This window comes from Azoarcus sp. PA01 (genome assembly GCA_001274695.2).
In the GTDB taxonomy this organism is placed as follows: domain Bacteria; phylum Pseudomonadota; class Gammaproteobacteria; order Burkholderiales; family Rhodocyclaceae; genus Aromatoleum.
The window spans coordinates 965572-1022435 of sequence record LARU01000004.1 but is presented as its reverse complement, the minus strand read 5'-3'; the positions used below and the strand labels follow the sequence as shown (position 1 = coordinate 1022435).

Here is a 56864-nt window from a genome sequence, read left to right as displayed (position 1 = left end):
GACAAACGTCGGCAGGCAATCCGGGAAGACGAACACGAAATGCTGAGTCAGGAATCGCTCCAACAGATCGATCGCGAGATCGCGAAATATCCGCCCGATCAGAAACAGTCGGCGGTAATGTCGGCGTTGCGCATCGCCCAGGTTGAAACGGGCTGGCTGGCGAAAGAGACGATCGAATTCGTCGCCGGCTATCTCGACATGCCGGCAATCGCCGCTTACGAGGTGGCGAGCTTCTACAACATGTACGATCTTCAGCCGGTGGGACGCCACAAGATCACGGTGTGCACGAACCTCCCGTGCGCGCTGTCGGGGGGCGTGCATGCAGCCGATTATGTGAAGCAGAAGCTCGGGATCGATTTCAACGAGACCACGCCGGACGGCAAATTCACGCTCAAGGAGGGTGAATGCATGGGCGCCTGTGGCGACGCTCCGGTGCTGCTGGTGAATAATCACCACATGTGCAGCTGGATGACGACGGAAAAGATCGATCAACTCCTGGCCGATCTGGAAAACAAATGAGCGCACGCGGACTTATTCTCGCCGGCGTCGACGGCGACCGTACCTGGCGGTTACAGGACTATATCGGACGCGGCGGTTATTCCGCGCTGAAAAAGATCATTGCGGAAAAGATTCCGGCCGAAACGATCATCGCCGAATTGAAGGCTTCCTCGCTGCGCGGACGCGGCGGTGCCGGTTTTCCCACCGGGCTCAAATGGAGCTTTATGCCGCGGTCATTCCCGGGAGCGAAATATCTCGCCTGCAATTCGGACGAGGGCGAGCCGGGCACTTTCAAGGATCGCGACATTCTTCGCTACAACCCGCACAGCGTCATCGAGGGCATGACGATCGCGGCGTATGCGATGGGATGCGAGCGCGGCTACAATTACATCCACGGCGAGATTTTCGAGATCTACGAACGCTTCGAGGAGGCGCTCGCCGAAGCGCGTGAAGCGGGACTGCTCGGGCAGAAAATCCTGGGTTCGGATTTTTCGTTCGAACTGTTCGCCCACCACGGCTACGGTGCGTACATCTGCGGTGAAGAGACCGCGCTGCTCGAGTCGATCGAAGGCAAGAAAGGCCAGCCGCGCTTCAAGCCGCCCTTTCCGGCGAGCTATGGCCTTTACGGCAAGCCCACGACGATCAACAACACCGAAACATTCGCGTCGGTGCCGTTCATCGTCAATATGGGCGGCGAGAATTTTCTCAACCTCGGGAAGCCGAACAACGGCGGCACGAAGCTGTTCTCGATCTCCGGGCACGTCAATCGTCCGGGGAACTACGAGATCGGGATGGGCACTCCCTTTGCGGAGCTGCTCGAAATGGCGGGCGGAATGCGCGGCGGGCGCAAGCTCAAAGCCGTCATTCCCGGCGGGTCGTCGTCCCCGGTGCTGCCGGCAGCCGTGATGATGGACTGCACGATGGACTACGACTCCATCGCCAAGGCCGGCTCGATGCTCGGTTCGGGCGCGGTGATCGTCATGGACGAGACCACCTGCATGGTGAAGGCGCTGGAGCGCCTGTCGTATTTCTACTTCGAGGAATCCTGCGGGCAGTGCACGCCGTGCCGCGAAGGAACCGGTTGGCTTTATCGGGTGGTTCATCGGATCGAGAACGGACTGGGACGTCGCGACGATCTCGATCTGCTCAACTCGGTGACCGGCAATATCATGGGACGCACCATTTGCGCCCTCGGTGATGCCGCGTCGATGCCGGTGCAGAGTTTCATCAAGCACTTCGGCTCGGAGTTCGAGTACCACATCGAAAACAAGAAATGTCTAGTGCCGCCCGAGGTCCAGCACCAGGGCAGCCAAATTTACGTGAGTCCGTGATGCTAGAGATCGAAATCGACGGCAAGCAGGTATCGGTCGAGGATGGCAGCACCGTGATGGATGCCGCGACCAAGATCGGTGCATACATTCCGCACTTCTGTTATCACAAGAAACTGTCCATCGCGGCCAATTGCCGCATGTGCCTCGTTCAGGTCGAAAAGGCGCCGAAGCCGCTGCCCGCGTGCGCGACTCCGGTCACCAACGGCATGAAGGTGTGGACGCGGTCGGATCAGGCGATCAAGGCGCAAAAGGGGGTGATGGAGTTTCTGCTCATCAACCACCCGCTCGATTGCCCGATCTGCGATCAGGGCGGCGAGTGCCAGCTGCAGGATCTGGCAGTGGGTTACGGCGGCAGCCAGTCGCGCTACGAGGAAGAAAAGCGCGTCGTGTTCAACAAGAACCTCGGACCGCTCGTCGCGACCGACATGACGCGTTGCATCAACTGCACGCGCTGCGTGCGATTCACGACCGAAATTGCAGGCATGATGGAACTCGGCCAGGCATTTCGTGGCGAGCATGCCGAAATCATGCCGTTCATCGAAAAGACGCTGGACTCCGAGTTGTCGGGCAACATCATCGACCTTTGCCCCGTCGGTGCGCTGACGTCGAAGCCTTTCCGTTTCGCTGCGCGGACGTGGGAGCTTTCCCGGCGCAAATCGATCAGCCCGCACGATTCGCTCGGCTCGAACCTCGTCGTTCAGGTCAAGCACGACATCGTCAAACGCGTGCTGCCGCTCGAGAACGAGGCGATCAACGAGTGCTGGCTGTCTGACAAGGACCGTTTTTCGTACGAAGGCCTGAACAGCGAGGATCGGCTGACGGTCCCGATGATCAAGCGGGATGGCGAATGGAAGGAAGTCGACTGGCAGACGGCGCTCGAATTCGTCGCGAACGGCCTGCTCGCGACAGCAAAGGAGAATGGGCCGGCGACGATCGGCGCCCTGGCGTCGCCTCATTCGACGCTCGAAGAATTGCACCTCTTGCAGAAGCTCGCCCGCACGCTCGGTACCGACAACATCGACTTCCGGCTGCGCCAGTGGGATTTCCGCGCGGACGGTCACCGCAGCGGCGCTCCGTGGCTCGGGATGGCGATCTCCGAGGTCGCGGAGCTGAATCGGCTGCTCATCATCGGCAGCTCGTTCCGTAAGGATGCGCCGCTGCTGGCGCAGCGTGTGCGCCAGGCCGCCAAGCGTGGGCTGCACGTGAATGCGATTCATGCCGCGAGCGACGACTGGTTGTTGCCGGTCAGGAACCGGGCGTTGGTTGCTCCGTCGGCAATGGTCGGCATGCTGCTGCAGGTCGCCGGAGCGCTGGCGGCCGAAAAAGGCGCGACGGTCGCGGACGAGATCGCTCCCCTCGTGCCCGCCGAGATCTCGGATGAAGCGCGCGCGATCGCGCAGAGCCTCTCCTCGGGCGCTCGCGTCGCGGTGTGGCTGGGCAATTTTGCGGAACAGTCCGAATTCGCCGCCGAACTGCAGACCGTCGCGCAGGAGATCGCCCGGTTGAGCGGCGGATCGCTGGGTTTCATCGGCGAAGCGGCGAACAGCGTCGGCGGGTATCTCGCGAAGGCGGCGCCGATCGTCGGCGGCTTCAATGTGCGGCAGATGGTCGAGCAGCCGCTGAAGTCCTATGTGCTGCTCAACGCCGAGCCGGATCTCGATTTTGCGAATCCTGTCGCGACGATGGCGGCGCTGCGCGGCGCGCGACTCGTCGTGGCGCTGTCGGCATTTACGTCGCCTGCGCTGCGCTCCTGTGCCACCGTGCTGCTACCGATTGCTCCTTTCAGCGAAACGTCCGGCACGTTCGTCAATTGCGAAGGCAGGGCGCAGAGCTTCAATGCCGTTGCGCGTCCGCGTGGTGAGGCCCGCCCCGGCTGGAAAGTCCTTCGCGTTCTCGGCAACCTGCTCGAACTGGAAGGGTTCGACCAGAACGATTCCGAGGCGGTCGCCGCGGAAGTGCTGTCGACCGACGTTGCCGAGCGCCTCGGGAACGGTGTGTCGGACATCGAGCTTTCGGCGCGTTCTGCTGTTCCAGGCGCGCTGGAGCGGGTGAGCGACGTGCCGATCTATTTCGCCGATCCGCTGGTGCGTCGGTCGCCGCCGCTGCAGAAGACGCGCGATGCCGCCGCCCCGTCCGTTCGGGCGAGCGCGGCGACCCTGGCGCGCCTGGGGTTCGAAGCGGGTGCGCGGGTTCGCGTGAAGCAGGGCGGGGCCGCCGCTGAACTGACCGTCGTCGTCGACGAAAACGTCGCCGACCAGTGCGTTCGCATTGCTGCCGCTCATCCTGTAACCGCAGCCCTCGGCCCGATGTGCGGCGAAATCAGCCTGGAGCGTGTCTGATGGAAGCGTTGCTCGACCCCGTCGTGCAGTTGTTCGGGCCTGCGTGGCCCGCAGTGTGGACCCTCACGAAGATCGTCGCGATCATCGCGCCGCTGATGCTTTGCGTAGCGTATCTGACGCTGGCGGAGCGCAAGGTCATCGGCTACATGCAGGTGCGGATCGGGCCGAACCGGGTCGGCCCGAAAGGACTGCTGCAGCCGATCGCGGACGGCATGAAGCTCCTGTTCAAGGAAATCATCGTCCCGTCCGGCGCCAGCAAGGGGCTGTTCATCCTCGGCCCGATCCTGGCGATCGCGCCGTCGCTGGCAGCCTGGGCGGTGGTGCCGTTCGGCGACGGAATGGTGCTCGCCGATGTCAACGCCGGGCTGCTGTTCCTGCTGGCCATCACGTCGGTCGAAGTGTATGGCGTGATCATCGCGGGGTGGGCATCGAACTCGAAATACCCGTTCCTCGGTTCCATGCGTGCCGCGGCACAGATGGTGTCGTACGAAGTGGCGATGGGCTTCGCGCTGATTTGCGTGCTGCTGATATCCGCGAGCCTCAACCTCACCGACATCGTCCGCTCGCAGGGACAGGGTCAATTCCACGACATGGGGCTGTCCTTCCTGTCTTGGAACTGGCTCCCGCTGTTTCCGATGTTCATCGTGTTCCTGATTTCGGGCATTGCGGAGACCAACCGCGCGCCGTTCGACGTCGTCGAAGGCGAATCCGAAGTCGTCGCCGGCCACATGGTCGAGTATTCGGGCATGGCATTCGCGCTGTTCTTCCTCGCCGAATACGCGAACATGATCCTGGTTTCGATCCTGACGTCGGTGCTGTTTGTCGGCGGCTGGCTGTCCCCGGTGAGCTTCCTGCCTGACGGGTTCTTCTGGCTGGCGTTGAAAACGGCATTTTTCCTGTTCGTGTTCCTGTGGGCGCGAGCAACGTTCCCGCGCTTCCGCTACGACCACATCATGCGGCTGGGCTGGAAGGTATTTATTCCCATCACCCTGGTGTGGGTGATCGTGGTGGCAGTGTGGATGATGTCCCCGCTGTCGATCTGGAGATGAGAGGCTGAAGATGGGTGCGAAGGATTACATCGGTAGCCTGTTCCTCACGGAACTGATCAAGGGCATGGCGCTGACCGGGCGTCACCTGTTTGCACGCAAGATCACCGTGCAGTTCCCGGAGGAGAAGACGCCGGCGAGCCCGCGATTTCGCGGACTGCACGCGCTGCGTCGCTATCCGAACGGAGAGGAGCGGTGCATCGCCTGCAAGCTTTGTGAAGCGATCTGCCCGGCGCTGGCGATCACGATCGAATCCGAGCAGCGGGACGACGGGTCGCGGCGCACCAGTCGCTATGACATCGACCTCACCAAGTGCATCTTTTGCGGCTTCTGCGAGGAAGCGTGCCCAGTCGATGCGGTGGTTGAAACCCGGGTGTTCGAGTATCACGGTGAAAAACGCGGCGATCTCTACTACACGAAGCAGATGCTGCTTGCCGTGGGCGATCGTTATGAAGCGCAGATCGCAGCCGATCGCGAAGCCGACGCCAAGTATCGCTAAGGGAGGGCGCTGACGGGCGCCACGAAAAGAAAATGGATTTCAAGACTTTCGTCTTCTACGTTCTCGCCGCGATCATGGTTTTCGCGGCGTTGAGGGTGATCACTGCGCGAAACCCGGTCCACGCGGCCTTGTTCCTGGTGCTGTCGTTCTTTTCGGCGGGCGGGATCTGGCTGTTGCTGACGGCCGAGTTTCTCGCGATCGTCCTCGTCATGGTGTACGTCGGCGCAGTCATGGTGCTGTTCCTGTTCGTCGTCATGATGCTGGACATCAACCTCGACCGCCTGCGACAGGGATTCTGGAGCTACCTGCCGGTGGGCGCGCTGATCGGCGTGCTGCTGGTGGTCGAAATGGCGCTGGTGCTCGGCGGACGGTACTTCGGACTGGAAGCGATGCCCGAGCCGCCGGTCGCGCAGGCGGGGTACAGCAACACGCGCGAGCTGGGGCGGTTGCTGTATACCGATTACGTGTATCCGTTCGAACTCGCTTCGCTGTTGCTGCTCGTGGCGATGATCGTCGCGGTGACCCTGACGCTGCGCAAGCGCAAGGGCGTGCGCTATCTCAATCCGTCCGAGCAGATCTCGATCAAGCGTGGCGACCGCGTCGAACTGGTTTCGATGTCCGCCGAGAAAGAATAAGAACTGCTGCCGCTGTTAGGCCGATGCAATCAGGGAGTCATTGATGCTTTCGCTTTCCCACTATCTCGTTCTGGGCGCGATCCTGTTCGCGATCAGCGTGGTCGGGATTTTCCTCAACCGGAAGAACCTGATCGTCCTGCTGATGGCTATCGAGTTGATGCTGCTCGCGGTCAATCTGAACTTCATTGCCTTTTCGCATTATCTCGGCGATCTGGCAGGGCAGATCTTTGTTTTCTTCATTCTCACCGTGGCAGCAGCAGAATCGGCAATCGGTCTTGCGATTCTGGTGGTGTTGTTCCGCAATCTGCGGACGATCCATGTGGATGATCTCGACAGCCTCAAGGGTTAAGGAAGCGGCTCGATGACGGACATGCAAAAGCTTTATCTCCTGGTACCGCTGGCACCGCTGGCCGGCGCACTTCTCGCCGGACTGTTCGGCAAGCTGATCGGACGCGCGGGCGCGCACATCGTCACGATCCTCGGGGTCGCCGTGGCGCTCGCGGCATCGGTGGTGATCTATCAGGACGTGCAGGCCGGGAACACGTTCAACGGAACCGTGTATACGTGGATGACGACCGGAAATCTGACCCTCGAGGTCGGTTTTCTGATCGACTCGCTGACCGTGATGATGATGCTCGTCGTGAGCTTCGTGTCGCTGATGGTGCATATCTACACGATTGGCTACATGCACGACGACCCGGGCTACCAGCGCTTCTTCAGCTATATCTCGCTGTTCACCTTTTCGATGCTGATGCTGGTCATGTCGAACAACTTCCTCCAGTTGTTCTTCGGCTGGGAGGCAGTGGGCCTGGTCTCGTATCTGCTCATCGGCTTCTGGTACGAGCGCCCGACGGCGATCTATGCGAACCTCAAGGCGTTCCTGGTCAACCGCGTCGGCGACTTCGGCTTTCTGCTCGGCATCGGCCTGATCGCCGCCTACGCCGGAAGCCTCGATTACGCCGAAGTGTTCGCCAAGGCGGGCGAGCTCGCCGCGCAGGACATGGCGGTCACCGGCTGGCCGCTGATCACCGCGATCTGCATCTGCCTGTTCATCGGCGCGATGGGCAAGTCCGCGCAGGTCCCGCTGCATGTCTGGCTTCCCGATTCGATGGAAGGTCCGACTCCGATTTCCGCGCTGATTCACGCGGCGACGATGGTGACGGCCGGCATTTTCATGGTCGCGCGCATGTCGCCGCTGTTCGAGCTGTCGGATGTCGCGCTGTCGTTCGTGCTCGTGATCGGCGCGACCACCGCGCTCTTCATGGGTTTCCTCGGCATCGTCCAGAACGACATCAAGCGCGTCGTCGCGTACTCGACCCTCTCGCAGCTCGGCTACATGACCGTCGCGCTGGGTGTGTCGGCGTATTCGGCGGCGGTGTTCCACCTGATGACGCACGCGTTCTTCAAGGCGCTGCTGTTCCTCGGCGCCGGTTCGGTCATCATCGGCATGCATCACGACCAGGACATGCGCAACATGGGTGGCCTGTGGAAATACATGCCGGTGACCTGGTTCACGTCGCTGCTCGGGTCGCTCGCGCTGATCGGTTTCCCGTTCTTCTCGGGTTTCTATTCGAAGGACTCGATCATCGAGGCCGTGCATGCTTCGACGATTCCGGGTGCCGGCTACGCGCTGTTCTGCGTGCTGTTCGGTGTCTTCATCACCGCGTTTTATTCGTTCCGCATGTATTTCCTCGTTTTCCACGGCAAGGAGCGCTTCGGCGCGAACCACGGCCATCACGATCACCACGGCGACCACGAGGACGAGGAACCGAGCGCGGATCACCACCACGGTCTCGCCCCTGGCCAGAAGCCGCACGAGTCCCCGTGGGTCGTCACGCTGCCGCTGGTGCTGCTCGCGATTCCGTCAGTCGTGATCGGGTTCTTCACGATCGAGCCGATGCTGTTCGGAGAATGGTTCAAGGGCGTGATTCACGTCGGCGCGAACCATGTCGGTCTGTCCGAACTGGCCGAAAACTTCCACGGGCCGGTGGCCATGGCGATCCACGGGCTGCAGACCGCGCCGTTCTGGCTCGCGATGGGCGGTGTCGGACTTGCGTGGTTCTTCTATATGGTGCGGCCGGACATTCCGGCAGCGATACAGCGCACCTTCCGGCCGCTGCATGCACTGCTCGAGAACAAGTACTTCTTCGATCGTTTCAACGAGATCATTTTTGCCGGCGGCTCACGTCAACTCGGCAAGGGACTGTGGAAGGGCGGCGACCAGGGGTTGATCGACGGAATTGCGGTGAACGGGACCGCCAGGCTGGTCGGCTGGGTCGCACAGATCAGCCGGCTGTTCCAGACCGGTCACCTTTACCAGTACGCGTTCGCAATGATCATCGGGGTCTTCATCCTGCTCACCTTCTGGTTCAACCTCGGTTGAACGGGCCGGAACAGTGAATAACGATAAACGCGCGTCGGTCGTCGACGCACTTGACGGAAAGTAACGATGACGAGTTTGCCATTCCTGAGCCTTGCGATCTGGGTACCGATCCTGGGGGGGTTGCTCGTGCTAGCGACCGGGTCGGATCGTAATGCGCCGCTGGCGCGATTCCTGGCCATGCTGGTCGCCATTGCCGGTTTCCTCGTGACGCTGCCGCTGTACTCGCAGTTCGACGCGAGTACCAGCGCGATGCAGTTCGTCGAGGTCCTGCCGTGGATCCCGCGCTTCAACATCAACTACCACCTCGGGGTCGACGGGATTTCGGTCCTGTTCATCCTGTTGAACGCGTTCATCACGATCATCGTCGTGATCGCCGGATGGCAGGTGATCCGAGAGAAGGTGGCGCAGTACATGGCTGCGTTCCTGATCATGTCGGGCCTGATGAACGGCATCTTCTCGGCACTGGATGCCGTGCTGTTCTACACGTTCTTCGAGGCGTCGCTGATTCCGCTCTATCTCGTCATCGGCATCTGGGGCGGCGCGAACCGCGTCTACGCGGCGATCAAGTTCTTCCTCTATACGCTGCTCGGCTCGCTGCTGATGCTGATTGCGCTGCTGTATCTGTTCATGGAAGCGGGCGGCAGTTTCAACATCCTCGACTGGCACCAGCTGCCGCTCGGGATGGGGCCGCAGACGCTGATTTTCTGGGCTTTCCTCATCGCGTTCGCGGTGAAAGTGCCGATGTGGCCGGTCCATACCTGGCTGCCCGATGCGCACGTCGAGGCGCCGACCGGGGGGTCGGTGGTGCTGGCGGCAATCGCGCTGAAGCTCGGTGCCTACGGTTTCCTGCGTTTCTCGCTGCCGATCGTCCCGGACGCGGCGCAGGCGATGGCGCCCGTGATGATTGCGCTGTCCCTGATCGCGGTGATCTATATCGGCTTCGTCGCCCTCGTGCAGACGGACATGAAGAAGCTGGTCGCGTATTCGTCGATCTCGCACATGGGCTTCGTCACGCTCGGGTTCTTCATGTTCAACACCATCGGCCTCGAGGGCGCGCTGGTGCAGATGATTTCGCACGGCTTCGTCTCGGGCGCGATGTTCCTTTGCATCGGGGTGCTGTATGACCGCATGCACTCGCGCAACATCGCCGACTACGGCGGCGTGGTGAAGGTGATGCCTAAGTTCGCCGCGTTCTTCATGCTGTTTGCGATGGCCAACGCCGGGCTGCCCGGCACCAGCGGCTTCGTCGGCGAATTCATGGTCGTTCTCGGTGCGGTCCAGTTCAATTTCTGGGTCGCGTTCGGCGCGGCGATCACGCTGATTCTCGGCGCTGCCTACACCCTGTGGATGTACAAGCGCGTGGTCTTCGGCGTGATCGGCAACAGCCACGTGGCCCAGCTGAACGACATCAACGGGCGAGAGTTCGCGTTCCTCGGGGTTCTGGCCCTGTGCGTGCTGGCAATGGGCTTGTACCCATACCCCTTCACCGAAGTCATGCATGCTTCGGTCAATGAACTCCTGCGGCACGTTGCCGTAAGCAAGCTCTAATCGAGCGGGCGAGACTTTTTTCGGACTGGTCAGAAGATGAATTTTGTTATTCCCGACTTCTACCCCGCGGCGGCCGAGATTTTTGTTGCCGTGATGGCGCTCATCGTCATGATGGCGACGACCTTTGCGCGGCGGATTGCGCGCGGTCTGGCCTATTATCTGACCCAGGCAACCCTGGTCGCGGCCGCGTTCATCACGATTGGAACGATGGACGGTGAGGTCACGTTGACGTTCAGCAACATGTTCATTTCGGACCTGATGGGCGATTTCCTCAAGGTGATGATCTACTTCACCGTCGCGATCGCCCTGCTGTATGGACGCGGCTATCTCGCCGACCGCAACATCGATCGCCCCGAGTACTATCTGCTCACGCTGCTGATGACGCTCGGCATGATGGTGATGGTCACGTCGAACCACATGTTGTCGCTGTACATCGGACTGGAGATGATGTCGCTGTCGCTGTACGGGATGGTGGCGTTCGACCGCGAGTCGGCTCGTTCGACCGAAGCGGCGATGAAGTATTTCGTGCTCGGCGCGCTCGCGTCCGGCCTGCTGCTGTACGGCATGTCGATGGTTTATGGCGCGACCGGCAGTCTCGAGTTCTCGGGAATCGCGCAGTCGATCTATCACCAGGCCGCCAACAGGACCGTGCTGCTGTTCGGCGTGGTGTTCCTGGTCGCGGGCATCGCGTTCAAGCTGGGGGTGGTGCCTTTCCACATGTGGGTGCCTGACGTCTATCAGGGCGCGCCGACGGCCGTGACGCTGATGATCTCGTCGGCACCGAAGCTTGCCGCGTTTGCGATGACGATGCGCTTGCTCGTGTATGGCCTGTTCGAACTGGCGGAACAGTGGCAGTCGATGCTGATGTTCCTCGCCGTGCTGTCGATCATTCTCGGCAACTTTGCGGCGATCGCCCAGTCGAGCATCAAGCGGATGCTCGCGTATTCGGGCATTTCGCACATGGGCTTCGTGTTGCTGGGCCTGCTTTCCGGCGTCGTCGAGGGCGACCGCCATTTCGCGCTCAACGCCTACAGTTCGGCGATGTTCTACGCCGTGTCGTACGTGATCATGAGCCTCGCGTCGTTCGGCATGGTGATCCTGCTGTCGCGGGCGGGGTTCGAAGCCGAGAATATCGACGACTTCAAGGGGCTGAACAAGCGCAGTTCGTGGTTCGCGGCGATGATGATGGTCGTCATGTTCTCGATGGCGGGCATCCCGTTCTTCATCGGGTTCTTCGCGAAACTCGCGGTGCTCCAGGCGGTCGTCGCAGCGGGCTATGTGTGGCTCGCCGTGCTGGCGGTGGTGATGTCGGTGATCGGGGCGTATTACTACCTGCGCGTCGTGAAGGTCATGTATTTCGATGAGCCGGCCGACTCCGCGCCGATCCGTGCTCCGGCCGAAGTCCGCGTGATGCTTTCGGCCAATGGTCTGGCGATCGCGGTACTCGGCCTGCTGCCCCAGGGGCTGATGTCGGTCTGCGCGTATGCCTTGCTCGCCTCCCTCTGAGCGGGACCCCCTGGAAGAACTCGAACTCGAATCCGAGGCGGTTTTCGACGGGGCATTGCTGGAAGTCAGACGCGACCGCGTCAGGCTCCCCGATGGGGCGGAATCGCTGCGCGAATATGTGCGCCATCCAGGCGCGGTGGTGGTGCTTGCAGTGCTTCCGGACGGCAGGCTGCTGTTCGAGCGCCAGTATCGCTACCCGCTTCGGCAGGCCTTTCTCGAGCTGCCGGCCGGAAAGATCGATGCCGGCGAAGACCTCCTCGGTTGTGCACGCCGGGAACTGCGCGAAGAGACCGGCTACGAGGCGGACGAATGGCAGTATCTGGGTGTGATGCACCCGTGCATCGGCTATTCGGACGAACGCATCGAGATTTTTCTCGCACGCGGTCTCACCCACGTCGGTAACGCGCTCGACGACGGGGAGTTTCTCGAGGTCCTGACCCTTTCCGTCGAGGAGGCGCTGGAAGCGTCCCAGGACGGACGCATCACGGACGCCAAGAGCATTGTCGCGCTGTTCCGGGGCTTTCGTGCGCTGGGCCTGGCGGTGGGACCGGCGGGCGGCAGCTGAAAGCTCTCTGGCGGCGATCCTGCCTCGCTGTGCCGCTTGTCGCTTCTGTGGCGCCTGTTCCTTTGCGATGACCAAAACCCCGCGAGTTTCCGCTCGCGGGCTTTTGTTTTGCTCTTCAGCCGCAGGTTCCGACGGCGCCGCAGGCAGTGCAGAAATCGCAGCCGTCCTTGCGGATCACCGAATAATTCCCGCATTCGGCGCACAGCGCACCCTGCATGACTTTCGGGTCGCTGTTCTCGCGCGGCGCCTCGAGAATCCCCATCTCGCGGACCGGATAACCCTTTTCATCGAGAACGCCGAGCATCGCATAGCGATGGATGATCAAGCGCGCCATGTACGCGACCGTGCTCGGGTAGTTCTGCTGGCGCTTTGTCCCGGGAACGAACGCCATGAAGTCGCCGAGAGGTTCCGGGTAGTTCAGCAGCTTGCGCAGTTTCATGCCGATCCACGCCGGGTCCATGACCCGCATGTCGAGCGACAGGATGCGGGTCAGCCCGTCCAGTGCGCGGGGGTAATTGCCCGAGAGCCACAGTGAATACGGCCGGGTGACGCCCACCGAGAAGTCGTCCTGGGCCGGAAGCGTGATCTCCTTCATCCCGAGGACGAAGTCTTCACCGGTAGCGGGGTTCTGGATGTCAACAGTCCAGGACAGCGTGCCGTCGGTGCCGGTCTTCGGCTCCTGCAGGCTGAACAGCGTGTCGAGCACCGGCGTCGGGCCCTCGACAGCGAGTGCGCCGAGCCGTTCGCAACGATAGCGCACGACCTGAGCGAACGCGGAAACAACCCCCGGGAAGAGTTTTTTCTCCCCGTGAGGCGGGAACGGCATCTCGAACGACTTTTCGCCGATCGTCATCGCCAGCGTCTCGAGCTTGAGCTTGAGCCAGCCGTGGTCGTTGGCGCGCATGTCCATCGACAGCGTCTTGGCGACCGCGCCGAGTCCGCGCGGCTGGTCGGCGCCGTTGACCCAGACTTCGAACGGGAAACCGCCGATGCCCAGGGTTTCGGTTTCGATGTGGCCGACGAACAGCGCGAACTCACCTTGCGGCGTGCCGAGCATGTAGGTCCACGCGAGATTGCCGTCAGGCAGCTCGGGGCGGCCGGGCCAGCGCAGGCTCGACAGTACCGGCGCAGGCAGGCTCTTGATCGCCAGGCGCTTGTTCGGACCGGAGAACTCGATGTCCTGCGGTTGCTTCGGTCCGGCGGATGGCGTCACCGACAGCACCGAGCCGAGCACCGAGTTCGGGCGATAGGTCGCCAGGCCCTTGAGGCCGGCTTTCCACGCGGACAGGTAGAGATCCTCGAACTCGGCATACGGGTAGTCTTCCGGCACGTTCACGGTCTTCGAGATCGACGTGTCGACGTACGGCGCGACCGCTGCGACCATGTCCTTGTGCGCCTGGGCGGAAATCTCGAGAGCGGTGACGAAATAGGGCGGAAGCTCGTCGATATTGCCGCCGAGGTGCCTGAAAAGCCGCCACGCGTAGTCCTCGACCGCGTATTCCTTGTAAGTCCCGTCGGCCATACGCTTGCGCCGCGTGTAGGTGTAGGAGAAGGGCGGCTCGATGCCGTTCGATGCGTTGTCGGCAAAGGCGAGCGAGATCGTGCCGGTCGGGGCGATCGAGAGGAGGTGGGAGTTGCGCAGCCCGTGCTTGCGGATCTTGTCCTTGAGGTCCGCGGGCAGGCGCGATGCGAAGTTGCCGCCCGACAGGTAAAGATCGGCGTTGAACAGCGGAAAAGCGCCGCGTTCCTTCGCGAGCTCGACCGACGCCAGATAGGCCCGGTCTCGCATGTACTCCGAGATCTTGGTCGCCACGGCGCGCGCTTCGGGCGAATCGTAGCGCTTGCACAGCATGATCAGCGCGTCACCGAGTCCGGTGAAGCCGAGGCCGACGCGCCGTTTCGACTGCGCTTCGTTCTCCTGTTGCGCCAACGGCCAGTGGGTCACGTCGAGCACGTTGTCGAGCATGCGGATCGCGACGTCGACGACCTTGCCGAACGCCGGGTAATCGAATTCCGCCTTGTCGGTGAACGGATGCTTGACGAATGGGGTGAGGTTGATCGAACCGAGGTCGCAGCAGCCGTAGGGCGGCAGCGGCTGCTCGGCGCAGGGGTTGGTCGCTTCGATCGTTTCGCAGTAGTGAAGGTTGTTGTCCTGGTTCATCCGGTCGAGGAACAGGATCCCCGGCTCGGCGTGGTCGTACGTCGAACGCATGATCTGGTCCCACAGCTCGCGCGCGGGGAGCTTGCGGTAGACCCACAGGCCGTCGTCACGCTGATACGCGCCGGCCGCCTTCAGCTCCTCGATCGGCTCGGCCTTGTGCGCGAGTTCGACGTCGGCATCACTGTCGACCGCCTTCATGAACGCGTCCGTCACGCCCACCGAGATGTTGAAGTTGGTCAGGTCGCCATGATCCTTGGCGTGGATGAATTCCTCGATGTCCGGATGGTCGCAGCGCAGCACCCCCATCTGGGCACCGCGACGGGCGCCTGCCGATTCGACGGTTTCGCAGGACCGATCGAACACGCGCATGTAGGACACCGGGCCCGACGCATTCGACAGCGTGCCGCGGACAAGTGCGCCCTTCGGCCGGATGCTGGAAAAGTCGTAGCCGACGCCGCCGCCGCGGCGCATCGTTTCTGCTGCCTGGGCGAGGGCGGTATAGATGCCGGGGCGTCCATCGACCGCTTCGGTCACCGAATCGCCGACCGGCTGGACGAAGCAGTTGATCAGCGTCGCCTGAAGATTCGTTCCGGCAGCGCTGTTGATGCGGCCCGCGGGCACGAAGCCTTTTTCCTGGGCTTCGAGAAATTTCGCTTCCCAGTGCGGGCGCTTGTCTTCGGCTTCGACAGTCGCCAGCGCCCGTGCCACCCGGGCGCGCACTTCGCCCACGCTCCGCTCGTCACCCTTGGCGTATTTTTCGACCAGAACTTCGCCAGAAATCTCCTGCGGCGCCAGCGTGGATGCGTCGGTCTTGCCCTTGGCCTGATGATGGATAGCGATGCTCATGGTCTTTTTTGGAGTTGTCTGAAGGTGACCGAAGAATAGCGTGTAAAAGGCGATAAGGCAAAAAAATAAAACGGTTAAAAAACAAGATATTGATGTTTATTTCGGTATGTCAACCGCTAGATTCGCACTATATGTAGTAGGTCCGGGGACGGCATTTTTCCCCGAATCCCGCTTCCCGCAAGGCTCTTGCGGGGTTCGGCCGGAAGTGACGGCGCAGGTCCGGTGAAAAGAATTCCTGCCGCGTCGGGGGCCGGCTGAAAGCGAAAAGACGGCATCCGTCTTGCACGCCGGGAAGGACGGGGTGATCGCGCCCGCACTGTGATTCGGGCAACCGGGTGGTCCGGAGACTCGTCGCGAGGCGGGGTTCCTCCGCCGCGAGCCCCGTCTCCGTCGTGCTCAGTGCGGTCCGCGGGGCGTGTTCGAGTTTGGGGCGGGGGGGCGCGACGAAAAGGTGACGATCCGGCCCGGCAAGGGTTCAGGTTGGAGCGTTGCATGGTCGATGCCGAACTGGTCGGCGAGGAGCCGTTGCAGCGCAACGAGGGTTGTCGGCCAGGCATGCGATGAGTGCAGGACGACATGCGCCGAAAGTGCGACATGGTTCGAGTCGAGGCTCCACACATGCAGGTCGTGAATCGAATGCACGCCTTCGACTTCCGCCATCGCCTGGCCGATCGCCGCCAGAGAGAGATTGTCCGGCACACCTTCGAGCAGCGTGTGGGTGGCGACGCGAAGCAGTTTCAGCGTCGAGGCGAGGATCAGCCCGCAGATCAGCATCGACAGCAGGGGGTCGGCCGGGTACCAGCCGGTGTAATGGATCACGATCCCGGACGTGAGTGCGGCGACAGACCCGAGCAGGTCCCCGAACACGTGAAGCAGCGCGGCGCGCGTGTTCAGATCGGCGTCGCCGTGCGACAACATCCACGCGACGATCACGTTGATCGCCAGCCCGAGCGTGGCGACGCCGATCACCGTGCCGGCCTCGACCGGTTGCGGCGTGATCAGGCGCTCGATCGCGTGCCATGCGATCAGCGCCACGACGAACAGCATGAACAGTCCGTTGAGCATCCCTGCGAGCGTCTCGACGCGGCGCAGTCCATAGGTGTGGCGGGGGCTGGAGGGACGGCGGGCCAATATGCTCGCTGCAGTCGCCAGGGCCAGCGCGAGGCTGTCGGTGAGCATGTGTCCGGCATCGCCGAGCAGCGCTAGCGAACCTGACCACCAGCCTGCGATGGCTTCGACTGCGGCGAAACCCAGGGTCATCGCGAGCGCCCAGGGCAAGGCGCGGTTGGGGCGCCCGTCGGGATGGAGGGTGTCGCCGTGCCGGTGGTGCGCGTGATCGTGGATCGCCGTCATCCTGTTCGTCGTTGTCGGAACGTGTTCCCGCGCTGCGCTGCAGGGATGCCTAGAATGAGTGTGTTTCGTGTCCGATCCTCGCCGCGGGCCGCGCGGCGAGCCTGCATGATCGTCCGGACGCCGGAGTCCGGGCGGGTCAACCGGAGTCCAAGTATGCGCATTGTTTCGTGGAACATTCAATGGGGCCGCGGCGCGGACGGGCGCGTCGATCTGGCGCGGACCGTCGCCGCGATCCATGACATCGGCGACGCGGAAGTGATCTGCCTGCAGGAAGTGGCGCAGAATTTCCCCGGTCTCGAAGGCGGCAACCGCGAAGACGAAGTGGCGCTCCTGGCTGCCGCGTTCCCCGGCCATGAAGCGATCTATGGGGCGGGCATCGATGTGCCCGATGGGGCCGGCGGACGGGCGCGTTTCGGCAACCTGATGCTGTCGCGCCTGGAGATCGGCCCCGTGTTCCGGCATCTGCTTCCGTGCCCTGCCGACCCTGGGCAGCCCGCGATGCAGCGCTGCTGCGTCGAGGCCGTCCTGCAGGCGCCGTGGGGCCCCGTCCGCGTCCTGACGACGCATCTCGAATACTATTCCGCGCGACAGCGCGCGGCGCAGGTGGCGATGGTGCGCGCGCTGCAGAAGGAGGTTGCCGGACATGTCGACGCCGGCCCAGCCGGGCGGGAGGCCAGCCCGGCTTTTGCCGCGGGGCGCGGGCCCTTGGCTGCGGTCGTCTGCGGGGACTTCAACTGCGAGCCGGGATCCGGCGCCTACACGTTGATGGCGGCCGAGATCGCGTTACACGTCCCGCCGTGGCGGGACGCTTGGCGCGTCAAGCATGGCAGCCGTGCACATGACCCGACGGTCGGCCTTCACGGGGCCGAATGGCCGGGGCGAACCTATTGCTGCGATTACGCCTGGGTGTCGGAGGATCTCGCCGCCCGTGTCGCGCAGGTCGAAGTGTACGCCGCGACTGCGGCGTCCGACCACCAGCCGCTGGTGCTCGAGCTGAACGATTGACGACGTTCTTCAGCCGGCCGGAGCGGTCGGTAGCACGAGGTCGCGATACGCGTGCCAGCTTGCGTGGCCGACGATCGGCATCAGCACCACCAGTCCGAGATGGAAGGTCATGAATCCGATCACCGTCAGGCCGGCGATCATGAACGCCCAGAGAATCATCGCGCCCGGGTTGCGCATCAAGGCCGCGACGCTCGTCAACATCGCCGAGATCGCGTCCTGGTTGCGGTCGAGCATCAACGGCACGGAAATCACGCTGACGGCGAACACGATCGTCGCAAAGATCAGGCCGACGCCGAAATACACGAGCAGGAACTCAAGGTTGTCGAGGGCCAGCAACTGCGTCAGGAAACCGGACAGGTTCGGCATCTCGTTGGTGTAGAACAGCGCGAATACGACCATCGACGCGCGCGCCCAGACGAGGAACACGATGCCCAGCACGACCGCGAAAATGCCGATGTTGCCGGCGTTGCGCTTCCACACCGTCAGGGTCGGGAGGAGCGCGCAGGGCGCGCCTTGCTCGCGTCGCCGGCTGATCTCGTACAGACCCATCGCGAGAAACGGTCCTAGGAGGAGAAAGCCCGACGTGAGCGCGACCGTGTACGCGTAGGCGTGCTCGAAAACCATCGTGACGAGCAATCCCATGGCGGCAAAGCAGAATCCGTAGAACAGGCTCGGTATCGGGCAGGCATGGAAATCCGCCCAGCCGCTCCTGAGCCAGTGCAGCGGTGCCCCCGCTCCGACGTCCCGGACAACGGGAAACGCCCACTCCTCGGTCCCCAGCTTGACATCCTCCGGCTGCGACATCTCTCTCTCCTGTTGTGGACTTTGTTGTCGATGCAGCGCACGGATTGCCTCTTTGTCTTGTCAGCGGCCGGTGAGGAAGCTCCGTATCGCATTGCTCACGGCATCGGGGGCCTCGGCCAGCATCGCGTGGCCGGCGCGAGGAATGGCTATCATACGTGCGCTTTCCGCTCCCCGGCAAGCGCTTCGTGCAAAGGTTTGACTGCGCGCCGCGGCGTCATCTGGTCGCGCTCGGCGCAGAGCAGCAGCGTCGGGCAGCGGACCGCCGCCGCGGCTGCGAGACCGTTTTCGTAGGCGTTGCAGGCACCGAGGTCGGTGGCCAGCACGCTGTCGCCCTGTCGTTCCATGAGGCGGCGATTCAGCCCCGTGAGCGAGAGTCCCGGCACGGCGCTCGCGCCGAGCTGCGACGCGAAAGTGTAGGACCACTGGTTGATCATCGCATGGGCCGTGGCCCGGTCGTCGTGGGCCGCGGACAGCAGCGGTGCGGCCACCGGCATCGGTGCGACGCTTCCGAGCAGAATCAGCTGCGTGATGCGGTCGGGGAACTGTGCCGCCGCCTGCAGCGCGACGAGCGATCCCATGCTGTGTCCGGCGATCGCGGCACGCCGGACGCCGGCCGCTTCGAGCAGCGCCGCGACCCAGCCTGCGAGCGCTTCGATCGATGCGAGCGGGGCGCCACCGGAGCGGCCATGTCCGGGGAGATCCGGGGCGAGCACCGAAAAGCCGTGGCGCGCGAAGTGGCGCGCCTGGAAGGTCCACACACTGTGATCGTGAGCGGCGCCATGCAGCAGCACGACGACCGGCTGGGCGGGCGCGAAACTCCGCCCGCCGGTGTAGATGAAGACCGGGAGCCCGGACACTGTGAGCTGCACGGTTTCTATCCTCCGACGACCCGGCCCGCCGCATACAGTCCGCGGTCCAGGTCTTCGATCAGATCGTCGACATGCTCGAGTCCCACCGACAGTCGCAGCGTGCCTTCGCCGATCCCGGTGGCAGCGAGCGCAGCGGCGGACAGGCGGCAATGCGTTGTGCTCGACGGATCGCTCACGAGCGATTTGGCATCGCCGACGTTCGCCAGATGCGAGAACACTTTCAGGCTGTCGATGAAGGCGCGAGCCGCGTCGCGTCCGCCGGTCAGCTCGAACGACAGGACCGCTCCCGAGCCATCCGGTAGCAGTCGGCTCGCCAGTTCGTGATCGGGATGGGTCGCGAGTCCGGGATACGCGACTCGTGCGACGCTCGCTCGATCGGCAAGGTGGGCGGCCACCGCGCGCGCGTTCGCGACGTGCGCCTGAATCCGCAACGGCAGCGTCTCGATGCCCTGGAGGATCTGGAACGCGTTCATCGGCGAGAGACAGGCGCCAAAGTCCGGCAGCGCCTCGCAGCGGGCGCGCAGCAGGAAAGCCGCGACCGAAGATTCCTCGGTGAAATCCACGCCGTGAAACCCGTCGTACGGCTCGGTGAGCGTCGGAAACAGGCCCGACTGCTCCCAGTCGAACTGCCCGCCGTCAACGAGCAGGCCGCCGACGGCAACGCCGTGGCCGCCGAGAAACTCGGTCGCCGAATGCAGGACCAGATCCGCGCCGAGCGACAGCGGGCGCTGCAGGCAGGGTGTGACCAGCGTCGCGTCGACGAGCAGCGGGACGTGCCGGGCATGGGCGATCGCGGCGACGGCGGGAATGTCGAGCACCTCGAGGCCGGGATTGCCGAGCGCCTCGCCGAACAGGAGACGGGTTTCCGGCCTGATCGCGTCGCGCCATTCGTCCGGGCAGCGCGGATCCACGAAAGTCGTCCGGATGCCGAAGCGCGGCAGCGTGTGGGCCAGCAGATTGCGCGCTGCGCCACCTAGCGCACGCGGCGCGACGATATGATTGCCGGCACCCATCAGCGTCACGATCGCGACATGCAGCGCGGACTGGCCGCTCGCCAGCGCAATCGCGCCGATTCCCCCTTCGAGCGCGGAGACGCGCTCCTCGAGGACTGCGCTGGTCGGGTTCGAGACGCGCGTATCGACGTGCCCCGGGCGTTCGTGGTTGAACAGCGCCGCGGCGTGCTCGGTATCCGGAAAGACGTAGCCGGCGCTGAAATAGATCGGCGTCGCGCGGGCGCCGAAGGCCGGGTCGGGGGACTGCCCGGCATGGAGAGCGAGCGTCGCGGGAGCGGTGGGTCCGTACTGGGTCATGGGCGCTCCGGAATCCTCGTCATCCGGCTTCAGGCTCGCTCGTCGGGCTCGAGCATGCGTTCGACGACGGCGATGCGGTCTTTCAGCGCGAGCTTGCGCTTCTTGAGGCGGCGCAACAGCAATTCATCTTCTTGCGGTGAAGCATCGAGGTGGCTGATCGCCTCGTCGAGGTCACGATGCTCGGCCCTGAGTTCGGCCAGCCTCACCTGCAGGCTGGTAACGTCGTCGAATGCTTCCTCGCTCATCGTATACCTGTTCAATTTAGTGGGATTGCATGCCGTCCATAGGGCGGGGCCGGTAACGCTGGATGGTATGCCGCGGAACGGGCAATGACAACTCCGGCCGGGCTTCCGGGACGCGGAAAACGCCCCGTCCACAACAGGGAATGCGGGATCGGGGACCGTGCCGGGCACGAAAATGGCGAGGGGTGCCGCCGGTTGCCTCGCTCCGCCATTCGTGTCAGGCTCGCGTCCGAATCACGTCCGCCCCGTTCGCCGCTGTCCGCCCTTGCCCGAGCCGTTCCACAATGATTCTCCGACGCTTCTCCGCCTGGTCCCTGCTGTGTGGCGCGCTGCTCCCGTTTCACGCCGGCGCTCAGGAGTCCTTTGCCCGTTGCCTCGAAGCGTTGCGCGGCATGGCTGCCACCCACGACATTGCGCCCGCAACTTTCGAGCAGCATGTGGCCGGTCTCGAGCCGGACATGGCGGTGATCGGCCTGCTCGATTACCAGCCCGAATTCCGCACGCCGATCTGGGATTATCTGGCCGGGCTCGTGGACGACGAGCGCGTCGCCGACGGTCGTGCGATGGCGGTCCAATGGGCCGGAACGCTGCAGGACATCGAAGCGCGATATGGCGTCGATCCGGCTACCGTCGTGGCGGTGTGGGGTGTCGAGAGCAACTTCGGGCGCAATTTCGGCAAACGCCCGCTGCTCGTTTCGCTCGCCACCCTGTCCTGCCTGGGCCGGCGCCAGGACTACTTTCGCGGTGAATTCTTCACGGCGCTGAAGATCATCGAAGATGGCCATGTCGCCCCCGAGCGCCTCGCCGGTTCGTGGGCCGGAGCGTTCGGCCACACGCAGTTCATGCCTTCGACTTTCCGGCGCGTCGCAGTCGATTTCGACGGCGACGGTCGGCGCGACCTGATCGACAGCATTCCTGACGCGCTCGCCTCGACGGCGAACTTTCTGCGTGAGGCAGGCTGGCAGCCGGGCCGACGCTGGGGTTTCGAAGTCGCTCTGCCATCCGACTTCGATGCCGGGCTTGCCGGGCGCCGCAACAAACGGGCGCTGTCCGAATGGGTGGCGCTCGGCGTGCGTCGCGCCGACGGGAGCGCGATCGAGCCGGGCGCCGAAGCGGCCGGCCTGCTGCTCCCTGCCGGCGCGCACGGCCCGGCGTTCCTCGTCCTGCGCAACTTCGATGCGTTGTACTCCTATAACGCGGCCGAAAGCTACGCGCTCGCGATCGCCCATCTGTCCGATCGCCTGCGCGGCGGCGAGCCGTTCCGCGCCTCGTGGCCGACCGACGACCCGGGCCTGTCCCGCGTCGAGCGGCGCGAAGTGCAGACGTTGTTGTCGCAGCTCGGCTACGACACCGGAGAGGCCGACGGCGCGCTCGGTGCCCGTTCGCGCGCAGCGGTGCAGCAGTTCCAGCGCGCGCAGGGGCTCGAGCCCGACGGCCGCGCCGGTCGGCGGGTGCTCGAATTGGTGAGAAAGGCGTACGCTGGACGCTGACGACCGGCTATCGCATTCCTGCGAGCTTTAGCCGAAGAACTGGATGCCCATCGTGAACAAAGCCTTTGTGACCGAAAACGACGGCGCCGACGATGACGACGAAGTACCCGTCGCGGCGCGCCTGCCGGCCGGTGCGAAAAACTACATGACGCGCCGTGGCTACGAGAGCCTGCGCCGCGAACTCGATCACCTCGTCCGCGTCGAGCGGCCGAAGATGGTCGAGACCGTCGCGTGGGCGGCGTCGAACGGCGACCGCTCCGAGAATGGCGATTACATCTACGGCAAGAAACGGCTGCGCGAGATCGACCGGCGCATCCGTTTCCTGATCAAGCGCATCGAAAGCGCCGAAGTCGTCGATCCCGCCGACCAGCGGGAAATCGACCAGGTGTTCTTTGGCGCCACGGTCAGCATCGTCGACGTCGACAGCGACGACGACAGCGAGCAGATCTGGCAGATCGTCGGCGTCGATGAGGCGGATGCCGGCGCCGGCCGGATCAGCTGGATCTCGCCGCTGGCCCGGGCGCTGCTCAAGGCGCGCGAAGGCGACATCGTGCGCTTCATGAGTCCCGCGGGGCCGCGCGAGATCGAGGTCGTCGAGGTTCGCTACGTCTGAGCCCCCGCAAACGGCTTTGCCGTCTCCTCGCCGCGGCGGGACAGGAAAACTCGCGGCGGGCCGACGTTTTCCCGAGAATGCGCGCGGGGGCTTGAAATACGAGCGCTCCGCTCCCATCTGCTGCGCGTTAATCAGCAGATGGAGTTCACCCGATGACCACCGAGCACGCCGCAGGCGCTCAGACCCTCAATTTCCAGGCCGAGGTGAAGCAGCTGCTTCACCTGATGATCCACTCGCTGTACTCGAACCGCGAGATATTCCTGCGCGAACTGGTTTCCAACGCGTCGGACGCGTGCGACAAGCTGCGTTTCGAAGCGCTCGACAACCCGGGGCTGTTCGAAGGCGACAGCGAACTGGCGATCCGCGTCGGCTTCGACAGCGAGGCGAAGACGGTCACCGTGACGGACAACGGCATCGGCATGAGCCGCGATGAAGTGATCGCGCACCTCGGCACGATCGCCAAATCCGGCACGAAGGAATTCTTCTCGCAGCTCACCGGCGACCAGAAGAAGGACGCCCACCTGATCGGCCAGTTCGGCGTCGGCTTCTACTCGGCGTTCATCGTCGCCGACAAGGTGACTGTCGTCACGCGCCGCGCGGGCCTGCCGGCGGCCGAAGGCGTGAAGTGGGAATGCGCGATGACTGGCGACGCGGCGGGGGAATACACCGTCGAAGCGATCGACAAGGCGGCTCGCGGCACCCAGATCACGCTGCACCTGCGCGAAGGCCAGGAAGACCTGCTGTCGGGATGGAAGCTGCGGGGCCTGATCCGCAAGTATTCCGACCACATCGTCCAGCCGATCCTGATGAAGAAGGAAGAGTGGGACAAGGACAAGAACGAGCAGGTCACGAGCGACGAAGACGAGACCGTCAACCAAGCGAACGCGCTGTGGACCCGCTCCCGCAACGACATCAGCGAAGAAGAGTACAAAGGCTTCTACAAGCACGTCGGGCACGACTTCGACGAGCCGCTGGCGTGGACGCATGCGCGCGTCGAAGGCCGCCATGAATACACGCAGCTGCTCTACATTCCGTCGCACGCGCCGTTCGACATGTGGGACCGCAACGCGCGCCACGGCATCAAGCTGTACGTGAAGCGCGTGTTCATCATGGACGACGCCGAGAAGCTGATGCCCGCCTACCTGCGCTTCGTGCGCGGCGTCGTCGATTCGAGCGATCTGCCGCTCAACGTGTCGCGCGAAATCCTGCAGGAAAGCAAGGACATCGACACGATCCGCTCGGGCTGCACGAAGAAGGTGCTGGGCCTGCTCGAGAGCCTCGCGACGAGCGACGAGGCCACCGACAGGGAGAAATACGCGACTTTCTGGAAGGAATTCGGCCGTGTGCTGAAGGAAGGCGTTGGCGAGGATTTCGCGAACAAGGACAAGATCGCCGGCCTGCTGCGCTTCGCCTCGACGCACGCCGACACGCCGGACGAAGTCGTGTCGCTCGCCGATTACATCGGCCGCATGAAGGAAGGCCAGGACAAGATCTATTACGTCACGGCCGAATCGTTCAACGCGGCGAAGAACAGCCCGCATCTCGAGATCTTCCGCAAGAAGGGCATCGAAGTGCTGCTCTTGACCGACCGGATCGACGAGTGGGTCATCGGCAACCTGCCTGAATTCGACGGCAAGCCGCTGGTATCCGTCGCGAAAGGCGGCCTCGACCTCGGCAAGCTCGAAGACGAGGCCGAGAAGAAGGAAACCGAGAAGGCCGCCGACGAGTACAAGGACCTGCTCGAGAAGATGAAGGCGAGCCTTGGCGAGCGCGTCAAGGAAGTGCGCGTCACCCACCGCCTGACCGATTCGCCGGCCTGCCTGGTGGCCGACGAGCACGACGTCGGGATGAACCTCGCGCGGATCCTGAAAGCCGCCGGCCAGCAGGCGCCGGCCTCGAAGCCGATCCTCGAGATCAACCCGCAGCACCCGGCGGTGATGCGTCTCAAATACGAGGAACGCCAGTTCGACGACTGGGCGGCGGTGCTGTTCGACCAGGCATTGCTCGCCGAGGGCGGCACGCTCGACGACCCGGCGACGTTCGTCAAACGAATCAACCAGCTGATGATGGCGATGGGCGGTTCAGCCGGCGCCGAGTGAGCGCCGCGGCGCGCGGCGCGCCCGCGTGATGCGACAACGCCCCGTACCCGTGCGGTATGGGGCGTTTTTTATCTCATGGAACTGCGACTGCCGGCTGCCAGCGCTGCGCTTTCGTTCTGCACCTGCACAGTGGCCTGGCGCAGCGCCGGATACGAGAGCGCGTGGTAGAGCGGGATCGGCGCGACCGATTTCGAAAAGGCGTGAGACACGACTGCGGTCGCCATCAGCGGCAGCAGCATCTCGTGGTTCGCAGTCATCTCCATGACGATGACGAAGGACGTGATCGGCGTCTGTGTCATGCCCGCGAGGAACGCGACCATGCCGAGAACCAGGATCACCGCGCTGTGTTCCTCGGGCAAGAGGATCGCGAGGTCGGCCCCCAGGCCGGCGCCGACGGCGAGCGCCGGAGCGAAGATGCCGGCCGGAATGCGGCTGAGGAACGCGAGCCAGATCGCCGCCATCTTCGCGATCAGGAAGTAGAAAGGCAGCGTCGCCGAGCCTTCGAGGGCGGCTTTCGATTCCGCATAGCCGGTGCCATACGTAAGACCGCCGCTCATCAGGCCGATGATCGCTGTGCCGAGGCCGCAGGCGGCGGCGAAAGCGATCGGCCGCTTGCGCGAGAATTCTCCGATCGTGCCGGGCAGCCCGCGCGACGACGCGATCAGCAGGCGGCTGAAGAGTCCGCCGAGCACGCCGCCGGCGGCACCGCACATCAATACCGGCCAGATCCCCGCAGGCCACGTCAGCGCTGCGGGCGTGCGGCCGAAGTAGGTGTAGTTGCCGAGCACGCCGAGCGACATCAGTCCGGCGAAGATCACGGCGATGAGCGTCGTGCTGTTCGCGTGAAAGGGCCGGTGGCGGCACATTTCCTCGATCGCGAACATGATGCCGCCGAGCGGAGTGTTGAACGCCGCGGCGATCCCGGCGCCGCTGCCGGCGACGATCAGGTCGCGGCTCGACGCGATGCGCGCCTTCTTGCGTCTGGCGAGCATGTGCATGACCGAAGCGCCGATCTGCACCGAAGGCCCTTCGCGGCCGATCGAACCGCCCGACAGGAGTCCGCCCAGCGTCAGCACGACTTTCGCGATCGCGATCCGGAACGACAGCAGTTTGTGGCGAATGCGCCTGTCGTCGGTCATCGACGCGGCGATCGCCTGCGGGATGCCGCTTCCTTGCGTGCCGGGGAAAAATCGCCGGGCGATCCACGCCATCGCCGCGAAGCCCGCGGGTGCGATCAGCAGCGACAGCCACGGCGACACGTTCATGATGTGCTGATGGGCGTCGATCGCGAGATCCGCGCCGATCGCGAAGAGGATCGCGATGAGGCCGGCCAGCAGCGCTGCGCCGACGAGCAGGATGCGCTTGCCCAACGGCCGACTGACAGCCATGGCAGCGCATAGCGGCGGCTGCCCGGGCGAACTGCCGCAAGGCGCGGCCGGAAGCAGTCTGGTTATTGCCTGGTGGATCGAAGGACACGATAAGAGGAGTCAGTCAGTGTGCCGCACAGCCGGCGCGCGGCCTTGCAGCGCGGGAGAGAGTGAAAACCTGCCTGCACGGGAAAAGCGGTCGTTGAGGTTCCTGCTTACCACGTTCTCGGGCAGATCGGGAAAGGTGTCGTCTTTTACCCAAAACAGGGTACGGCGAGAATCCCCTTTCCGCTACGATACCGCGGCCCGTGCAGCTGTTAAATCTTTTGACAAATATTTCCTGAATAAATATAGTTGGAGCCCTGATTCATGTCGCAAGAGCAGTCTTCGACCTTGACAAAATCCCCGGAACGCAAGTCATCGGTTTCGCCTTTGTCGGTTTTGCAGCGTTTTCGCGTCCTCATCCGCACGGCGCAGCGTCATTCGCAGTGGATCGAGCGCAAAAGCGGTGTCACCGGCGCCCAGCTGTGGCGTTGCAGGAACTCAATGAAGCGGAGGGGCTGCGAGTCGGGGAACTGGCGGGGAGAATGGCGCTACACCAGTCGACCGCGTCGAACATGGTGGACAAGCTCGAGTCGGCAAAGCTGATCCGGAAGGAGCGCACGAGCGTCGATCAGCGCGTCGTCCGTCTGTACCTGACCGACGCAGGGCGCGATCTGCTCAAGCGTTCTCCGTCGCCCGCGCGCGGGGTACTGCCCGAAGCGCTGCGCCTGCTCGACGAAGATGCGCTGATGCGCCTGCAACGTGAACTCGACAGTCTGCTGCGGCAGATCAAGGATCTGGACGAAGGCTTCGGCATGCAGCCTTTGCCCTTTACCGAGTAGCAAACCGCGCCGACGGTCTATCCCGGCAGTGTCTCGCGAACGTGCGGACAGCAGTTCGAAAGCGGCCTTCGGGCCGCTTCTTTTTTGCTTTTACTGCTTCTTTGACAACTGCTGCATCGCCCGCTCGAGACCGCCGAGCGTCATCGGAAACATCCTCCCGCCCATGATCTGGTCGACGATCTCGATCGACTTGCGGTACGGCCACAGGTGTTCCGGTCCGGGATTGAGCCATGCCGCCCCGGCCAGGTGTCGAGCAGGCGGCGCAGCCACGCCGCGCCCGGCTCGCTGTTCATGTGTTCGATCGAACCGTGCGGGTGCAGGATCTCGTACGGGCTCATCGTCGCGTCGCCGACGAAGATCAGCTTGTAGTCTGGGCCGTAGCGGTGGAGCAGATCTGAAACGGCGATGTTCTCGCTGTGGCGCCGCGAGCTGTCGCGCCAGACTTTTTCGTAGACGCAGTTGTGGAAATAGAAATACTCGAGGTGCTTGAACTCGCTGCGGCACGCCGAGAACATTTCCTCGCACACCTTGATATGGTCGTCCATCGAGCCGCCGACGTCGAGAAACAGCAGCACTTTTACTGCGTTGTGCCGTTCCGGACGCATCATCAGATCGAGCCAGCCGGCGTTTCGTGCCGTTGCGGCGATGGTTCCATCCAGATCGAGTTCGTCTGCCGCGCCTTGCCGGGCGAACCGCCGCAGCCGCCGCAACGCGACCTTGATGTTGCGGGTGCCGAGTTCGACCGAATCATCGAGGTTGCGGTATTCGCGCTTCTCCCAGACCTTGATCGCGGTCCGGTTGCCGGCCGATTCGCCGCCGACGCGGATGCCTTCCGGATGGTAGCCGTTGTTGCCGAACGGCGAGCTGCCCCCGGTGCCGATCCACTTCGAGCCGCCCTGATGGCGCTCCTTCTGCTCGCCGAGCCGCTTGCGGAACTCTTCCATCAGCTTGTCCCAGCCGAGCTTCTCGAGCTTCGCCTTGTCCTCGGGTGAAAGATGCTTCTTCATCATCGCCTGCAGCCATTCCTGCGGCAGCTCGGCTTCGAGCCCGGGAATTTCGGTGACGCCGTTGAAGTAGCTCCCGAACGCCGCGTCGAAACGGTCGTAATGGGATTCGTCCTTGACGAGACAGGTGCGGGCGTAGAAATAGAATTCGTCGATGCTGTGGCTGCAGGCGCCGTCACGCAGTCCTTCGAGCAGCGTCAGGAACTCGCGAGTGGACACCTTGAGCTGCCCCGCTTTCAAATGCAGAAAAAAGTCGATAAGCATGATCCGCTCCGTTCCCGAAATCCCCCGGGCCTCGACTTCGGGCACCGGGAGAAGACTTCGAGATGATTGCTTGTGGCGAGCGCAGTGGCGATGCCGGAAAAACAGTGGGGAAACGCCCGGACGTCAGCGGTTGCTGCGTGCCATGAACACCAGCCGTTCGAACAGGTGAAGGTCCTGCTCGTTCTTCAATAGTGCGCCGGCAAGCGGCGGGACTGCGGCCTTCTGGTCCTTTGCCCGCAGTGCTTCGGGCGGAATGTCCTCGGCGACGAGGAGCTTGAGCCAGTCGATCAGCTCCGAGGTCGACGGCTTCTTCTTCAGGCCGGGCACGTCGCGCAGGCCGAAGAACACTTCCAGCGCCTCGCGCAGCAGGTCGCGCTTGAGTCCGGGGAAATGGACGTCGACGATGCGCTGCATCGTGTCGCGATCGGGGAAGCGGATGTAATGGAAAAAGCAGCGGCGCAGGAACGCGTCCGGCAGCTCTTTTTCGTTGTTCGACGTGATGAAGACGATCGGACGATGACGCGCGCGCACCCTCTCGCGTGTCTCGTAGACGTGAAACTCCATGCGGTCGAGTTCGCGCAGCAGGTCGTTCGGGAATTCGATATCCGCCTTGTCGATTTCGTCGATCAGGACGACCGTCGGCGTTTCGGCGTCGAAGGCCTGCCACAGCACGCCTTTGAGGATGTAGTTGGCAATGTCCTTGACGCGGTCTTCGCCGAGCTGCGAGTCGCGCAGGCGGGACACCGCATCGTATTCGTACAGCCCCTGCTGGGCCTTGGTCGTCGACTTGATGTGCCACTGCAGCAGCGGAACGCCGAGCGCGTCGGCGACCTGCTCGGCGAGCATGGTCTTGCCGGTACCCGGTTCGCCCTTGATCAGCAGCGGGCGCTGCAGTTTGATCGCGGCATTGACGGCCAGCATCAGGTCGGGAGTGGTGACGTAGTCTTGTGAACCTTCGAAGCGCATCGGGGAATCCTCTGAGTAAACCGGGCCGATTATAGGGCCAGCCTGCGCGGGCATGGGCCTGCCGGACTGACGGATTTACGGAGCTTTTCGAAGAATGACAGGTATTTGCATTCCGCTTTGGGCGACGTAGAATTTTTTGCGGCCGTTTCAGCCATACTTAAAACAAACCGAGGAGACGCCATGCACGGACGACATTTGCTTATCGCCGCCTGTCTTGCGCTGGGTGGACCGGCTGCGTTGGCGCTGGAAGGCGATGCCGAAGCCGCCCAGGCCAAGGTATCGATGTGCATGGGATGTCATGGGATTCCGGGCTATCGCACCGCGTTCCCGGAAGTCTACCCGGTGCCGAAGCTCGGTGGACAGCATGCGGCCTACCTCGTACGCGCGCTGCAGGCGTATCGCGACGGCGAACGCAGCCATCCGACGATGCGCGCGATTGCCGCAAGTCTGTCGGAGCAGGACATGGCGGACCTTGCGGCCTACTACAGCGCCGCGGGAGGAGAGACGCAATGATGAGGCGAAATTTCACCCTCCCGGCGCTGGCGGTCCTTGCGCTCGCAGCTTTCCCCGCACACGCGGGCGATGCTGCCGCAGGCAAGGAGAAGTCGACGGTCTGCGCAGCGTGCCACGGCCCGGACGGCAACAGTCCGTCGCCGGAGTTTCCGCGTCTGGGCGGGCAATACGAAGACTATCTCTACCAGGCGCTGCTCGACTACAAGACGGGCAAGCGGAAGAACCCGATCATGGCCGCGCAGGTCGAGAACCTGTCGCCTGCGGATCTGGGCGATCTTGCAGCGTACTTCGCGACCCAGTCCGGCCTGTACCAGAAACGCTGAAGGAAGATGAAGGGTACGCCGGCTAGTTCGAACCTGCCCGGCGCAAGACACACGAGACGTAAGCCGGGCCGTCCGGTTGCGTGTTGTTGCGCTGCGCGTCGAAAAGCGTTTCGCCGAGGCATTCGAGCACGTCGTGCAGTGCATCGTGACGATTGCCACGCCGACGCTGACAGGCTTCGAATGCGGCGCGCAGGCCCGGCGGCTGGTCGATCGACAGCTGCTCCTCGATCGCGAGGTGGAACGACAGGTGCAGGAACGGATTGATCTGTCCGTCCTCCGGCAGGAAATCGCGCGACAGCGAATCCGGGTCTTCGAGCAGCGCCTGATATTCGGGATGCAGGAGCACGAGGTCGGAAGCGATGTGTTCGAGCGGCGTCAGCACTTCCTTCGCCTGATATTTCCGCCAGCTCTCGATGAAGAAGCTGCGTACCTGCTCACGTGAGGGATTGAACATCTTTTGGACTCGGTTGCTCTGGGTTAGACGGTCTTGTCGCGGAACTCGCACAGGTCGCGCACGAGGCAATCCTTGCAGCGCGGCTTGCGCGCGGTGCAGACGTAGCGCCCGTGCAGGATCAGCCAGTGATGCGCATTGTGCAGGTATTCTTTCGGCACGCGACGCATCAGGGCCTGCTCGACGGCGACAACATCCTTGCCAGGAGCCAGACCGGTGCGATTCGCGACGCGGAAAATATGCGTGTCGACCGCCATCACCGGTTCGCCGAAAACCGTGTTCAGCACGACGTTGGCGGTCTTGCGGCCGACGCCCGGCAGCGCTTCGAGCGCCTCGCGGTTGCGCGGCACTTCGCCACCGTGGCGCTCGAGCAGCAGCCGCGACAGCGCGACGACGTTTTTCGCCTTGTTGCGGTAAAGGCCGATCGACCTGAGGTGCGCGACGACGTTTTCCTCCCCGAGGCTCAGCATCGCTTCGGGGGTCGGCGCGACGGCGAACAGCTCGCGCGTCGCCAGGTTCACGCTCTTGTCGGTGGCCTGTGCCGAAAGCACCACGGCAACCAGCAGCTGGAACGGCGATCCGTACTCGAGCTCGGTCGTCGGGCTCGGATTCGCCGCCGCCAGGCGGCGGAAAAATTCGCGAATCGCGTCGCGTTTCATCCGTCGGTTCAGGGCGCCGCCGAAGCCGGGGCTGCCCCTTCGCTCGTCACGGCCGTGGGCTTGCCGGCCGGCGCACGCATGCGGATCCGGTTCGACAGTGCGATCAGGCAGCCGAGCGCGAAGAATGCGCCAGGAGGCAGCACGCCGATCAGGAAACCGGGGTAATCGTCGCCGAACACCGACAGCGGAGACAGGCCCGGGATCAGCATTTCGATACCCGAAAACAGCGTGCCGTTGCCGACCAGTTCGCGAATGCCGCCGAGCACACCGAGCAGCCACACCAGCCCGACGCCCATCATGATGCCGTCGATGGTGGACGACACCGGATCGTTTTTCGCCGCGTAGGCCTCGACGCGCGCGAGGACGATGCAGTTCGTGACGATCAGCGGAATGAAAATGCCCAGCACCAGGTAGAGATCGTGCAGATAGGCGTTGAACGCGAGGTCGACGATCGTCGTCAGCGCGGCGATGATCAGGATGAACACCGGGATGCGGATCTCGTACGGAATGAAGTTGCGCAGCGACGCGACCGCGAAGTTCGACACCGCCATCACGACTACCGTCGCGATCCCGAGGCTCACCGCATTGACGACGCTCGTGCTGACGGCGAGGATCGGACACAGGCCGAGCAGCTGCACGAGACCGGTGTTCTGCTTCCACAGGCCGTTCCAGGCGTTTTCACGAAAAGTCTGGAGATTCATTGCTGTTCTTCCATCAGAGCGCGCTGCCGGTCGACGCCGCAAACAGCGCATCGCGGTGCTCGGCTGCATATTCGAGGACGCGTCCTGTCGCGTTCGTCACGGCGCGTGCACTGATCGTCGCGCCGATGCGATACGCGAAGACACCGCCGTCGCGCTTGACTTTCCACTGCGCGGGCGCAACGTCCGCGAGCGACATCCCGGCGAATTGACTGATCCACGGCTGAGTCTTGTTGCGATCCTTTCTGGGGTCGATGTAGTCGCCGAGGCCCGGCGTTTCCTTGTGCGCAGTCACGCGAACCCCGCCCAGACGACCGTCCGCGCCCACCGCAACGACGAGCTGGATCCTGCCGCCGTAGCCGTCGGGCGCACCCGCTTCGAACACGAGGGCCCCGGGAACGCCGGCGCGACGCGCGCGATAGATGCGCCCGCTCCGATCGAGGCCGAGCTCGGGCGTCGGTCCGGCGACGACGAAGTCCTCGAGGAGCGCGTTGTCGTAGCTGCCCGGCGGGAGCACGTCGTTGATCAGGCGCATCTTCTGCTCCTGCTCGGACGCTTCGATCGCCGGACGGGTCGCGCGGTACGTCTGCGACATCATCGCGGTGAAGGCGAGCGTGAACACGATCATGATGCCGGCAGTGCGCAGCGAGGTACGGGTGGCGGTATAGCGGTCGCTCATGGCCGGCTCCCGCGGTGACCGAACACCGCCGGTTGCGTCTTCATGTCGATCAGCGGCACGCACAGGTTCATCAGCAGCACGGCAAACGCGATGCCTTCGGGGAAGGCGCCGAATACCCGGATCAGGTAGGCAATGACGGCGATGCCGGCGGCGAAGATCAGCTTGCCGCGCGGCGTCGTCGCACCCGAAACGGGGTCGGTGACGATGAAGAATGCAGCAAGCATCGCGCCGCCGCTGGCGAGGTGGAACAGCGGCGGCGCAAAGCGCGCGGGTTCCGCGAGCCAGAAGATGCCCGACACGACGGCCAGCGTCGCGATGAACGCGACCGGCATGTGCCAGGTGATGATGCGGCGCGCGAGCATGAAGAGACCCCCGGCGACGTAGCCGAGCGCGAGCCATTCCCAGCCGCGGCCGCCGACCGCGCCGAACGCGCCGTCTTGCTGCAGCACGCTCTCGACGCTCGCGCCGCTTGTGCGCAGCCCGGTGCGCATCGCGTCGAGCGCGGTCGCGCCGGTGATCGCGTCGAGCTGCCGGGCACCGCCGAGCACGAGGTCGAGCTGCGTCTGGAAGTCGAGCTGTCCGGCCGGCGGCCACTGCGACATCAGTGACGGGAACGCGACGATCATCGCGCAGTACGCGACCATCGCGGGGTTGAAGGGATTCTGGCCGAGCCCGCCATAGAGATGCTTGACCGCGACGATCGCGATCAGCACGCCGAGCACCGTGACCCACCACGGCAGGATCGGCGGAAAGCACAGGACGACGAGCCAGGCGGTGACGACGGCCGACAGGTCGGACAGCGCCGGGGCGATCTGCCGCCGGCGCAGCGCGAGGATCAGCGCTTCGGCGGCGAGCGCGGTCACGGTCGCGATCAGCAGGTTGACGACGACGACCGCGGCGACCTGCATGACGTAGGCGGTGATGCCGGGAAGGAGCGCGAGCAGCACGGTGAGCATGACGCTCTGGACGCTCGCCGGCTTGCGAATGTAGGGAGAATGGATCATGTCAGGAGGTTGCGTCGCTGTCGTGCGGGTGCGGCTGCTCGCGCCGGTTCGTGCTGTCCGGGGCGCCCGGCCCGTTCGCGTGAGAAGCGGCTGCAGTGCCGGATTCGGCGGTCGCCGCCTGCTGCTTGGCCCGTGCGAGCGCCGCCGCGATGAGGGCTTTTTTCGGGTCGTCTGCGGCTGCGGTGTCGGTCGCAGCGGCCGACCCGCTCAGCTTCGCCCGCGTTTCGGCGGCTTTGGCCGCGAGTTTGGCAGCTTTTTCTTCCTTTTCCCGTTCCTGCCGGTAATTGCGGAACTCGAAACGCTCGCGCGCCTGATCGGACGCCTTGAGCTCGCGCTCGCGCGCCCAGATCTCGCTCTTCGAGAAGCGGAAATAATCGACGAGCGGAATGTGCGAAGGGCAAACGAAGGCGCAGGAACCGCATTCGATGCAGTCGAAGAGGTGATATTCCTGCGCTTTTCCGACGTTCTTCGCGCGCGAGAACCAGTACAGCTCGAACGGCTGCAGGTCTGCCGGGCACGCGCGCGCGCACGCGCCGCAGCGGATGCACGGCAATTCCGGCGGCGGGGGCGGGAACAGCGCCGGCGAGGCGGCAATGATGCAGTTGCTCGTCTTGCCGATCGGCACCGACAGGTCGGCAATGGTGATGCCCATCATCGGCCCGCCCATCAGATAGCGGTCGGTGTCCGGCTTCGGCCCGGCGAGCGCGAGCAGCGTCTCGACGGGGGTGCCGAGCGCTACTTCGTAGTTGCCCGGATGACTGACGTTGCCCGTCAGCGTCACGACGCGCGACACCAGCGGTTCGCCGTAGTGGATCGCGCGGTGGACGGCGTGGGCCGTGCCGACGTTGAAGCATTGCACGCCGAACTCCGTGCCGAGCTTGCCGTGTGCGATCTCGATGCCGGTCAGCACGCGGATCAGCTGCTTTTCGCCGCCCGCGGGATAGCGCGTCGGAATCGCGACGATCTCGACGGGTGCGGTGAGATGCGCTGCCGCTTCGCGCATCGCAGCGATCGCTTCGCGCTTGTTGTCCTCGATGCCGACGAGCGTGCGGCGGGCGCCGATCAGCTCGTGCAGGATCGCCGCGCCGGAAAGGACTTGGGCCGCGCCCTCGCGCATCAGCCGGTCATCGCAAGTGATCCACGGTTCGCATTCGGCGCCGTTGATGATCAGGGTTTCGATGCCGCGGCCGTTGCCGAGCTTGATATGGGTCGGAAAACCGGCGCCCCCCATGCCGACGATACCGCAGGTGCTCAGGTACCGCAGTGCGGCATCGCGCGGCACGGCACGGTGGTCGAATGCGCGGCGCTCGATCCATTCGTCCTTGCCGTCGGGCTCGATGACGACCGCCAGCGTGTCGAGGCCCGACGCGTGGGCCATCGCGCACGGGGCGAGCCCGACGACGGTGCCCGACGTCGAGGCGTGGACGTCGGTGCCGAGCGGGCCTTCGCCGGCGCCGATGCGTTCGCCCTTCAGCACGCGCTGACCCGGCGCGACGAGGCAGCGGGCGGCCGAGCGCACGCTCTGGCGCAGCGGGATCGTCAGGCGCGGCGGCAGCGGTGCGTTGGCGATCGGCAGCGACGAGGATTCGTTTTTGTGCGAGTCGGGCTTGATGCCGCCGTGAAAGTTGAACAGACGGGCGATCATGCCGCGGACCTCAGATCAAACACCGGGTATTTCCATTTCCAGGTCTCGAGCGTTTCCGGAAGGGGTGTCATCGCGATGCAATCGACGGGGCAGGGCGCGACGCACAGTTCGCAGCCGGTGCATAGCGCAGGGACGACCGTATGCATGTGCTTCGCCGCACCGACGATGGCATCGACCGGGCAGGCCTGGATGCACAGCGTGCAGCCGATGCACAGTTGCTCGTCGATCCGCGCGACCGATTTGGGTTTTTCCTCGCCGTGCTCTTCGGACAGCGGCTTGAACTCGCGCCCGAGGAGGTCGGCGAGCTTGCGTATGCCTTCCTCGCCGCCCGGCGGACACTGGTTGATGTCGGCTTCGCCGTTCGAAATCGCCTCCGCATACGGCTTGCAGCCCGGGTAGCCGCACTGGCCGCACTGGGTCTGCGGAAGGATCGCGTCGATTTTTTCGACCAGCGGATTGCCTTCGACCTTGAAACGGATCGACGCGTAGCCCAATGCTGCGCCGAGCACGATGGCAATCCCGGTCATGACGAGGAGGGCGGTCAGCATGATGAAATGTCGCTCAGTGAGGCGCAGCAGCGTAAACGTTCGCGCCCGCCCGCGTGTTGCGTCCTGTCAGGAATGGGGGCGTTGGTTTTCAATTACTGGAACCGGTCCAGCCCCGCGAAGCCCATGAACGCGAGGCTCATGAACCCGGCAGTGATCATCGCGATCGCGGTTCCCTTGAAGGGCGCGGGCACGTCGGCGCCGTCGAGGCGTTCGCGGATGCCGGCGAACAGGATCAGCGCGAGCGTGAATCCGATCGACGAGCCGAAGCCGAACAGCAGCGACTCGAGCAGGTTGTAGTCGAGCGCGACGCTCAGCAGCGGGATGCCGAGCACTGCGCAGTTCGTCGTGATCAGCGGCAGGTAGATCCCCAGCACCTGGTGCAGCAGCGGGCTCGTCTTCTGGATCACCAGCTCGGTGAGCTGCACGATCGCCGCGATCACAATGATGAACGACAGCGTGCGCAGGTAGGCCAAGTCGTACGGCTGCAGCAGATAATGGTCGATCAGGTAGCTCGTGCCCGAGCCGAGCGTCAGCACGAACGTCGTCGCCGCACCCATGCCGATCGCCGTTTCGAGTTTTTTCGACACCCCCATGAACGGACACAGCCCGAGGATGCGGACGAAAACGACGTTGTTGACCAGGACCGCGCCGATGACGACAAAGATGTAACTACTCATGATCCAGTACCGGGTGTAATCGCGGGATTATCGCCGCCATCAGTCCGCTGCTCAAGCGCGGTCGGGTTATAGGCTTATGCCCATTCGTGCCGCTGGGCGGCCGCTCAGGCGCCGAAGGGAGCGGACGCGGCGGCGTGGCCGGAAGCGGCGAAGTCCGTCGTCGCCCGCACGCACTCCCCGACGAGCGACGGGCCGCGGTAAATGAGGCCGCTGTACACCTGCACCAGCGACGCCCCGGCCGCGAGCTTCGCGCGGGCGCCGCGCCCGTCGAGGACGCCGCCTGCGGCGATGATCGGCAGCTCGCCGGCGAGCGCCCGGGAGAGCTGCGCGACGACCGCAGTCGAGGCTTCGAAGACGGGCGCGCCCGACAGCCCGCCCTGCTGTTCGGCGTAGCGCACGCCCTGGATCTTGTCGCGCGCGATCGTGGTGTTCGTCGCGATCACGCCGTCGATGCGGTGGCGGCGCAGCGCGTCGGCGATGTTGACGACCTGCGCCGGCTCGAGATCGGGAGCAATCTTGAGCGTCAGCGGCACGTAACGCCCGTGCCTGTCCGCGAGCTGCTGCTGGCGCGCCTTGAGCCGTCCGAGAAGCTCGTCGAGCTCGGACTCGCCCTGCAGCTGCCGCAGGTTCTTCGTGTTCGGCGACGAGATATTGACGGTGACGTAGCTGGCGAGCGGGTAAACCTTGTCGAGGCAGGCGAGGTAATCGTCGGCCGCGCGCTCGATCGGCGTGTCGAAGTTCTTGCCGATGTTGATGCCGAGGATGCCCCGGTATTTTGCCGCCCTGACATTCGCGACCAGCGCGTCGACCCCGTGATTGTTGAAGCCCATGCGGTTGATGATCGCGCGCACTTCAGGCAGGCGGAACATCCGCGGGCGGGGGTTGCCGGGCTGCGGCCGCGGCGTGACCGTGCCGATCTCGAGGAAACCGAAGCCGAGGCGCGCGAGGCCGTCGATCGCCTCGCCGTTCTTGTCGAGTCCGGCGGCCAAGCCGATGCGGTTCGGAAAGGGCAGCCCCATGACGTCGACCGGGTCCGATTCCGCCGGAGTTCCGGCGGGCAGGACGCGGCCGAAGAAATGCAGCGCGGCGAGGGTGAGTTCGTGGGCGGTTTCCGGGTCGAGCGAAAACAGCAGCGGGCGGGCGATGTCGTAGAGCATCGCGCGATTTTACCGGTTTGGCCGTCCTCTCGCGCCAGGGTTTTTGCCCGCTGCGCCGCGATGCCTCTTACTCGGAGGCGCGATCGCGCAGCGGATCGATGTCGCGCCATTCGCCGCGCACCCGGCCTTCGAGCGGGTGGAAGCGGACTTTGTACGCCATCTTGCGGCTTTCCTTGATCCAGTAGCCGAGATACAGGTACGGCAGCTTGAGGCGGCGGCACACTTCGATCTGCCACAGGATGCCGTACGTGCCGTAGCTCGCGTGCGTCTGGTCCGGATCGTAGAACGTATAGACGCTCGACAGGCCGTCGCTGAGCCGGTCGATGACGCTGACCATGCGCAGCGCGTCGCCTTCGCGGAATTCGACGAGGCGGGTGTCCACGTGACTCTGCAGCAGAAAGTGCGCGTACTGCTCGCGGTTGTCCTGGTCCATTCCGCCACCGGCGTGGCGCGACGCCTGGTAGCGCTGGTAGAGCGCGTAATGCTCTTCGGAATACGCGAGCGGCTGCTCGTTGGCGCGCAGCTCGTGGTGCATTTTCCACGCGCGACGCTGGCTGCGGTCAGGCTCGAAACGCTTGACCGGGACCCGCACCGGTACGCACGCCCGACAGTGGTCGCAGTACGGGCGGTAGGTGAACATGCCGCTGCGGCGAAAGCCGTTGCGCACCAGCTCGCTATAGACCGGCGTGTCGATCAGATGGCCGGGCGTCGCGACCTGCGAGCGCGCGACACGATCCGACAGATAGGAACAGGTGTAGGGCGCCGTGGCGTAAAACTGGATCAGCGCGTAGGGATAGTCCTTTTGCATGTTCGACCCGTCATGAGAAATTTCGCGAAATCTCCGCCGCGCCCTCGCAGCTCCAGCGTCCGGGCGCGGGGCCTTCGTTCGTCCAGCCTGCCAGGCCGGCGCAGAATCTGGCGCGCGGCATCTCTTCGGCGCCGAGCGACAGCAGGTGGGCTGTCGTCATCTGGCAGTCGATCGCGGCGAAGCCGAGCCGTTCCAAATGCACCGCGAGGTGCGCGAGCGCCACTTTCGATGCGTCGCTTCGACGACTGAACATCGATTCGCCGAAAAACGCCCTTCCCAATGCAATGCCATACAACCCGCCGACGAGAGTCCCATCGACCCACGATTCGACACTGTGCGCATATCCGAGTTCGTGCAGGCGTAGATAGGCTTGCCGGATTTCGGCGCTGATCCACGTACCGCCGCCCGGCTCGCGGGGTTCGGCGCATGCGGCAATGAGGTCGGCGAAGGCGGTGTCGAAGCGGACTTCGAAGCGTTGCTGCCGGAGCGTGCGGCGCAGCGAGCGGCTGAGCCTGAGCTGCGCGGGGATCAGCACCAGTCGCGGGTCGGGGCTCCACCACAGGATCGGCTGGTCTTCCGTGTACCACGGGAAGATTCCCCGGCGGTACGCGGCCAGCAGCCATGCCGGCGAGAGCTCGCCGCCTGCGGCGAGCAGGCCGTCCGGATCATCGAGCGCCTGCTCGACAGGCGGAAAATCCGGTCGTCCCGAGAGCCACGGAATCATGCCGCGATGTGGACGAGCCGGTGCTCCTGGCGAGTGTGCACCGCGTCCTGCGAGTCTTTCTGGAACGTGACGACGTGATCGACATCGAGGCGGATGCCGATTTTCTCGCCGATCGCGTGATTGTGGTGACTCGGCACCAGCGACAACACCCGCGCGCCGCTCGCCAGCCGCAACGTATACAGGATGTCTGCCCCGCGGAACGCCTTGTGCACGACTTCGGCCTTCATTGCGCTCGCGTCGTCATGGACGATGTCGTCGGGACGCAGCAGCACTTCCACCGTGCAGTCGCGGTCGCAGTTCGCGCAGCCGATTCCGCACTCGACGGGGATCGCGCTGTTCAGGACGCCGAGTTCGACTTTCACCTGGCGATCGTTCAGCACCACGCCGGGCAGGAACACGCCCTGGCCGATGAAGTCCGCGACGAACCGGTTCGCGGGCCGGTGGTACAGGTTGTACGGCGTGTCCCATTGCTGGATGCGCCCTTCGTTCATGATGCCGATCTCGTCGGCGACCGCGAAAGCTTCGTTCTGGTCATGCGTCACGAGGATCGCCGTGGTGCGTGTCGCCTTGATGATGTCGCGCACTTCGTGCGACAGGCGCTCGCGCAGTGCCACGTCGAGATTCGAGAACGGTTCATCGAGCAGCAACAGGCTCGGGCGCGGAGCCAGCGCGCGCGCCAGCGCCACGCGCTGCTGCTGGCCGCCGGACATTTCATGCGGGTACTTGTGCCCCTGCTGGTCGAGGCCGACGATGCGGAGCAGTTCGGCGACGCGCTCCCGCCGCTGCGTCTTGTCCATGTCGCGCAGGCCGAACGCGATGTTTTCCGTGACCGAGAGGTGGGGGAACAACGCGTAGTCCTGGAACACCATGCCGATCCGGCGACGTTCCGGCGGCAGGTGGTGACCATTGCCGCTGACGACCACGCCATCGAGCCGGATCTCGCCCGCCGCGACCGGTTCGAAGCCGGCGATGCACCGCAGCACCGTGGTCTTGCCGCAACCGGACGGCCCCAGCAGACATCCGATGCTGCCTTTTTCGAGTCGCAAGGAGAGCTTGCGCACGACGCGCTGCCCGCCGTAGGCGAGGTCGATGTCGGCGAGTTCAAGGTGAGACATGACGGATTCGATACAGTAGAGGATTTCGCACGGATCATTATTGCATCGCGGCAATCCAAATGCGATCAATTATAATTTGTCGCAGTTTGCTGAGCGGAAGGGTCCGCGGCACCGTGCGCGGGAGTGTGATGAAGTCGCTAGGAGGGCTGGAGAGACTGATACGGGATGCATCGTGGCTGACGCTGGGCGCGCTGCTCATCGCCGTGCTGATCGCGACGCCGGTGATATCCGTGTTCTCGAACGTCTTCACCGGAGGCACTTCGGGAACCTGGTCGCACCTCGCAGGCACGGTGTTGCCCGAGTTCATTCGCAATACGGTGATCCTGTGCGTCGGCGTCGGCCTGGGCGTGGCGAGCATCGGCATCACGACGGCCTGGCTGACGACGATGCTCGATTTTCCGGGGCGGCGTTTTTTCCAGTGGGCACTCGTCCTGCCGCTTGCGGTTCCGGCATATGTGATGGCCTATGTGTATACCGATTTCCTGCAGTTCGTCGGGCCGGTGCAAAGCTGGCTGCGCGAGACATTCGGCTGGCGCGCCGGGCAATACTGGTTTCCCGACGTGCGCACACCGGGCGGCGCGGTCGCGATGTTCATGTTCGTGCTCTATCCGTACGTCTATCTGCTCGCCCGCACCGCGTTCCTCGAGCGGGCTTCGGGCATGCTCGAAGCCGGACGTTCGCTCGGCCTCGGGCCGTGGGGCTGTTTCTTCCGCGTGTCGCTGCCGCTGGCGCGCCCGGCGGTGATCGCCGGCACCGCGCTCGCCCTGATGGAGACGCTGGCCGACTTCGGCACCGTTGCGTATTTCGGCGTGCAGACTTTTACGACCGGCATCTACCGGGCGTGGTTTTCGCTCGGCGATCGCATCGCCGCGGCGCAGTTGTCGGCGGCGTTGCTCGCATTTGTCGTGCTGGTCCTCGTGCTCGAACACGCCAGCAGAGGCCGCGCGCGCTTCAATAACACCTCGCGCCAGCAAACGACGCCGATCCCGATCCGCCTGTCGCCGCTCGTCGGGCTGATGGCCGCGCTCGCCTGCTTCATGCCGTTGCTGCTGGGTTTTCTGCTGCCTGCCGGGCTGTTGCTCGACATGGCCTTCTCGGACGGCGACGTCCAGTTCGGCTCGCGCTTTGTCCACCTCGCGCGCAACAGCTTCGTCCTCGCTTCGGTGACGTCGGTGCTGGCAGTGGTGCTGGCGCTGGTGCTCGGGTACGCCGCACGGCTCGCCCGTTCGCGACTGCCACAGATGCTCAACCGGGTCGTCGGCCTCGGCTATGCGGTGCCCGGGTCGGTGATCGCGGTCGGCGTGCTGATCCCGGTGACGCGCCTGGACACCCAGCTCGCGGCCTGGTGGCAGGACGTGTTCGGCGTCAATCCCGGGCTGTTGCTGACCGGGGGCATCGCGGCGCTCGTGTATGCTTATCTGACGCGCTTCCTCGCGGTCGCGCTGCACACGGTGGATTCGAGCCTCGGCAAGATCACCTCAAGCATGGACGACGCGTCGCGTTGCCTGGGGCTCGGACGCTTCGGAACCCTGCGTCGGGTCCATGTGCCGATCCTGCGCGGCAGTCTCCTGACGGCGTGCCTGCTGGTTTTCGTCGATGTGATGAAGGAGCTTCCCGCCACGCTGGTGATGAGGCCGTTCAATTTCGACACGCTCGCGACGCAGGCGCACACGCTCGCAGCGGACGAACGCCTGACCGAAGCCTCGACGGCAGCCTTGACGATCGTCGCGGTCGGGCTCTTGCCGATGTTCCTGATTTCGCGCCAGATCGTCCGCGGGCGACGACGCACGCTGGAGGAAGCGGAAGTCTAGCCGCGGCGGTGAGACCGCGCTTAACGATGTGGAGTAGAACATGAAAGTACTGATGTGGTGTGACAACTTGGCGAGCCGCAGGGACCTGGAAGCGGCGTGGACGGCAGCCGGACTGACGGTGCTGAAGAAAAACACGACCGAGGTGCCGGACTGTATCGTCATCGACATGGCGGTGCGCAACCCGTGCGTGCGCATCGCCGAGCTTCGGGCGGCGCATCCGCAGGTCGACATCATCGCGTTCGCCTCGAAGTTCGACGCCGAGGCGTTTGCGGCAGCCCAGGAGGCCGGCGCCACTGAAATGGCCGCGCAAAACTCGATCGTGGAGCGGGTCACGCGGCGCGCGCCCAAGTGAACAGGGCGGGCCGGCTGCGGTCATGTCACGGGTTTGTGGTCCGTTCGACACAACAGGGCGACTTTGAAAGCATGAATTCAGCGAACGATGAGATAATGCCGCGATGAACGCACCACAACCGACTTCCCCTCGCCGCCGCATGCAGGAACTCCTGGAGATCCCTGATAGCCAGCGTACCGAGGCCGAGTGGGACGAACTCATCGAACTCGAAATTTCAATGGCTCCGGGCAACCGTGAAGGTGCTCCGCAGCCGGGCGCACGGCGCATGGATTCGGGAACGGGAGGGCCCCGCAAGCCGGGGCGGCACGCGAAACCGGGCGGCAGCCAGCCGCGCTCCGGGCCTCAGGGCCCGAGACCTCCGGCCCAGCCGAAACCGCAGGGCCAGGCGAAACCGGCCGAAGACGGACAACCCAGAAAGCCGGCAAGAAAGTTCCGCAAGCGGCCGCCGAAGGAAACGCCGCCGCAATAAGCGTATCGCCGGGGTCCCGTTCAGGGGGAACACGATCCTGATCATCCCCGGTTTGTCGCCGCAGGCCGCATGACGGTCGATAATGCCGCCGTCCATGCGAACGTCGCCGGCCAGCGACCGAAGCGCATGGAGAAAAAGCGTTTGAGCATCAGGAGCGACGTGCCGCCTTGAACGAAGGGCGCATATTACTCCTTCGGTTGCGAATGCAGGAATACGGTAGAGAATGACGAAAAAAAGCCGCCCTGCAGGGCGGCCTTGGTATCAGCAATACCGGATACGGCTTAGCGGAAACCGGCGCGGTCGTAGATGCGCTGGGCTTCGGCCGCAGTCTTGGCCAGATCGCCGACCGGCAGCGTATCCGCCTTGAAGTCGCCGAGCGCGTCGAGTGCGGGGTTGGTGACTTTCACATTCTTGACCACCGGCCATTCATTGTTGCCGTTGGCGAAATATTTCTGTGCACTGTCCGAAGCGAGGTATTCGAGGAACTTGACGGCGGCTGCCTTGTTCGGGGCGTGCTTCAGCATGCCGGCGCCGGAGATGTTGATGTGCGTGCCCCAGGTGTTCTGGTTGGGCCACACCGTACCGATCTTCGCGACGACCGCCTTGTCCTCTTCCTTCGTCGAGTTCATCAGCCGTGCGAGGTAGTAGCTGTTCGCGATCGCGACACCGCACTCGCCGGCGGCGACGGCCTTGATCTGGTCGGTGTCGCCGCCTTTCGGCGCGCGGGCGAAGTTCGCGACGAGATCGCGCGCCCACTTCTCGGTCTTCTCGGCCCCCTCGTGATTGATCATCGCGGCGCCGAGAGAAATGTTGTACGGATGGCTTCCGGAGCGCGTGCAGACCTTGCCTTTCAGCTCGGGGCTGGCAAGGCTGGCGTAGGTCGCGACCTGTTCGGGTTTCACCGTTTCCTTGTTGTAGACGATCACGCGCGCGCGGGTCGAATACGAGAACCAGTTGTCGGTGCGCAGGTGGTTAGGGATCCGCTCTTCGAGCACCTTCGACTTCACCGGAGCGAAGACGCCGAGCTCGTCGGCCTTTGCCAGGCGCGATGCGTCGACGGTGATGAACACGTCGGCCGGGCTGTTCGCGCCTTCATTGCGGATCCGCTCCAGCAGTTCGTCTTCCTTGCCCTCGATGCGGTTGATCTTGATGCCGGTCTGCTTCGTGAAGTCCTGGTAGAGGGCTTCGTCGGTCTGGTAGTGACGGGCTGAGTAGAGGTTCAGCTCGTTGTCCGCTGCCTGTGCCTGGACAGCGGCCAGGCCGAGGCCAATCAGGACGGAGGCAAGGAGGGTCTTCTTCATAACTGGGCGCCTTTATGGGTGGATTGACCGTCGCATAATAACGATAACGATTCGCAGTTGCAATCCACTGGTATTAGGTGCAATATGGATGCGAATAATTCTCAACAAGGAGATTCGCATGAACGCCCTGATCGTCGGCGCCGACCGCCTCGGCAACATCCCGGACGTCCTCGCGGGGTTCGGCATCCGTATCGCGGCACACGTCAGCGGCCGCGACAGCGCGCACCAGCGCCGCAGCGCACCGTTGCCGGCCGGCATCCAGATGGTGATTCTGTTTACCGATTTTCTCGGCCACAACGTGATGCAGCGTTTTCGCGAGGCCGCCAGCCGCGAAGGGGTGATGCTGGTGTGCTGCCGCCGGTCGGTGTGCGCGCTGCAGCAGGCGCTCGGACGCCGCATCGAGCAGGCCGACTGCGAAGGCTGCCGGGGCGGTTGCGCGACGGGCAGGAAGTGATCGACCGCCGCTAGCGGGGCAGCATCGCGCCGGCTTCCGGCAGCAGGCGACGCGCGCCGTTGAAACGCTGGCTCCAGTAACGCTCCCCGATCTCGTCGATGCGCACCCGGCCGCCGCTCGCCGGCGCATGCAGGAAGCGTCCCTCGCCCATGTAGATGCCGACGTGCGAGAACGTGCGCCGCATGGTGTTGAAGAACACCAGGTCGCCCGGTTTCAGGTCCTGCCGGCCCACCTTGTCGCCGAGGCGCGCCATTTCCCGCGCGGTGCGCGGCAGGTTGAGGCCGAGCGCGTTGCGAAACACGTTCTGCACAAGGCCGCTGCAGTCGAGCCCGGTCGCCGGGGAATTCCCGCCGAAGCGGTAGCGGATACCCAGATACTCCATGCCCTGGTTCATCAGTTCCTGGGCGGCGTTGCCATAGCGCTCGATCAGGTCGACCGAGCCGTTCTCCGCAAGGGCGTCGCGTTCTTCCGCGGCCATGGCGGGCATCGCGACAGCCAGTGCGAAGGCGGTCAGCAGCGCGGCGAGGACGCTTATGCGCGACAGCGTCCCGCCGGGCGGAGCGCCCGGATCTTTCATCATGTCTGGCGTCTCAGCTGGCGGCACGAGCGCTCCAGTTCGGCGAGGCTGCGCGGCGTGTTGAGTCCGAGCGTGAGCGCGCGTGCCTGGGCGGCGAGCATCAGCTGGGCGATCGCCCACGCGTCGCCGAGTGCGTGGTGGCGCTGGAAAGTCTCGATTCCGAACGCCTTCATCCAGTCCGCCAGGCGCGCGGGACGGTCGATGAGCTCGCCGTACAGGGCCGGCAGCAGCCAGTGAAGATCGAGCCAGGTCCATTCGGGCTTGATCCCGAGGTGTTCGCCAAGGGCGCGTTCGAGCAGAGTGCGGTTGAAGCCTGCATTGAAAACCACGACCGGACCGGCCCCGGAGAACGTCAGCAGGTTGATCAGGGCGGTCGCCGGATCGGGTTCGAGCCTTGCGTAATAACTCGCGGTCGGCGACAGCAGTCCGCCGTCGACTGCGATGGCGCCGACCGCGAGGAGACGGGCGGCGTCCAGATCCAGCCCGGTCGCCTCGGTATTGACGATGACATAGCGCGCTTCGAAGTGCGCGACGCCCAGATCCGGCTCGGGCGCCGCCTGCCAGTACGCCAGCGTCTCGCGCAGCGCGAGGTCGAGCGCCCTGATGTCGGCGCGGTTCGAGAGCAGTCGCGTGAACCAGTTCATAGCTGGTAGTCGAGCTTCAGCCGGAGCTGCAGCTTGCGGGCCTGGCGAAACGCTTCCTTGAGGATGCGACGGTCGAGTTCGTTGAGTTCGTCGGGATTGATGCGGTTGTCGCCCGGCGAATCGTGTTCGGTCTCGAGATGCTGCGAGCGCAGGCGCAGCAACTGGATGAAGTGGAAGCCGTCGATCAGCGCCGCGATTTCCTCGGCTTGCATGCCCATCTTCGCGCCGGCCTGGCGCAGGCGCTGGACGGTGCTGCTCGACGCGACGCCGGTGCGCAGCGCGAGGATGCGGGCGACGTCGACGAACAGGCGGGCGCCGCATTTTTTCAGGTCGATCGTGCCATCGTCGTCCAGCACGAAATCGCGAATGCGCCCGAGCGGCGGGGCGACCTGCAGCGCGTTCACCGCCATCATGCGCAGGAAAGCGGTATTCGCGCGTGCGGTATTGTTCAGCCACGCGCGCAACTGGTCGCCGAGCCGTTCGTTGCCGCACAGCACGCGGTAATCGAAGAAGATCGACGCATTGAGCAGCGCCTGCGGGTCCGGTTCGCGGATCCAGTCGCCGAAACGCCCTCGCCATTCCTCGACCGTCAGGCACAGCTCCGGGTTGCTCGCCATGATGTTGCCCTTGCACAGCGGGAAGCCGCAGGCCGCGAGGTTTTCGTTCACCTCCCGGGCGAATGCGAGCAGGCGCTTGCGCACGGCTTCTCTGCCGTCCGGGGGACTGACGAAGATCACGCCGTTGTCCTGGTCCGACGACAGGGTCTGTTCATGCCGTCCTTCCGAGCCGAACGCGAGCCAGGCGTAATCGATGCCGTGAATGTCGTGGCTGGCGGCGGCAAGGTCGATGATGCGGCGCGTGAGCGCGTCGTTGAGCGCGGAGATGAACTGGGTCAGCTGTTCGGCGCCGACGCCCTGGGCGATCAGGTTCAGCGCGAGCTGGCGAATGTCGCGGCTCGCCCGCTGCAGACCCTCGACATCCGCCGCGCCTTCGATGCCGGCGCGAACCTGGCGCAGGCTAATGCGCTGCAGCGAGAACAGGTCTCGCTCGGACACGACGCCCGTGAGCCTATCGTCGCTGTCGGTGACGAGCAGGTGACGCACGCCGTGCGTCGCCATCTCGAGCGCCGCGTCGTACGCGGACGCCGAGGCCGGCATCCGGTGCGGGTCACGAGTCATCACCTCGCTGATCGGGCGCTGCAGGTCGATCGCCGGCAAAACGATGCGCGACAGCAGGTCGCTCTGCGTGAGGATGCCGACCGGGCGCTGTTCGCCGTCGACGATGACCATGCAGCCGAGGCGCATTTCGGACATCTTTTCGAGCGCCGCGCGGATCGTCGTGCCGGGTGCGACGAAGATCGCTTCCTTCTTCACGAGTTCGCCCAGCGGCGTCGTCATCGTCTGCTGCTCGGCGGCGCGCTGCGCGAAGCTGGTCTGCAGCTGCTGGCGCGACTGGTTCAACAGGCTGGCGATGTATTGGGTGCAGAACAGATGGAACACCGGGCTCATCTGCATCAGCTTGAGAAAGTCTTCGGCCGACAGCTGGTAGATGAAGCTGTCCTCGACGGCGACGTAGCTGTTCGTCGAGGGACGCTGCGCCGAGATCGCGCCGATCGGAAAGCATTCGCCCGGCCCGAGCGTCATCGTCGTGTAATCCGTGACGGTCGCCGGGCTGAACTGGCGCGCCTGCACCTTGCCGCGCTGGACGATATGGAAATGCCGTGGCTGCCCCATTTCCGGCGTCAGGATCTCGCTGCCCCGGACATGAAATGCCAGCACTGCGCGCTCGGCGAGGAAGTCGAGCGCGGGCGGCTCCATCCCGTTGAACGGCGAGAAGCGCTTGAGAAAATCCGAGCTGGCGCCGATCAGCATTCCGGCGGCGGTGGCGGTCATGGGGGCTCTTCCGCACAAAAAACCCGCGCATTATAGGCCGCGTACCGGTTAATCGGGATGATCCGGAAATGTTTCAGAGGCGGAGGTGCGCCCGCCGCTGTGGCGGGCGCCCGCGCCTACAGCACGTCGGCCGCGTGATCCGCGAGCCGCGAACGTTCGCCGCGCTGCAGCGTGATGTGGCCCGAGTGCAGCCAGTCCTTGAAGCGATCGACGACGAAAGTCAGGCCCGAGCTGCCTTCAGTCAGATAGGGGGTGTCGATCTGCGCGATGTTGCCGAGGCACACGACCTTGGTGCCGGGGCCGGCGCGCGTGATCAGCGTCTTCATCTGCTTCGGCGTGAGGTTCTGCGCTTCGTCGATGATCAGGAACTTGTTGATGAACGTGCGCCCGCGCATGAAGTTCAGGCTCTTGATCTTGATGCGGCTGCGGATCAGGTCGCGCGTCGCGGCGCGGCCCCAGTCGCCGCCTTCGCCGGCCGTGCCGTTCAATACGTCGAGGTTGTCCTCGAGCGCACCCATCCACGGCGCCATTTTCTCTTCCTCGGTGCCGGGCAGGAAGCCGATGTCCTCGCCGACCGGCACGGTGACGCGCGTCATGATGATTTCTGAATAGCGCTTGGCTTCGAGCACCTGGGTGAGGCCGGCGGCGAGCGTCAGCAGCGTCTTGCCGGTGCCGGCCTGGCCGAGCAGCGTGACGAAGTCGATTTCCGGGTTCATCAGCAGGTTGAACGCGAAGTTCTGCTCGCGATTGCGCGCGGTGATGCCCCACACGTTGTTCTTGGTGTGCGCGTAGTCGATCAGCGTTTCGAGCAGCACGCTGCGCCCGTTGCGCTCCTTCACCCACGCCTGCAGCGGCGCCTCGCCATTCTGGAACAGGAACTCATTGACCAGCAGTTCCGGGGCCAGCGGACCGCTGAGGCGGTAATAGGTGCGGCTGTCCTCCTTCCACGATTCCATGCCCTTCCCATGGGTGTCCCAGAAGTCGGGCGGCAGTTCGCGCCAGCCGCTGTAGAGAAGATCGGTATCCTCCAGCACCTTGTCGTTGAAGTAATCCTGCGCGTCGAGGCCCAGCGCGCGGGCCTTGATGCGCATGTTGATGTCCTTGGAGACGAGGATCACCGGGCGCTGCGGGAAGCGCTCGGCCAGGTGCATCACGACCGCGAGGATGTGGTTGTCGCCTTTCGCGGTGGGCAGCGCGGCGGGCAGGGCGACGTTGATCGCTTCGGTCTGCAGGAACAGCTTGCCGGTCGCCAGCCCCCGCGACGGGCCGTCGAGGGCGATGCCCGCGTGGATGTCGTCCGGGCTCCCGCTGACGATGTCGTCCATCATGCGGCTCGCCTGGCGAGCGTTGCGGGCAACTTCGGACATCCCTTTCTTGTTCGCGTCGAGCTCTTCGAGCGTCATGATCGGGACGAAGAGGTCATGTTCCTCGAAGCGATAGAGGCTCGTCGGATCGTGCATCAGCACGTTGGTGTCGAGGACGAACAGCTTGGTCTTCTGGGTGCGGGGCGCGCGTTTGGTCATGGAGTGCGGAGTAGGTGGGAGGAGTCCGGCCGGATCTAAAGGGTGGTGACGAAGTCGAGCACTTCCTGGACGTGTCCGGGCACCTTGACGCCGCGCCATTCGCGCCGCATCGCGCCCTCGGCGTCGAGGACGAAAGTGCTGCGCTCGATGCCGCGCACCTGTTTGCCGTACATGTTCTTCATCTTGATGACGCCAAACGCGTTGCAGGCGACTTCGTCGGGGTCGGAAATCAGCTCGAACGGCAGCGCGAGCTTGGCCTTGAAGTTCTCGTGAGACTTGAGGCTGTCGCGTGAGATGCCGAAGACTTCGCAGCCGGCGGCGCGAAACGCCGCGTAGTGATCGCGAAAGTCCGCCGTTTCATTCGTGCATCCGGGCGTGCTGTCCTTCGGATAGAAGTACAGCACGACCTTGGTGCCGCGCAGGGCGGCCACCGCAACGGTGCTTCCGCCGGTGGCGGGCAGGCTGAAGTCGGGGGTGGTGGACGAAGTGACGCTTGCGCTCATGGACCCTCCAGCGAAAATGGATGGCTGCAGCGTAGCGGACAAACGTTGCAGCTGACAATGCGCGCCGGAAGGCGGGCGCGGCATTCAGGGCGCGTCGAAAATCAGTGCGGCCGCGACGGCGCGACCTTCGGTGGCGAGAATATTGTAGGTGCGACAAGCCGCTGCGAGATCCATGACTTCGTAGCCGATACCGGCGTCGATCAGCGGGCGCAGCACGCGTGGCGACGGGAAGCGCAGCCGCGCCCCGGTGCCGAGGAGCACGACCTCGGGTCCGAGTTCGCGTAGCGCGACGAAATCGTCGGCAGCAAGCTCGTCGAATCCGGCCGCTCCCCACTCCAGCACGCGCTCGCTCATCACGATGAGGTTGCCCTCGTGGCGCACCTTGTTGACCATCACATGATCGACGGCATAGCCGGTGAAGAGGTTGAGGTTCGGGTTCTGTTCGAGATTCAGCTTCATGACGGTTCGCTCGGTCGGCAAAATTGCCGGGGGGGGCGGGCTTGGATAAGATAGCTTCTTTTCGCTCGCCGGTCCGGCACGAGGCATTCTACCCCGGCGAGCGAAAACCTTGCGCGCCGCTGCCGTGGTGCGGAGTATCCAGATCATGCGAAAGAAAGGACGGATTGCGATGAGCCTCGAGCCCAAACTGCGCGTTGCCCCTCTGGTGGCGCAAACCCAGGCGTCCGCGCTGGTGCCCGACACGCGGATGGTGCGCAAGTCCGCAAAACTCGCCAACGTCTGCTACGACATTCGCGGGCCGGTGCTGGTCAAGGCCAAGCAGATGGAGGACGAAGGGCACAAGATCATCAAGCTGAACATCGGCAACCTCGCCGCATTCGGCTTCGATGCGCCCGAGGAAATCCAGCTCGACATGATCCGCAACCTGCCGAATTCGGCAGGCTACTCGGATTCGAAAGGCATCTTCGCCGCGCGCAAGGCGGTGATGCACTACACGCAGCAAAAGCACATCAAGGGCGTGACGCTCGAGGACATCTACATCGGCAACGGTGTGTCCGAGCTGATCGTGATGGCGATGAACGCGCTGCTGAACATCGGCGACGAGGTGCTCGTGCCGGCCCCCGATTACCCGTTGTGGACCGCCGCGGTGAGCCTGTCGGGCGGTACGCCGGTGCATTACATCTGTGACGAAGCCAACGAATGGCTGCCCGACCTCGACGACATGCGCGCGCGCATCACGCCGAACACGCGCGCGATCGTCGTCATCAACCCCAACAACCCGACCGGCGCGCTGTACCCGGACCACATCCTGCAGGGCATCGTCGACATTGCCCGGGAGCACGGCCTGATCCTCTACGCCGACGAGGTGTACGACAAGGTGCTGTACGACGGCGCGACGCACCGGTCGATGGGTTCGTTCTCCGAGGACGTGCTGACGATCCTGTTCAACGGCCTGTCGAAGAACTACCGTTCGTGCGGCTACCGCGCCGGATGGATGGTCGTGTGCGGCGACAAGCGCCATGCGCAGGACTACATCGAAGGGCTCAACATGCTAGCGTCGATGCGGCTGTGCGCGAACGTGCCGGGGCAGTACGCGATCCAGACCGCGCTCGGCGGCTACCAGAGCATCGACGACCTGGTCGCGGAAGGCGGGCGCATGCGCCGCCAGCGCGACCTCGCGCACGAGCTGATCAGCGCGATTCCCGGCGTCAGCTGCGTCAAGCCGAAAGCGACGCTGTACATGTTTCCGAAACTCGACCCGAAGCTTTACCCGATCGACGACGACCAGGCGTTCATCGCCGAACTGCTCGAAGAAGAGCGCGTGCTGCTTGTGCAGGGCAGCGGCTTCAACTGGCCATACCCGGATCATTTCCGGCTCGTCTTCCTGCCGCACGAGGATGACCTGCGCGACGCGATCGCACGGATCGCGCGCTTCCTCGAGCAGTACCGCAAGCGGCACGCGCCCTGAACGCGGTCGTCTGACTCGAGCGGCGCATCCGACCGGCTCACTCAGCCGAATTTCCAACCGAATCTTATCGAACGAGCTTTTATGAAACCGATCAATGTTGGCCTGCTGGGCATCGGTACCGTCGGCGGCGGTACTTTCACCGTTCTGAAGCGCAACGAGGAAGAAATCACCCGTCGCGCCGGTCGCCCGATCCGCGTCACCGCAGTGGCCGACAAGAATCTCGAACTCGCGCGCACCGTCGCAGGCAGCGGCGTGCGGCTGACCGACGACGCGTTCTCGGTCGTCGCCGACCCCGAGATCGACATCGTCGTCGAGCTGATCGGCGGTTACGGCGTCGCGAAGGAACTGGTGCTGAAGGCGATCGACAACGGCAAGCACGTCGTCACGGCGAACAAGGCGCTGCTCGCGGTGCACGGCAACGAGATCTTCGCCGCGGCCCAGAAAAAGGGCGTCATGGTCGCGTTCGAAGCCGCGGTCGCGGGCGGCATCCCGATCATCAAGGCGCTGCGCGAAGGCCTGTCGGCGAACCGCATCCAGTGGCTCGCCGGCATCATCAACGGCACGACGAACTTCATCCTGTCGGAGATGCGCGACAAGGGGCTGCCGTTCACTGACGTGCTCCGGCAAGCGCAGGCGCTCGGCTATGCCGAAGCCGACCCGACCTTCGACATCGAAGGGGTCGATGCCGCGCACAAGGCGACGATCATGAGCGCGATCGCGTTCGGCGTGCCGATGCAGTTCGAGGCCGCGCACGTCGAAGGCATCACGAACCTCGACAGCGTCGATATCGCCTACGCCGAACAGCTCGGCTATCGCATCAAGCTGCTCGGCATCTCGCGCATGCGCCCCGAAGGCATCGAACTGCGCGTGCACCCGACGTTGATTCCGGCCAAGCGCCTGATCGCGAACGTCGAGGGCGCGATGAACGCCGTCGTCGTCCATGGCGATGCGGTCGGCGCGACGCTGTACTACGGCAAGGGCGCCGGCGCCGAGCCGACCGCGAGCGCGGTGATCGCCGACCTCGTCGATGTCACCCGCCTGCACACTGCGGACCCCGAGCATCGCGTGCCGCATCTCGCTTTCCAGCCCGACCAGGTCCGCGACCTCAAGGTGCTGCCGATCGACGAGGTCGTGACCTCCTATTACCTTCGCATGCGCGTCGAGGACAAGCCGGGCGTGCTCGCCGACATCACCCGAATCCTCGCCGACAGCGGCATATCGATCGAAGCGATGATCCAGAAGGAAGCGCCGGAGGGCACGTCGCAGACCGACATCATCATGCTGACCCACATCACGATCGAGAAGAACGCCAACGCGGCGATCGCGAAAATCGAAGCCCTGCCGGTCGTGCAGGGCAAGCTCACGCGTCTGCGCATGGAAAGCCTGCAGTAAGCGCGGCCGTCAAAAAAAACGCCCCGGCTGCCGGGGCGCAAGCGGATCGTCCCGGGCCAGGTGGAGGAGACCGGACCCGTCAGCGGCGACCCGCGCGAATGTACCGATGCGAAACTGGGCCATGCGGCCGGGTGGTTTCCCGGTCGCCGCACTACCGCCCGGCCGCGCGCGGAAACCCCGCTACGCCTTCATGATCTTCAGCGTCTGGATCGAAGTGTATTCCTCGAGCCCGTAGCGGCCGAACTCGACGCCCAGGCCCGACTGCTTGACGCCGCCGAACGGCGCGTCGGGTTGCACGGCGCCGTGCTCGTTCACCCACGCGGTGCCGCATTCGAGGCGCAACGCGAGCTCGGCGGCTTTCGCACGGTCTTTCGACCAGATCGAGCCGCCCAGTCCGTTTTCATTGTCGTTCGCGCGCGCGATCACTTCCTCGAGGTCGGAGTAGCGGATCACCGGCAGCACCGGGCCGAACTGCTCCTCGTCGACGACGCGCATGCCGTCCTTCGCGTCCGCGATCACGGTCGGCTCGAAGAAGAAGCCGCCGCCGGCCCGTGCCTTGCCGCCGGACAGGATGCGCGCGCCCTGCGCCCGCGCGTCCTCGACGAGTTCCTGCACGAAATCCATCTGCGCCTTGTTCTGCACCGGTCCGAGCTGTGTCCCTTCGACCAATCCGTCGCCGACGACCGTCTCCTTGGCGATACGGGCCAGCTCCGCGCACACTTCGTCGTAGATGCTGTCGTGCACATAGAGGCGCTTGAGGCACGCGCAGGTCTGGCCGTTGTTGTGGAAGCCGACGCCGAAGAGCTTCGGCGCGATCGCTTTCGGATCGACGTCGGGCAGCACGATGCCCGCATCGTTGCCGCCGAGCTCGAGCGTGAGCCGCTTCAGGTTGCCGGCGGCGTTCTGCATGATGTTCTTGCCGGTCGGTGTCGAACCCGTGAACACGATCTTGTTGATGTCCGGGTGCTTCGCGATCGCCGAGCCGACGCCGGATTCGCCGGTGACGATGTTCAGCACGCCCGGCGGCAGGATCGCATTGGCCAGCTCGACGAAACGGATCGTCGCGGTCGGCGTCAGGCCCGACGGCTTGATGACGACGGTGTTGCCTGCGCGCAGCGCCGGGATCACGTGCCAGATCGCGATCATCAGCGGCCAGTTCCACGGCGTGATCGAGCCGACCACGCCGAGCGGCTTGCGATGCACTTCGATGCGCGCATCGTCGTTGTCCTGGATCACCTCGACGGGCAGCTCGAGGTCGGCGGTGACGTGCGTCCACGCGATCGCCCCCCCGACTTCCATCCCCGATCCGACGCCGTTCAGCCCGCCGAGCGGCTTGCCCGCCTCTTTCGTGACCAGTTCCATCAGCTCCGGCATGTTCGCTTCGAGCGCCGCGCCGAGCGCGTGCATCAGGCGCTTGCGCTCGGCGTCCGGAGTGCGGCTCCACGCGGGGAACGCTGCGCGCGCCGCTGCGACAGCCTGGTCGACGTGCGAGGCGTCGCCCGCCTGCACCTGCGCGAACACTTCGCCGGTCGCCGGATTGACGACGTCGAAGGTGCTGCCGGCACGCACCGGCCGGCCGTTGATGATCATGTCGAAAACCTGCATCTCGTCTCCTTCACGCTTGCGTCGAAGCGAATTGTTGTAAGTCACCGGCCATCGCGGCGGGCGATGGTCGCAAGCCTATGGGACGCGACGCCCACAGTGTTATCCGAGATCGGCAAGCGCGCGCTCGGGACGGCAGGAGCGGTGCCCCGCGCGGCCCGCGACCGGCGACTCCATCCGGCTCGCGCCGTGTGGTCGGTAGCCCAGCGAGCAGCGAACACGGAAGGGACGCTCGCGCAGATCCGCTGCCGATCGGCTAAAGGTTGCGCGGAAACGGACGATAGACAGCATCAGGCCGGAGATCGACGGTCGCGCTTCAAGTGGAACTGGACAACTGCGCCGTCGATGAATTCCGAAAACAAGACCCAGGAGACTTCATGAATTCGAATCCGCGCAGCGGTCTTGCTGCATCGTTGTTCCCGTTTCTGCGCAAAAGCCGCGACGAGACCTCGCGCTCGCTGGCGGATCTCGGTGGGGAACGTCCGGATATCGGCGAGAAGGCGACCGGCGTGCGAAGCGGGTTTGTCGCGCAGGTCCGGGAGACGATCGCCGCGCTGCGCGGCAAAGGTTCGAGCATCGCCGTCGAGGCGGCGAAACTGAACCTGCGCATTCATCAGACCACGGTCAGCGCGAACCGCCAGCGTGAGCTCGCGGCGCTGGTTTTCGATGCGAGTCAGACCACTCGCACGGCCGTATCGCGGGTGAGCGCGCACGCCGACGAGATCGACGTCGCGACCGCCGCGAACCTGGAGGCGGTGCAGACGAACTATCGGGAACTGCTCGAAGTCGCCGAACGTATCAGCGGGATCAGCGAGAAAGTGCAATCTTTCGATCGCATCGTCGCCGAGCTGAACAATCATTCGGCAAAGATCCGGGATATCGGGCTGCTGATCAATCACATCTCGGACCAGACCAACCTGCTCGCGCTCAATGCGGCGATCGAAGCGGCGCGCGCCGGCGAATCCGGTCGAGGCTTCGCAGTGGTTGCGGATGAAGTGCGCAAGCTCGCCGAAAAAGTCAAGGTCGCGACCGGCGTCATCACCGAGAACTCGGACCAGATGCTCGGCCTCGTCGCCGACACCGAAGTCGAAACACGCGGCATTGCCGACGACTCGCAACTCGCGCGGCAGGTGGTGCAGAAGTCTTCGGCGAATTTCGCCGCGATGATCGGAGAATTGCAGCGCGTCGGCGCCCAGATGAAAGTCATCACCCACTCGATTCACGAGATCCGCAACACCAACGAGACGGTGCATGAGCGGGTGAACGAGATCAACTCGCTATCCGGGCAGGTGTCGACGCAGATGCTCGAATCGGAACGTTTCTCGAAGGATCTCCGGGAGCATACCGAAGGTCTTCACGCGCTGTCGTCGCGCTTTCGCATCGGCGAGTCGGCCTATGACAGGTTGGCCGCGGTGGCCGAGGAAAGCCGCAACGAGATGGTCGCGTTCCTCGAGGACAAGGCGCGCACGCTGAACATATTCGACACGCGCTACCAGCCGATCCCGAACACGCACCCCCCGAAGTTCCACACCAGCTACGACATGGCGATCGGCAAGGAGCTGCAGGATATTTACGAGCGCGCGCTCGAACGGTTTCCGGGCCTGGCGTTCTGCGCAGCCGTGGACACGAACTGCTACATGCCCGTCCATAATCGGCGTTTTTCCGCCGAGCCCAACGGCGATCCTGAGCATGACCTGCTGTTCAGCCGGCAAAAGCGCATCTACGACGATCCGACATGTCGCCGCGCGCTCGCCAACACGGGGCACGCGCTGCTGCAGACTTACGTGCG

General features: G+C 64.4%; 51 protein-coding genes and 2 pseudogenes (1 of these 53 running past the window's edge). 24 read left to right on the top strand and 29 right to left on the bottom strand.

What is annotated here, in order from left to right; genetic code table 11:
• Positions 1–39: 39 nt before the first annotated feature.
• The 11 genes from nuoE (at position 40) to PA01_16855 (ending at position 12350) form a co-directional block, all read left to right on the top strand.
• Positions 40–519: an NADH-quinone oxidoreductase subunit NuoE gene (nuoE, locus tag PA01_16905; protein KON80095.1), complete on the top strand. Its 480-nt coding sequence runs from the start codon at positions 40–42 to the stop codon at positions 517–519.
• Positions 516–1829 (top strand): NADH-quinone oxidoreductase subunit NuoF, encoded by a 1314-nt coding sequence (gene nuoF, locus PA01_16900; protein ID KON80094.1) that lies wholly within the window; start codon positions 516–518, stop codon positions 1827–1829. Before nuoE ends, nuoF begins: the two co-directional genes overlap by 4 nt.
• Positions 1829–4168: an NADH-quinone oxidoreductase subunit NuoG gene (nuoG, locus tag PA01_16895; GenBank protein ID KON80093.1), complete on the top strand. Its 2340-nt coding sequence runs from the start codon at positions 1829–1831 to the stop codon at positions 4166–4168. Before nuoF ends, nuoG begins: the two co-directional genes overlap by 1 nt.
• A complete protein-coding gene (gene nuoH / locus PA01_16890) occupies positions 4168–5217 on the top strand; it encodes an NADH-quinone oxidoreductase subunit NuoH (protein KON80092.1) in 1050 nt (349 codons plus the stop codon). Before nuoG ends, nuoH begins: the two co-directional genes overlap by 1 nt.
• A gap of 10 nt (positions 5218–5227) precedes the next feature.
• Positions 5228–5713: an NADH-quinone oxidoreductase subunit NuoI gene (gene nuoI, locus PA01_16885; protein ID KON80091.1), complete on the top strand. Its 486-nt coding sequence runs from the start codon at positions 5228–5230 to the stop codon at positions 5711–5713.
• Positions 5714–5745: 32 nt separating this feature from the next.
• Positions 5746–6348, top strand: coding sequence for an NADH-quinone oxidoreductase subunit J (locus PA01_16880; GenBank protein ID KON80090.1), 603 nt, complete (start codon positions 5746–5748; stop codon positions 6346–6348).
• Between the two features lie 43 nt (positions 6349–6391).
• Positions 6392–6697 (top strand): NADH-quinone oxidoreductase subunit NuoK, encoded by a 306-nt coding sequence (gene nuoK, locus PA01_16875; GenBank protein KON80089.1) that lies wholly within the window; start codon positions 6392–6394, stop codon positions 6695–6697.
• A 12-nt stretch (positions 6698–6709) separates the two neighbouring features.
• The gene (gene nuoL / locus PA01_16870) at positions 6710–8731 is read left to right on the top strand and encodes an NADH-quinone oxidoreductase subunit L (protein ID KON80088.1); all 2022 of its coding nucleotides are present in this window, start codon (positions 6710–6712) and stop codon (positions 8729–8731) included.
• 66 nt (positions 8732–8797) lie between these two features.
• Positions 8798–10279, top strand: coding sequence for an NADH-quinone oxidoreductase subunit M (locus tag PA01_16865; GenBank protein KON80087.1), 1482 nt, complete (start codon positions 8798–8800; stop codon positions 10277–10279).
• A 36-nt stretch (positions 10280–10315) separates the two neighbouring features.
• Positions 10316–11785 (top strand): NADH-quinone oxidoreductase subunit NuoN, encoded by a 1470-nt coding sequence (nuoN, locus tag PA01_16860; protein KON80086.1) that lies wholly within the window; start codon positions 10316–10318, stop codon positions 11783–11785.
• A complete protein-coding gene (locus PA01_16855; protein KON80085.1) occupies positions 11763–12350 on the top strand; it encodes an NUDIX hydrolase in 588 nt (195 codons plus the stop codon). Before nuoN ends, PA01_16855 begins: the two co-directional genes overlap by 23 nt.
• Before the next feature lie 115 nt (positions 12351–12465).
• On the opposite strand, the gene PA01_16850 is transcribed toward PA01_16855, so the two are convergent.
• Together PA01_16850 and PA01_16845 are read right to left on the bottom strand one after the other, a co-directional pair.
• The gene (locus PA01_16850) at positions 12466–15357 is read right to left on the bottom strand and encodes an adenosylcobalamin-dependent ribonucleoside-diphosphate reductase (protein KON80084.1); all 2892 of its coding nucleotides are present in this window, start codon (positions 15355–15357) and stop codon (positions 12466–12468) included.
• Between the two features lie 396 nt (positions 15358–15753).
• The gene (locus PA01_16845) at positions 15754–16710 is read right to left on the bottom strand and encodes a cation diffusion facilitator family transporter (GenBank protein ID KON80083.1); all 957 of its coding nucleotides are present in this window, start codon (positions 16708–16710) and stop codon (positions 15754–15756) included.
• Positions 16711–16863: 153 nt separating this feature from the next.
• Here PA01_16845 and PA01_16840 point away from each other — a divergent pair, with 153 nt between their 5' ends.
• Positions 16864–17715: an endonuclease/exonuclease/phosphatase family protein gene (locus tag PA01_16840; GenBank protein ID KON80082.1), complete on the top strand. Its 852-nt coding sequence runs from the start codon at positions 16864–16866 to the stop codon at positions 17713–17715.
• A 9-nt stretch (positions 17716–17724) separates the two neighbouring features.
• Here PA01_16840 and PA01_16835 read toward each other — a convergent pair whose 3' ends face one another.
• The 4 genes from PA01_16835 to PA01_16820 all read right to left on the bottom strand — a co-directional run bounded on the left by PA01_16835 (position 17725) and on the right by PA01_16820 (position 20943).
• Positions 17725–18519 (bottom strand): DUF2189 domain-containing protein, encoded by a 795-nt coding sequence (locus PA01_16835; protein KON80081.1) that lies wholly within the window; start codon positions 18517–18519, stop codon positions 17725–17727.
• A gap of 149 nt (positions 18520–18668) precedes the next feature.
• The gene (locus PA01_16830) at positions 18669–19388 is read right to left on the bottom strand and encodes an alpha/beta hydrolase (protein ID KAI5912362.1); all 720 of its coding nucleotides are present in this window, start codon (positions 19386–19388) and stop codon (positions 18669–18671) included.
• Between the two features lie 5 nt (positions 19389–19393).
• Complete coding sequence (locus tag PA01_16825) at positions 19394–20698, bottom strand: O-acetylhomoserine aminocarboxypropyltransferase (GenBank protein ID KON80080.1); 1305 nt, start codon at positions 20696–20698, stop codon at positions 19394–19396.
• Positions 20699–20727: 29 nt separating this feature from the next.
• A complete protein-coding gene (locus tag PA01_16820) occupies positions 20728–20943 on the bottom strand; it encodes a DUF465 domain-containing protein (GenBank protein KON80079.1) in 216 nt (71 codons plus the stop codon).
• 281 nt (positions 20944–21224) lie between these two features.
• On the opposite strand from PA01_16820, the gene PA01_16815 reads away from it, so the two are divergent.
• From PA01_16815 to htpG, 3 genes are all read left to right on the top strand, one after another.
• Positions 21225–22430 carry a lytic murein transglycosylase gene (locus tag PA01_16815; GenBank protein ID KON80078.1) on the top strand — a complete coding sequence of 402 codons (1206 nt, stop codon included), beginning with the start codon at positions 21225–21227 and terminating at the stop codon, positions 22428–22430.
• 52 nt (positions 22431–22482) lie between these two features.
• Positions 22483–23043 (top strand): transcription elongation factor GreB, encoded by a 561-nt coding sequence (gene greB, locus PA01_16810; protein KON80414.1) that lies wholly within the window; start codon positions 22483–22485, stop codon positions 23041–23043.
• 152 nt (positions 23044–23195) lie between these two features.
• Entirely contained in the window at positions 23196–25142 is a 1947-nt protein-coding gene (gene htpG, locus PA01_16805) for a molecular chaperone HtpG (protein KON80077.1), read from the top strand.
• A 68-nt stretch (positions 25143–25210) separates the two neighbouring features.
• On the opposite strand, the gene PA01_16800 is transcribed toward htpG, so the two are convergent.
• Positions 25211–26530 (bottom strand): chloride channel protein, encoded by a 1320-nt coding sequence (locus tag PA01_16800; GenBank protein KAI5912361.1) that lies wholly within the window; start codon positions 26528–26530, stop codon positions 25211–25213.
• A gap of 348 nt (positions 26531–26878) precedes the next feature.
• Between PA01_16800 and PA01_16795 the strand changes: the two are divergent.
• Positions 26879–27393 (top strand): annotated as a pseudogene (locus PA01_16795) (MarR family winged helix-turn-helix transcriptional regulator).
• A gap of 90 nt (positions 27394–27483) precedes the next feature.
• On the opposite strand, the pseudogene PA01_16790 reads toward PA01_16795, so the two are convergent.
• Positions 27484–28661, bottom strand: a pseudogene (locus tag PA01_16790) (VWA domain-containing protein).
• 123 nt (positions 28662–28784) lie between these two features.
• Complete coding sequence (locus PA01_16785; protein ID KON80076.1) at positions 28785–29627, bottom strand: MoxR family ATPase; 843 nt, start codon at positions 29625–29627, stop codon at positions 28785–28787.
• 180 nt (positions 29628–29807) lie between these two features.
• On the opposite strand from PA01_16785, the gene PA01_16780 reads away from it, so the two are divergent.
• Positions 29808–30140, top strand: a complete 333-nt coding sequence (locus tag PA01_16780) for a cytochrome c (GenBank protein KON80075.1) — start codon at positions 29808–29810, stop codon at positions 30138–30140.
• The gene (locus tag PA01_16775) at positions 30137–30463 is read left to right on the top strand and encodes a cytochrome c (protein KON80413.2); all 327 of its coding nucleotides are present in this window, start codon (positions 30137–30139) and stop codon (positions 30461–30463) included. Before PA01_16780 ends, PA01_16775 begins: the two co-directional genes overlap by 4 nt.
• 22 nt (positions 30464–30485) lie before the next feature.
• Here PA01_16775 and PA01_16770 read toward each other — a convergent pair whose 3' ends face one another.
• From PA01_16770 to PA01_16715, 12 genes are all read right to left on the bottom strand, one after another.
• Complete coding sequence (locus PA01_16770; GenBank protein ID KON80074.1) at positions 30486–30917, bottom strand: DUF1841 family protein; 432 nt, start codon at positions 30915–30917, stop codon at positions 30486–30488.
• A gap of 23 nt (positions 30918–30940) precedes the next feature.
• Positions 30941–31573, bottom strand: a complete 633-nt coding sequence (gene nth / locus PA01_16765; GenBank protein ID KON80073.1) for an endonuclease III — start codon at positions 31571–31573, stop codon at positions 30941–30943.
• A gap of 8 nt (positions 31574–31581) precedes the next feature.
• Positions 31582–32274, bottom strand: coding sequence for an electron transport complex subunit E (locus tag PA01_16760; protein ID KON80072.1), 693 nt, complete (start codon positions 32272–32274; stop codon positions 31582–31584).
• Positions 32275–32287: 13 nt separating this feature from the next.
• Entirely contained in the window at positions 32288–32950 is a 663-nt protein-coding gene (locus PA01_16755; GenBank protein KON80071.1) for an RnfABCDGE type electron transport complex subunit G, read from the bottom strand.
• Positions 32947–33954: an RnfABCDGE type electron transport complex subunit D gene (locus tag PA01_16750; GenBank protein ID KON80070.1), complete on the bottom strand. Its 1008-nt coding sequence runs from the start codon at positions 33952–33954 to the stop codon at positions 32947–32949. The genes PA01_16755 and PA01_16750 overlap by 4 nt, the downstream gene beginning before the upstream one ends.
• A gap of 1 nt (position 33955) precedes the next feature.
• Positions 33956–35599 (bottom strand): electron transport complex subunit RsxC, encoded by a 1644-nt coding sequence (gene rsxC, locus PA01_16745; protein KON80069.1) that lies wholly within the window; start codon positions 35597–35599, stop codon positions 33956–33958.
• The gene (gene rsxB / locus PA01_16740) at positions 35596–36147 is read right to left on the bottom strand and encodes an electron transport complex subunit RsxB (GenBank protein ID KON80068.1); all 552 of its coding nucleotides are present in this window, start codon (positions 36145–36147) and stop codon (positions 35596–35598) included. The genes rsxC and rsxB overlap by 4 nt, the downstream gene beginning before the upstream one ends.
• A 92-nt stretch (positions 36148–36239) precedes the next feature.
• Entirely contained in the window at positions 36240–36824 is a 585-nt protein-coding gene (gene rsxA / locus PA01_16735; GenBank protein KON80067.1) for an electron transport complex subunit RsxA, read from the bottom strand.
• Between the two features lie 104 nt (positions 36825–36928).
• Complete coding sequence (locus PA01_16730) at positions 36929–37981, bottom strand: quinone-dependent dihydroorotate dehydrogenase (GenBank protein KON80066.1); 1053 nt, start codon at positions 37979–37981, stop codon at positions 36929–36931.
• Between the two features lie 67 nt (positions 37982–38048).
• Complete coding sequence (locus tag PA01_16725) at positions 38049–38789, bottom strand: arginyltransferase (GenBank protein ID KON80065.1); 741 nt, start codon at positions 38787–38789, stop codon at positions 38049–38051.
• A gap of 10 nt (positions 38790–38799) precedes the next feature.
• Positions 38800–39513, bottom strand: coding sequence for a leucyl/phenylalanyl-tRNA--protein transferase (gene aat / locus PA01_16720; protein ID KON80064.1), 714 nt, complete (start codon positions 39511–39513; stop codon positions 38800–38802).
• On the bottom strand, positions 39510–40628 hold the full coding sequence (locus PA01_16715; protein ID KON80063.1) for an ABC transporter ATP-binding protein: 1119 nt from the start codon (positions 40626–40628) through the stop codon (positions 39510–39512). The genes aat and PA01_16715 overlap by 4 nt, the downstream gene beginning before the upstream one ends.
• Positions 40629–40756: 128 nt before the next feature.
• Between PA01_16715 and PA01_16710 the strand changes: the two genes are divergently transcribed.
• Together PA01_16710 and PA01_16705 are read left to right on the top strand one after the other, a co-directional pair.
• Entirely contained in the window at positions 40757–42439 is a 1683-nt protein-coding gene (locus PA01_16710) for an iron ABC transporter permease (protein KON80062.1), read from the top strand.
• Between the two features lie 40 nt (positions 42440–42479).
• On the top strand, positions 42480–42791 hold the full coding sequence (locus tag PA01_16705; GenBank protein KON80061.1) for a hypothetical protein: 312 nt from the start codon (positions 42480–42482) through the stop codon (positions 42789–42791).
• A gap of 750 nt (positions 42792–43541) precedes the next feature.
• On the opposite strand, the gene PA01_16700 is transcribed toward PA01_16705, so the two are convergent.
• Positions 43542–44561: a Fe(3+) ABC transporter substrate-binding protein gene (locus PA01_16700; protein KON80060.1), complete on the bottom strand. Its 1020-nt coding sequence runs from the start codon at positions 44559–44561 to the stop codon at positions 43542–43544.
• 118 nt (positions 44562–44679) lie between these two features.
• On the opposite strand from PA01_16700, the gene PA01_16695 reads away from it, so the two are divergent.
• Entirely contained in the window at positions 44680–45015 is a 336-nt protein-coding gene (locus PA01_16695; GenBank protein KON80059.1) for a DUF2325 domain-containing protein, read from the top strand.
• A gap of 10 nt (positions 45016–45025) precedes the next feature.
• Here PA01_16695 and PA01_16690 read toward each other — a convergent pair whose 3' ends face one another.
• From PA01_16690 to PA01_16665, 6 genes are all read right to left on the bottom strand, one after another.
• Positions 45026–45592 (bottom strand): C40 family peptidase, encoded by a 567-nt coding sequence (locus PA01_16690; GenBank protein KON80412.1) that lies wholly within the window; start codon positions 45590–45592, stop codon positions 45026–45028.
• Complete coding sequence (locus tag PA01_16685; protein KON80058.1) at positions 45592–46236, bottom strand: 3'-5' exonuclease; 645 nt, start codon at positions 46234–46236, stop codon at positions 45592–45594. Before PA01_16685 ends, PA01_16690 begins: the two co-directional genes overlap by 1 nt.
• Positions 46233–48128: a DUF294 nucleotidyltransferase-like domain-containing protein gene (locus PA01_16680; protein KON80057.1), complete on the bottom strand. Its 1896-nt coding sequence runs from the start codon at positions 48126–48128 to the stop codon at positions 46233–46235. Before PA01_16680 ends, PA01_16685 begins: the two co-directional genes overlap by 4 nt.
• 116 nt (positions 48129–48244) lie before the next feature.
• The gene (locus PA01_16675; GenBank protein KON80056.1) at positions 48245–49651 is read right to left on the bottom strand and encodes a PhoH family protein; all 1407 of its coding nucleotides are present in this window, start codon (positions 49649–49651) and stop codon (positions 48245–48247) included.
• Between the two features lie 35 nt (positions 49652–49686).
• Complete coding sequence (locus PA01_16670) at positions 49687–50154, bottom strand: peroxiredoxin (GenBank protein ID KON80055.1); 468 nt, start codon at positions 50152–50154, stop codon at positions 49687–49689.
• An 84-nt stretch (positions 50155–50238) separates the two neighbouring features.
• The gene (locus PA01_16665; GenBank protein ID KON80054.1) at positions 50239–50613 is read right to left on the bottom strand and encodes an Mth938-like domain-containing protein; all 375 of its coding nucleotides are present in this window, start codon (positions 50611–50613) and stop codon (positions 50239–50241) included.
• A gap of 247 nt (positions 50614–50860) precedes the next feature.
• On the opposite strand from PA01_16665, the gene PA01_16660 reads away from it, so the two are divergent.
• Positions 50861–52081, top strand: coding sequence for a pyridoxal phosphate-dependent aminotransferase (locus PA01_16660; GenBank protein ID KON80411.2), 1221 nt, complete (start codon positions 50861–50863; stop codon positions 52079–52081).
• An 81-nt stretch (positions 52082–52162) separates the two neighbouring features.
• A complete protein-coding gene (locus PA01_16655; GenBank protein KON80053.1) occupies positions 52163–53473 on the top strand; it encodes a homoserine dehydrogenase in 1311 nt (436 codons plus the stop codon).
• Positions 53474–53653: 180 nt separating this feature from the next.
• Here PA01_16655 and PA01_16650 read toward each other — a convergent pair whose 3' ends face one another.
• Complete coding sequence (locus tag PA01_16650; protein ID KON80052.1) at positions 53654–55078, bottom strand: aldehyde dehydrogenase family protein; 1425 nt, start codon at positions 55076–55078, stop codon at positions 53654–53656.
• A gap of 374 nt (positions 55079–55452) precedes the next feature.
• Between PA01_16650 and PA01_16645 the strand changes: the two genes are divergently transcribed.
• A protein-coding gene (locus PA01_16645; protein KAI5912360.1) for a methyl-accepting chemotaxis protein crosses the window boundary here: on the top strand, positions 55453–56864 show its 5' portion. The gene runs 106 nt beyond the window's last position; only the first 1412 of its 1518 coding nucleotides appear in the window; it begins with the start codon at positions 55453–55455; its stop codon lies beyond the right edge, outside the window.

Bases quoted from the DNA above. Each gene is read 5' to 3' on its own strand.
- PA01_16665 (KON80054.1), bottom strand. From the start codon at position 50,613: ATGAAGCTGAATCTCGAACAGAACCCGAACCTCAACCTCTTCACCGGC.
- PA01_16770 (KON80074.1), bottom strand. From the start codon at position 30,917: ATGTTCAATCCCTCACGTGAGCAGGTACGCAGCTTCTTCATCGAGAGC.
- PA01_16800 (KAI5912361.1), bottom strand. From the start codon at position 26,530: ATGGCTGTCAGTCGGCCGTTGGGCAAGCGCATCCTGCTCGTCGGCGCA.
- PA01_16725 (KON80065.1), bottom strand. From the start codon at position 38,789: ATGCAAAAGGACTATCCCTACGCGCTGATCCAGTTTTACGCCACGGCG.
- rsxB (KON80068.1), bottom strand. From the start codon at position 36,147: ATGCTGACCGCCCTCCTCGTCATGACCGGGATTGCCATCGTGCTCGGC.
- PA01_16785 (KON80076.1), bottom strand. From the start codon at position 29,627: ATGCGCTTCGAAGGTTCACAAGACTACGTCACCACTCCCGACCTGATG.
- PA01_16700 (KON80060.1), bottom strand. From the start codon at position 44,561: ATGAAGAAGACCCTCCTTGCCTCCGTCCTGATTGGCCTCGGCCTGGCC.
- aat (KON80064.1), bottom strand. From the start codon at position 39,513: ATGATTCCGTGGCTCTCGGGACGACCGGATTTTCCGCCTGTCGAGCAG.
- PA01_16705 (KON80061.1), top strand. From the start codon at position 42,480: ATGAAAGTACTGATGTGGTGTGACAACTTGGCGAGCCGCAGGGACCTG.
- PA01_16730 (KON80066.1), bottom strand. From the start codon at position 37,981: ATGCTCTACGACATCGCCCGCCCGCTGCTGTTTTCGCTCGACCCGGAA.
- nuoI (KON80091.1), top strand. From the start codon at position 5,228: ATGGGTGCGAAGGATTACATCGGTAGCCTGTTCCTCACGGAACTGATC.
- nuoK (KON80089.1), top strand. From the start codon at position 6,392: ATGCTTTCGCTTTCCCACTATCTCGTTCTGGGCGCGATCCTGTTCGCG.
- nuoF (KON80094.1), top strand. From the start codon at position 516: ATGAGCGCACGCGGACTTATTCTCGCCGGCGTCGACGGCGACCGTACC.
- PA01_16715 (KON80063.1), bottom strand. From the start codon at position 40,628: ATGTCTCACCTTGAACTCGCCGACATCGACCTCGCCTACGGCGGGCAG.
- PA01_16865 (KON80087.1), top strand. From the start codon at position 8,798: ATGACGAGTTTGCCATTCCTGAGCCTTGCGATCTGGGTACCGATCCTG.
- PA01_16670 (KON80055.1), bottom strand. From the start codon at position 50,154: ATGAGCGCAAGCGTCACTTCGTCCACCACCCCCGACTTCAGCCTGCCC.
- PA01_16815 (KON80078.1), top strand. From the start codon at position 21,225: ATGATTCTCCGACGCTTCTCCGCCTGGTCCCTGCTGTGTGGCGCGCTG.
- PA01_16840 (KON80082.1), top strand. From the start codon at position 16,864: ATGCGCATTGTTTCGTGGAACATTCAATGGGGCCGCGGCGCGGACGGG.
- PA01_16680 (KON80057.1), bottom strand. From the start codon at position 48,128: ATGACCGCCACCGCCGCCGGAATGCTGATCGGCGCCAGCTCGGATTTT.
- PA01_16825 (KON80080.1), bottom strand. From the start codon at position 20,698: ATGACCCAGTACGGACCCACCGCTCCCGCGACGCTCGCTCTCCATGCC.
- PA01_16650 (KON80052.1), bottom strand. From the start codon at position 55,078: ATGCAGGTTTTCGACATGATCATCAACGGCCGGCCGGTGCGTGCCGGC.
- PA01_16855 (KON80085.1), top strand. From the start codon at position 11,763: ATGCCTTGCTCGCCTCCCTCTGAGCGGGACCCCCTGGAAGAACTCGAA.
- PA01_16660 (KON80411.2), top strand. From the start codon at position 50,861: ATGGTGCGCAAGTCCGCAAAACTCGCCAACGTCTGCTACGACATTCGC.
- PA01_16755 (KON80071.1), bottom strand. From the start codon at position 32,950: ATGAGCGACCGCTATACCGCCACCCGTACCTCGCTGCGCACTGCCGGC.
- PA01_16675 (KON80056.1), bottom strand. From the start codon at position 49,651: ATGACCAAACGCGCGCCCCGCACCCAGAAGACCAAGCTGTTCGTCCTC.
- PA01_16845 (KON80083.1), bottom strand. From the start codon at position 16,710: ATGACGGCGATCCACGATCACGCGCACCACCGGCACGGCGACACCCTC.
- PA01_16750 (KON80070.1), bottom strand. From the start codon at position 33,954: ATGATCCATTCTCCCTACATTCGCAAGCCGGCGAGCGTCCAGAGCGTC.
- PA01_16710 (KON80062.1), top strand. From the start codon at position 40,757: ATGAAGTCGCTAGGAGGGCTGGAGAGACTGATACGGGATGCATCGTGG.
- PA01_16690 (KON80412.1), bottom strand. From the start codon at position 45,592: ATGAAAGATCCGGGCGCTCCGCCCGGCGGGACGCTGTCGCGCATAAGC.
- nuoL (KON80088.1), top strand. From the start codon at position 6,710: ATGACGGACATGCAAAAGCTTTATCTCCTGGTACCGCTGGCACCGCTG.
- PA01_16695 (KON80059.1), top strand. From the start codon at position 44,680: ATGAACGCCCTGATCGTCGGCGCCGACCGCCTCGGCAACATCCCGGAC.
- PA01_16685 (KON80058.1), bottom strand. From the start codon at position 46,236: ATGAACTGGTTCACGCGACTGCTCTCGAACCGCGCCGACATCAGGGCG.
- PA01_16760 (KON80072.1), bottom strand. From the start codon at position 32,274: ATGAATCTCCAGACTTTTCGTGAAAACGCCTGGAACGGCCTGTGGAAG.
- rsxA (KON80067.1), bottom strand. From the start codon at position 36,824: ATGAGTAGTTACATCTTTGTCGTCATCGGCGCGGTCCTGGTCAACAAC.
- PA01_16775 (KON80413.2), top strand. From the start codon at position 30,137: ATGATGAGGCGAAATTTCACCCTCCCGGCGCTGGCGGTCCTTGCGCTC.
- nth (KON80073.1), bottom strand. From the start codon at position 31,573: ATGAAACGCGACGCGATTCGCGAATTTTTCCGCCGCCTGGCGGCGGCG.
- PA01_16820 (KON80079.1), bottom strand. From the start codon at position 20,943: ATGAGCGAGGAAGCATTCGACGACGTTACCAGCCTGCAGGTGAGGCTG.
- PA01_16880 (KON80090.1), top strand. From the start codon at position 5,746: ATGGATTTCAAGACTTTCGTCTTCTACGTTCTCGCCGCGATCATGGTT.
- nuoE (KON80095.1), top strand. From the start codon at position 40: ATGCTGAGTCAGGAATCGCTCCAACAGATCGATCGCGAGATCGCGAAA.
- nuoN (KON80086.1), top strand. From the start codon at position 10,316: ATGAATTTTGTTATTCCCGACTTCTACCCCGCGGCGGCCGAGATTTTT.
- nuoH (KON80092.1), top strand. From the start codon at position 4,168: ATGGAAGCGTTGCTCGACCCCGTCGTGCAGTTGTTCGGGCCTGCGTGG.
- htpG (KON80077.1), top strand. From the start codon at position 23,196: ATGACCACCGAGCACGCCGCAGGCGCTCAGACCCTCAATTTCCAGGCC.
- PA01_16850 (KON80084.1), bottom strand. From the start codon at position 15,357: ATGAGCATCGCTATCCATCATCAGGCCAAGGGCAAGACCGACGCATCC.
- PA01_16780 (KON80075.1), top strand. From the start codon at position 29,808: ATGCACGGACGACATTTGCTTATCGCCGCCTGTCTTGCGCTGGGTGGA.
- nuoG (KON80093.1), top strand. From the start codon at position 1,829: ATGCTAGAGATCGAAATCGACGGCAAGCAGGTATCGGTCGAGGATGGC.
- PA01_16835 (KON80081.1), bottom strand. From the start codon at position 18,519: ATGTCGCAGCCGGAGGATGTCAAGCTGGGGACCGAGGAGTGGGCGTTT.
- PA01_16655 (KON80053.1), top strand. From the start codon at position 52,163: ATGAAACCGATCAATGTTGGCCTGCTGGGCATCGGTACCGTCGGCGGC.
- rsxC (KON80069.1), bottom strand. From the start codon at position 35,599: ATGATCGCCCGTCTGTTCAACTTTCACGGCGGCATCAAGCCCGACTCG.